Source organism: Streptomyces sp. NPDC093801, from assembly GCF_040701585.1.
GTDB lineage: Bacteria > Actinomycetota > Actinomycetes > Streptomycetales > Streptomycetaceae > Streptomyces.
Window position 1 is genome coordinate 170,467 of the sequence record NZ_JBFBDP010000006.1, and the last position, 57,075, is coordinate 227,541.

The window sequence follows — 57,075 nt, forward strand, 5'->3', positions numbered from 1 at the left end:
CACCGCGCATCAGCGGACTCCCGTCCGCGGCCAGTTCCGCCAGGGCGGTGTCCATCCGCAGCCCCAGCCGACGGGCGGCGGCCCGGTCGGCGAGGGCCACCAGGGCGGCCGCGTCGTCGGGGTCGTCGCTCCCCGCGAGACCGGGCAGCGAACGCACCGCGGTGTCCAGCAGATCACCGCCCAGGGCCTCGGCGGCGGCCCGGGCGGCGGCGGAGGCGCCGGGCAGGTGTCCGCGCCGCAGCCCCTCCAACAGGTCGACGGCCTCCAGGAGTTCCGCCACCCCGGCGGTCTCCGGCAGCACGGCGGCCGCCTCCCCCAGCCGCACGTCGACCAGTTCGGGCAGGTCGCAGCGCGCGGCGGCGGCGAGCCCGGCCAGGACCTGCGCCGCCGTCGGGCCGCCCCCGGCGGCCTGGCGGCGTGCGAGGTCGCGCAGCGTTCCCGCGGCCGCCTGGGCGGCGGTGACGCCGCGGACCCCCGCCAGGTCCAGGCGGGCCGGGACCGAAGGGGTCCAGGACAGCCGCCACTTGCTCCCCAGGGCGGTGCCGTCGCCGGTGGCGGCCACGTCCACGGGCTCGCCGTACGAGGCCCCGCACACCAGCAGGCGCTGGAGCAGCACCTCGCGGCGCCCGTCGAGCTCGGAGCGCAGCGGGTCGAGGCGCACCTCGCGCGGGGCCGGGTCCTGCGGGGACGGCAGCCGCAGCGACGCCAGCTCCGCCTCCACGGACGGACCGAGCCCGGAACGCGGGGCGTGCGGGGTCGTCCGGCCGCGGGCCGCGCCGACGAACACGGCCTCCAGGGCGCGGGCCAGCGCCCGCCCCCGGCCCAGGGGTTCACCCTGCCCGAGTACCGTGGTGACGGCCTCCAGCAGCTCCCCCCGGCCGGGCGCGGGCAGCCCGCGCAGCACCGCCAGGTCGCAGGCGAGCCGCAGGGTCTCGGCGGCCTCCCCGGTCCCGGCGGTGTGCCCGTCCCGGCGCAGCTCCCGGCACAGCCGCGTGACGGCGGCCGAGGCCGCCTCCCGCAGCCGCTCCGGGTCCCCGCCCGCCTCGAAGACGGCCTGCTGCCACAGCGGATCCCGGATCCCGGCGGGATACCCGGAGCGGGAGTCGAGCAGATCGTGGGAGTACGCGACGAACGAGGTCACGACCCCGTCCCCGGCCTCCGCACCGGCATCCGCCGGCCGGGACCCCTCCGACGCCCCACCGGAACCCGCCGCACCGGCTCGAGTCCCGCCGTCGGCCCGGGTTCCGTTCCGGTCCGGGGACGTGCCGTCGCCCGCGGCGCAGGCCCCGGCGCCGCCCGCGGCGTCGGTGCCGCGTTCGGCTCCGGTCCGGTCCCCGGCCCCGCCGTCGCCCGCGGTGCCGGAACCGGCACCGGTCCGGGCCTCCGAGCTGGCGGTTCCGGCACCGCCCCCGCGCGGCCCCGGAACCCGGGCTCCCGTGAGCAGGGCCGGGGCGTGGAAGGCGCCGATCACGGCCGCCACCCGGCGGCCGCCCTCGGCCGCCGCCGTGAGGACGCGGCGCATGTGGGACTCCCGTGCCAGGTCCGTCGCCGGGACGGTGCCGGCGTCCGTGCGCAGGGCCCAGCCGACGCCGAGGGCGGCGCGGCGGACGGCCTCCGGGGAGCAGCCCGGAGCCAGGACCTCCACGGCCCGGTCCCACAGGTCGTCCCCGTCGCGCCCGGTGCCGGACGCGGCGAGCGCGTCCGCGTAGGACCGCCGCCCGACGGCGCCGTCGGGGCCGGGACCGGACGGGACGGTGGGGGACCAGCCGGCGTCCGCGAGCGGCAGGTCGCAGCACCGCACCTCCACGCCGCGCTCGCGCGCCCAGCGGAGCGCCGCGAGTTCCGGGGAGAAGTCCGCGAACGGGTAGAAGGCCAGCCGGCCCTCGCGCCCCAGGCCCGCCAGGGCCACCGGGGCGACCGTCTCCGGGTCGGCCAGATGGGTCAGCCACGGCTGGAAGTCGGCCGGCAGCTCCACGCAGACCACCTCCGGATCCGCGGCGTCCAGCAGCGCCGGCACCACCGCGGCCAGCGCGGGACTGTGGTGCCGTACGCCCAGCAGGTACGGCGCGCGCGAGGCGGACAGGGCCTCCACGGCCTCCCGCGGGCCGGCGGCGGGCGTCAACGCAGGCTCCCGCGCAGGTCCCAGAGCCGGCGCCACATCGCCGAGCCGTCCTCGGCCCGGCGGCGCACCGGCCCGTCCCAGTAGCCCAGCAGCCGCCCGTGGTCGGCCGGGTCGTCCTTGCGGACCACGCCCAGCAGATGGCCCGGCAGCAGGTCCAGCACGTCACCGCCCGGCAGGTACGCGGCCGCGACCCCCAGCGAGGCCGCCACCTGCACGGCCTCCGCGGTGGACATGACCGTACCGGGCCGCTCCACGTCCCAGCCCTCCGCGCTGCGCCCCGAGCGCAGGTCCCGGAAGACGGTGACGAGGGCGTCGAGCACGCTGTCGTCCACCCCGAAGGCCGCCCCGGCCCGCTCGACGGCGGCGACGGCCTGCCGGCGGATCAGCGCGGCCTCCGCGTCCGGGTCCGCGATCGGTCCGACCGTCTCGAAGTTGAAGCGCCGCTTGAGCGCCGCCGACATCTCCGAGACGCCCCGGTCGCGCAGGTTGGCGGTGGCGATGACCGTGAAACCGGGGGCCGCCGAGACCACCGCGTCCTCGGTCGCCGTCAGCTCCGGCACGCTCACCCGCCGGTCGGACAGGATCGACACCAGCGCGTCCTGCACCTCGGGCAGACAGCGCGTGATCTCCTCGACCCGCACCACCCGGCCGGCGCGCATCGCCGCGAGCACGGGGGAGTCGACCAGGGCCTGCCGGGTCGGGCCCTGGGCGAGGAGCAGCGCGTAGTTCCAGCCGTACCGGAAGGCGTCCTCCGTGGTGCCCGCCGTGCCCTGCACGGTGAGCGCGCTGGTGCCGCACACGGCGGCGGACAGCAGCTCGGACAGCATCGACTTGGCGGTGCCGGGCTCACCCGTGAGCAGCAGCCCGCGCTCCCCGGCCAGGGTCACCACGCAGCGCTCCACCAGGGCGCGTTCGCCGACGAACTTCGGCGCGACCACCAGCTTGGACGGCAGTCCGGCACGCCGCTTGGGCAGGGCCAGCTCCTCGCCGCCGCTGCCGCACACGAAGGTCACCACCGCGCGCGGGGTGAGCGCCCAGCCCGGCGGGCGGGGGCCGGTGTCCTGGGCGGCGAGGAAGGACAGTTCGGCGGCGTACCGCTCCTCGGCGGGCACGACCTGCCGTGCGGGAGCGGACGGTTCGGTGACGGTCATCGGGAAGTCCTCGTGTTCTGGAGAGCCGTACGGAAAGAAGAAGAGGGGTCCGGCGGGCGGGGGCGCGGCCTCTCGGCACGCGCCCCCGCCGGAACCGGACGAAGGCGGGCCGCTCAGCGCCGCCGGCCCGCGGTGCGCTTGACCTTGAGCTCCTCGAAGCGCGGTACGTCGCCCGCGCGGACCCGCGCCCACGCCCGGCGGTACAGCACGGCCGCCGGTTCGCCGGGCACCAGCACGCCCAGCACCGGTCCGCCGCCCGGGGCCAGGGCGTACATCGGCAGCTTCCACTGCTCGACGGGCAGCGCGGGCGACCCCGGCTCGGCCCAGGGGCCGGGCAGGAACAGGGAGCGTCCGGCCCGGGTGCGGGTGGCCGACACCACCAGGTCGGTGGCGGCCAGCTCCGCCCGGGCGGCCTTGAGCCGGGCCGGCTTCCAGCCCGTCCAGCGGGCCGTGTTGCGGTCGGTCGGGTCGGGCATGGCGAGCAGCGCCAGGTACAGGACGGCCGCGTCCGCGCCGAGCCCGTACTCCGCGGACACCTCCGCGACCAGGTCCGGCACGCTGCGGCCCGGGTCCTGCGGCCACCAGGTGCCCTCCTCGTCCACCCCGCCCGCCACCGGCGCCCCCGGGTCGGCGAGCAGCGCGGCGAACACCGGGTCGTGGACCAGGCGCAGCGCCGTCTCGGCCGCGGAGGGCTGCTGCTCGGTGCCGCGCAGCAGCGGCAGGTACGGGTCGGACCCGGTCGAGTCCAGCAGTGCGGTGCGCAGCGCGGGCAGGGGGCGGCCGTCGTGCGTGGCCAGCACCACCGCGCCGTACCGCTCGTACCCCTCGGCGGTCTCGGTCGGGGTGCCGGCCGCCTTCCGGAAGGCGGCCCGGTCGACGTAGTGCCCGACGCCGAGCAGCAGTTCCGGCGCGGCCAGCCGCTGCCGTACGGCGGTCAGGGCCGGGGGCAGGCAGGACCGTACGGGGTGCCCGGCGGGCAGCCGGTGCGCGAGCCAGGCCGCGAAGCCCACCGCGCCCGTGAGCACGGCGGTGTCGAACGGCCGCCCGCCCGGGACCACCGGCTCCGCGCGGTCCCCCTTGACCGCCCAGGCGGTGTCGTGGGACAGCACCGGGGAGGCCGCCGCGTCCAGCAGCGCGGGCAGCGCACGGTGCGCCCCCCAGGCCCCGCGCACCTCCTTGGCGGCGTCGGCGAGCAGCCACTCGGGCACCGGCGTACGACGGCCCGCGCGCAGATTCCACACGCGCGCGGCGGCCTCCGCGTCCGGGCCGTCCGTCCACAGCCGCGCCGGGTCGGCCGGCAGCAGCGCCGCGACCAGCTCGCGCCGCACTTCCGGGGAGAGGTCCCGCAGGTCGTTGCGGGCGTGCGCGGCCTCGGTGGCCTTGACCCCGAGGACCTGGCGCAGCTCGGCGGGCAGGAACCCGCTCTCGTGCGTCTCCAGGTGCGGCAGACCCGCCAGCACCAGGCGGGCCATGGCCGCCGACACCCCGGTCAGCCGGCCGAACTCCTGTGCCGCCTCCGGGAACCAGGGCGCCGGGCCGCGCTCGGCGGCCTCCTTCAGGAACGCCGCCAGCCAGCCGGCCCCGCGCCCGCGGTCGCCGACGGTCACCGCCTCCCGGGCGCCGGTGTACGGGGCGGGCACCGCGAAGGCACCCGACGGGTCGTGGAGCAGCGCGTCGAACTCCCGGGCCCGCTCGTACTCCCGGACCTGCTCGTTCACCGCGAGCACCGCCCCGCCGCCGAGCGGCACGACCGCGCGGTGGCGGCCGCCGCGGCCCCGCTCCCGGCCGTCGGCGCCCAGCAGGCTGCCCGTGTCGATCCGTACCGACAGGCGCCGCCAGCGGGCGGCGGAGGTCTCGGCCGAGGCCAGGCCCAGGGCGTCCACCTCGGACAGCGCCCGGCACAGGACGGCCCGCTGCTCCTCGGTGGTGCCGGTGACGACCGCGCGGTAGGCGACCGAGGCGGGCTCCTCCAGGAACAGCCCCGCCCAGGGGAGCGAGGACTGCGCCAGCTTCGGCAGGTCCACGTGCAGCCGCCCGGGCACCGCCTCGGCGGAGGTGTCGGCGACGGCCGCCGCGAGGCGCCGCAGGAAGGCGAAGGTGGCGTCGGCCTCACCGCCGTAGGAGTGGTAGGAGGGGGCGCCCGTCAGCCCGTGCAGGGCGCCGGCGAGCAGCTGGTCGGAGGGCCCCCGGTCCACGGCCTGCTTCGGCCGGGCCGTCCGGCGGGCGGTCAGGGACTCGGCGACCCGGGCCAGGGCCTTGCGCTGGACCAGCGCGGCGCGGACCGCGTCGACGACTCCGGCGATCAGCACGGGAGCGCCGACCGCGGGCAGGGCCGTGCGGACCAGCGCGGGCAGTTCCTCGCGCTTCTCCGCCTCTGCGGCCGCCTTCAGCAGTGCTCCGGCGGTCTCGGCATCCAGGGCGCGCAGGGCCGCCGAGCCCTCGGGGTCGCGCGGGCGCAGGCAGTACCAGTAGGCGAGGGGCGGGAGTTCCGCGTCGCCGGCCGCGTGCGGGCCGCCGTGGTGGTGGGAGGTGGTCCGGGCGGTGACGGCCCCCTCGGGGTCGCTGAGGGAGAGCGTCCGCCAGTCGTTGGTCACGGCGCGGGGCCGCTCGTCGCCGGGCAGGCGGACCGCCGCGCGCGGCTGGGCGCCGCCCTCGGGGACGGTGACCCGGGCGCCGGAGGTGTCGGAGCCGTGCCAGCCCAGGCCCGGCACGCGCACGGCGCGCCAGCCCAGCAGCCCGTCCGCGGGGGCGCCCAGCACCGAGCCCGCGACGGTGGGCGCGGGCCGCAGCCAGTTCTGGCCCGTGTTGTCGGGCAGGGTGCTGCCGGCCGGGTGGCCGTGCAGGGCGTCGGCGAGGAAGCCGGGCATCGAACGCCGCCCCGTCGCCCCGGTCGCCGGGTCGTACTCGGCCCAGCCCGGGCCGCCGGAGCCGGCGTCGGTGTCCCACGCCCAGTACGAGGTCCCGTCGCCGACGACGGCCCGTTCGGCCGGGACCAGGCTGTCGCCGCGGCGCAGCACGCCGTGGCCGGTGGTGCGGCCGCCGCCGGGCAGCGGCAGGGAGGCGTGCCCGGAGCGCGTCGACCAGTAGGTGGCCGAGGAGTCCAGGGTGAGGACGTCGTCGGGGGCGCTCAGCCAGTAGCCCTCGACGGGGCCGTTGTAGGTGGCCCAGAAGACGAGCAGGTCCCCGTCGGTGTAGTGGAAGCCGATCTGCCGGTGGTTGCCGGAGGGGATCCGCAGGTCGTGCGTGAGCACGGTGGAGTCGGCGTCGATGACCCGCACCTGGGTGGAGTTGGCGACGATGACGTACGGCCAGGCGTCCATCACGGTGAGGTGGCCGCGGCCCCGGCCGGGCGTCAGCTCGCGGACGGCGCTCTCCCAGGCGGGCCAGACCAGTTCCTCGAACAGGCCGCCGCGCAGGGTGCGGGCGAGGACCTCGTTCAGGTCGGCGGCGGCCGCCCGCGCCACCTCCTCGGGCGCCAGTGCCAGGGCCTCGGAGGGGAGCCAGGTCAGCCTGCGGATCGCCTCGGGCAGGTCGGGCAGGGCCGAGGCCGTGGACTCGGCGGCCACCGTGCGGACCCACTCGGCGACCAGGGGGCCGCTGCCGGCGGTGACGGCGAGCCGGCGGACGGTCTCGCGGCCTCCCGACATGTGGCTGTTGAACCGGTCGAGGGTGCGCAGGAAGGCCGGGCGCAGCCGCTCGTCGGCGCACAGGGCCCGCAGGTCGCGCGGCTCCTCGCAGCGGCTCCACTCCTCCAGCCCCAGGACCGTGTTGCTCCCCTGTCCGGGGGCGGCCACCGGCAGGTCCAGGGAGAGGAGCAGGTCGAGCAGGTTCACGTCCTGGAGGCCGAGGCGGAGCCCCTGTTCGCGGCCCGGCAGGGCGAGTTCGGCGCGCAGGCGGTCGGCGCAGCGCGTGACGAGCGCGAGCAGGCCCGGCACGGCGGGCGGGGTGCCCCATCCGGCGTACCGGGCGCTGTGGAACCGCTCCAGCCAGCCGGCGGTGCCGTCGGGGGAGCGTTCGGCCTCGGGCAGGCCGGCGTCCGCCAGTCCGGCGGTGGCGCCGGACTCCTCCAGCACCTCCAGCCACGGTGCGGCCAGTTCGCCGGCCTGGCCGGTGCCGCCGGGCACCATGCCGAGCAGGGTGCCCCGTACGGACGGGACCCGCCGGGCCAGGGCGATGAGCGCGGCGCGGTGGGACTTCCACCAGCCGGCCGCCGCCCGCAGGGTGGCGGGCAGCGGCAGCAGCTCGGCCAGGTACTCCTGCTCGGGCACGCCGCCGCCCAGCCCGGCCGCGCGGGCCAGGCGGCGCAGCTCCGTCGTGGCCTGCGCGGACGGCGGGAGCCCGCCCGCGGTGCGGCGGACGCACAGGCGGCGGAAGCGGGTGAAGGCCTCGGCGGGGGAGACCCGCTGGGCGAGCTCCTTGCCGTAGCCCGTGAGCACCTTCACCGGCAGGGCGCCGGCCAGGGCGAACTCCAGGAAGACGGCGTCGAGGCGGTCCTCGTCGACGGTGAGGCCGTAGCGGGCCTCGGCGGCGCGGGCCCGGCCGAAGAGCTGGGCGGCGTAGGTGGTGTTCTCGACGGCGAGGAAGACCCGGGCGGCCTGTTCGAGGAAGACGGGCAGGAAGTGCGGGAGGGAGGCGGCGAGCCGCTCGGCCAGTTCCGTGCAGGCGTCGAGGGCGGCCTTGGGCTTGGTCTTCGCCTGCCGGGCCAGCCGGTCCAGCTCGGGGACCAGGGCGAGGGCGTGGTGGCCGTCCTCGGGGTGGTGCACGAGCACCCACTCGGGGAAGCCGAGGGCCTGGCGGGGGCCGAGGCCGACGACGGCGGGCTCGGCGTCCGGCACGAGGCCCAGGAAGCCGGCCGCGAGGTCCTCGGCGGCGCCCAGTTCCGCCGCGGCGAGCCGGACGACGACCCGCCCGTCCCCGAGGGCCGGGTGACGGTACGTCCGCGCGGTCAGCGGGACGGCCCCGGGGCCGGCGTCGGTGGTGTCGGCGGGCAGGACCGCGCCGGCGGAGAGCAGTTCGGCGCTCGCCGTCCGCGCGGCCGTGCCGCCGTCGGTGTCCGTGCCGGCCTGTGCAGCGGTGGTTCCGGTGCTCATGCGTTCCCGCCCTCCTCGATCGTGCGCCCGGCGTACAGCGCCGCGGCCATCCGCATTCCCTCGGACCAGGCCACCGGTCCGACCTCGCCGAGCCGTACGGCCCGGCCCTCCTCGTCGTGCCAGCTCAGGGCGCCGGTCTCCGACTCGTCCTCCCAGTAGGGCTCGCCGATCCACACGGCCGCCTCCACCGTCCGGCCGCCGTCGCGGACCCGGGAGGTGGCGTAGCCGCCGGACACCCGGTAGCCGAGGCCGGTGGCGCGGGCCGCGAGGCTGAAGCGGGAGGGGAACTTCCCGCCCGCGTGGTCCCGTACCTCGGTGGCGGCGGCCTTGACGTCCTCGGGCCGGGTCCAGGTCGCCCGGTGGATCTGCTCCACGCGCTGGGTGATGTCCAGCTCGGCCGCGAACTCCCGTACGTCGTCCAGGTCGGGCAGCAGCACGGGGTGCGGCAGGGTCACGGTGCGGGGGGAGAGGCGTACGGTCTCGCCGTCGAGGTTGACCACCTTGAGCTCGCCCGTGTCGGTGGCGTCGCGCAGGAAGCCCACCTCGTCGGGGTCGTCGTCGCCCACGACGGCCAGGTCGCGCAGGGCGGTCCGCCAGGCCTCGTCGCGCCAGACCCGGGCGAGGAGCGCGGTCGGGACCGGCAGCGAGGAGACCATCCAGGCGTCCACCTGGGCCACGCAGGCCGCCTCGTGCCGGTCGAGCCATGCGGCGAGCCGGCGCAGCCGGTCGACCTCGGGATGGTCGCGCAGCGCCTTCGGTACCGCCTTCAACTGCCGTCCCGCGGGCCGCCGTACCGCGACCCGCCCCTCCACGAGGGAGACCTCGTACCCCTCGTCCAACGCCAGCCACGCCATCAGCAGTGCCCCTCCAGCCTGTCCGAAAACCATCTTGCGCAGCCCGAAGGAAGGCTCCAACGCCTGCCGGGCTGCGGTATGTCGGGAGACTAGCGAGCCCCACTGACAACGCCGGGTGCGGGTCCGTCCGGGGTCCGTCCGGGGGCCGTCCGGGGCCGGGAAGAACACCGCCGCCCCCGGTCCGTGGGACCGGGGGCGGCGGGGAACGCGCAGGGTGCGCAAGGGGGTCAGCGGGCGGCGGCGGTGTCCGCGGCCTTCTCCGGCGCGGGGCTCGGGGCCGCCGCCTGGACGACGCGCGGGCCGTGGCCGGAGCGCAGTCCCAGCCAGCTGATGAGGGCGACCAGGGCGAACGCGCCGGCTCCGATCCAGAAGGTGAGGGTGAATCCGGACTCGGCGGGCAGGGGCGGCACGCCCGGGGGCAGGTGCTCGATCGTCTTGGACGCCAGGATCGTGGTGACGATGGCGCTGCCGATCGCGCTGCCGGTCGAGCGGGAGATCGAGTTGATGCCGTTGGCGATGCCGCTCTGGTGGTGCGGGACGCTGGACATGATCACGGCGGGCATGGCCGCGTAGCCGAAGCTGACGGCCGCGCCGACGACGACGCCCGCGCCGATGACCGAGGCGGTGTGGCCGTGGTCGAGTGCCAGCCAGCCGAAGCCGGCGGCGCCGAGCGCGGCGGCGACGGCGAGGGCCAGGCGCGGGCCGCGGTGGCGCACCAGCTGGCCGCCGACGGGGGAGGCGAGGAGGGAGACGATGGCGCCGGGGAGCAGGAACTGGACGGAGGCGCGCAGGATGGAGGCGTCGAAGCCGTATCCGGTGAGCTTCTGCGGCATCTGGACGAGGTAGGAGACGCCGAGGAAGTTCGCGAACATGCCGAACCCGACGAGGATGCCGGCCAGGTTGGCCATCAGGACCGGGCGGTGCACGAACATCTTCATGTCGACGAGCGGTTCGGCGACCTTGCGCTCGACCAGCACCCAGACGGCCGTCATGACGGCGGCGCCGGCGAAGCTGCCGAGGGTGCGGGCGGATGACCAGCCCCACTCGTGGCCCTGGGAGATGGGCAGCAGGAGCAGCAGCAGGGCGATGCCCAGGGTCAGCGCGCCGAGGAAGTCGGTGCGGCCGCCGGTCTTGTGACGGGTCGCCGGGACCAGGAAGAGCACGGCGAGCAGGGCCAGCGTGGCGAAGCCGGTGGCCATCCAGAAGGCGTTGCGGTAGTCGGCGCCCTCACCGGAGGTCAGCAGGCCGGTGGCGACCAGCGCCAGGCCGCTGCCGAACGCGAGCGTTCCGCTGACCAGCGCCATCGCACCCGGCAGCTTCTGCGGGCGGACCTCCTCGCGCAGCACCGACAGGGCCAGCGGGAAGATCGCCGTGGCCGAGCCCTGGAGCACCCGGCCCAGGATGAGCAGCGGCAGCGAGCTCGCGAGCGCCGCGACCACGGAGCCCGCGACCATCACACCGAGGACGGCCACCAGGGTGGGCTTCTTGCCGTGCTGGTCGCCGAAGCGGCCGAGCAGCGGGGTGAAGACGGCGGCGGACAGCAGGGTGGCGGTGGTCACCCAGCTGACGTTGGCGGTGGAGGTGCCGAGGTCGTTGCGGATCAGGCCCAGGATCGGTACGGGCAGGGTCTGCATCATCGACACGACCATGGCGGCGAGGCTCAGGGCGAAGACGATGACCGTCTCGTTGCCCTTCCTGCCTTCTGCGGGGACGGATGCGGCGGAGCTCATGGGTGGAGGGACCTTCTCAGTGCTTCGGAGTCCTGCGTCGGAGTGCTTGAGGACGCAGATGTTTTATGTCATCAAGTACTTTCCGAAGGTAGCCAGAGATACTTAAGGTGGTCAAGTAAAAGGTTGATAATGTCAACGATCCTCGAGTAGGGTCCAAGGCATGAGCACCACCGCGCCGCACCGCCCCACCAAGCTCGAACTGCTCGAACTGCTCGCCGCCATCGGCACCGCCCAGTGGCGGGACTTCGCCGCCGCGGCCGCCCGGTACGGGCTGACCTCCACCCAGGCCAAGGTCCTGGCCCAGCTCGAGGGCCCGGTTCCGATGCGCGGCCTGGCCTCCCTGCTGGCCTGCGACGCCTCGAACATCACCGGGATCGTCGACCGGCTGGAGGCGCGCGGGCTGGTGCGGCGCGAGCCGGAGCCGAGGGACCGCCGCGTCAAGAACGTCGTGGCGACCGCCGAGGGCCGCGAGACCATGCGGCGGGTGCGCGAGGAGATGCAGGCCACGCACGGCGCGCTGGACACGCTGGACGAGGCGGAGGGTGCGACGCTCTACGCCCTGCTGGAGCGGCTGCGCCCGGCGATGGAGCGCCGGCCGGAGGCCTGAGGCCCGGGGCCGGGCCGCGGGGGCCGGACGGTCAGTCCTGCCCGACGGAGTCGACCGCGGCGTCGAGGGCGGCGGTCAGGCGGCCCAGGCGCTCCTGGAGCTCGCGGATCTCGGCCAGCTCGAAACCGGTGGCCCGCGCGATCCGCCGCGGCACCTCCACCGCGCGCTCCCGCAGGGCGGCGCCCTCCTCCGTGAGCACCGCGTGCACGGACCGCTCGTCCTCGGTGCTGCGCTCGCGGCGGATCAGTCCGCCCGCCTCCAGGCGCTTGAGCAGGGGGGAGAGCGTGCCCGAGTCGAGCCGCAGGTGCTGACCGAGCTGCTTGACCGGCATCGTCCCGTGCTCCCAGAGGACCAGCATCACCAGGTACTGGGGATAGGTCAGCCCCAGATCCTTGAGGACGACCCGGTAGAGCCCGCCGAAGGCGCGGTTCGCGGCGCCGAGCGCGAAGCAGATCTGTCCGTCGAGGCGGAGGAAGTCCTGGTCGCGGAGGGTGTCGCCGGGCTGCTCGGTCATGGGGGCCAGTCTACCCGAGCCGACTTGCGAGCCATTGAGTTGTGCACAACTTAATTGTGTGCTCTATTTGTGGTCGAGGGTCGGCCACCGGCCGCCCCGCCCCTCTGAAAGGACCTCCCGATGGACGCGCTGTACACCGCCGTCGCCACCGCCAACGGCCGCGAGGGCCGCGCCGTCAGCTCCGACGGCCAGATCGACCTCGCGCTCGCCATGCCCCCGGCGCTCGGCGGCAACGGCCAGGGCACCAACCCCGAGCAGCTCTTCGCCGCCGGCTACGCCGCCTGCTTCGCCAGCGCGCTCGGCCTGGTCGGCCGCCAGGCCAAGATCGACACCGGCGACGTCTCCGTCACCGCCGAGACCTCCATCGGCCAGGACGCGAGCGGCTTCGGCCTCGCCGTGACCCTGCGCATCGAGCTGCCCGAGTCCCTGGAGGGCGAGACCGGCGCCCTGCTCGTCAAGCAGGCGCACGAGGTGTGCCCGTACTCCAAGGCCACCCGGGGCAACATCCCCGTCGAGCTCGTCATCGAGTAGTCCGGCAGGCGCGGCCGCTCAGGCGGTGCGCCGCGCGGCCACCACCGCGCAGGCCACCGCCAGCGGCAGCTCCGCCCCGGCCGCCAGCAGCAGCGCCAGACCCTGCCCGCCCGTGCCCATCGAGGTGGTCACGTCGAACCAGGCGTCCATCGCCAGCAGCGCCGCCGTCGCCGCCGCCACCGGAGCCACCCGCGGGTCGCCCTTGCGCAGCAGCAGCCCCGTCCCCGCGAGCCCGGCGGCCAGCGCCGCGTCGAGGCCCATCCAGGCGGCGGACCAGTGGGAGACCTCGGCCGTCTGCGGCATCGTCCTCGCCAGCACCGCCATCCACGGCAGCAGCGCCATCCCGCACCCGGTGAACACCGTCGCGAGCCGGGGGAGGCGCAGCCCCGCCCGCACCGACCCCGGCCGTCCGCCCGCCGTGCGCACGGCGGCGGTGTGACGGCGGGCCTGGAACTGCGGGGCGGCGAGGGCCATGGCTGCGGGTCTCCTTCCGGGCCGGCGGTCCGTCCGCCGGGCACACCACCACTGTGTCCGCCCGCGCGGCCGTGATCACTAACCCCACCGACCGAACCGGGGGTGGTGCCAGGTACACCCCCCACCGGGCACCAGGGTGGTGGCGGCCCCCCTGACCTGTGCGATTACCGTACGAGTATGGCAACTTGGGGCGCGCTGAAGCGCTCGTACACCTGGACCGCGGCGCACGCCCCGTGGTCGGCCTGGGCCTGGCACAACACGGCCTTCAGCACCGCCGCGATCCCGCCCGCGCTGCCGCTGGCCACCGGGTTCCTCCTGCTGACCGCGACCCCCGGCCGCAGCAGCCTGCCGCTGCTGCTCTTCCCGCTGCTCGGACCGCTGCTGACGAAGCTCCAGCGCAGCCGCTTGCGGACGCTGCTCGGCCTCGACCTGCCGCCCGTCACCCACACCCACCCCTGGCGCACCGCACGCGGCCTGGCCGAACGGCTGCGCTCCGAGGCCACCCGGCGGCAGTACGCCTACCACCTCGCCGTCAGCCCGCTCGCCGCCCTCGGCGCCGTCCTCCTCGTCCTGACCTGGACCGGCGGCCTCGTCGGCGCCTCCGCCTACGGCTGGGTCTGGCTGCTCCCCTCCGACGGCGGACTCCCCGACCCCAACTGGACCGGCCAGTACGACCTCCTCACCGTCGGCGGCGTCCTCCTGCTGCTCGCCGCGCCCTGGCTGGCCGCCGCCCTGACCCGGCTCGACGCCCACGCCGCCGCCTCCCTCCTCGGCCCCAACCGGGCCCGCGAACTCCAGCGCCGCGTCGAGGACCTCGCCGAGAGCCGGGCCGGCGTCCTGGACGCGGCCGACATCGAGCGCCGCCGCATCGAACGCGACCTGCACGACGGCGCCCAGCAGCGCCTCGTCTCCCTCGCCATGAACCTCGGCATCGCCCGCGCCACCCTCAGCGACCTCCCGCCCGCGGCGAAGGCCGTCATCGACGAGGCCCACCGCGAGGCGAAGGAGGCCATCGAGGAACTCAGCAACCTCGTACGGGGCCTGCACCCCGCCGTCCTGGAGGACCGCGGCCTCGACGCCGCCCTCTCCGGGATCGCCGCCCGCGCCCCGCTGCCCGTCGAACTGACCGTGGACCTCGCCGAACGGCCCGGCCCCACCGTCGAGGCCGTCGCCTACTTCGTCGTCTCCGAGGCCCTCGCCAACGTCGCCAAGCACGCCCGGGCGCAGCGCTGTTCGGTCACCGTCGCCCGGGTCCCCGGCGGCCCCCGCGGCGAGGTGCTGCGCGTCGTCGTCACCGACGACGGGGTCGGCGGCGCCGACCCGGCCGGCGGCACCGGCCTGACCGGCCTGCGCAAACGCGTAGGGTCGGTCGACGGAACCATCCTGATCAACAGCCCCCTCGGGGGCCCGACCGTCGTCACCGTGGAGCTGCCGTGCGGGCTGTGATCGCGGAGGACTCCGTCCTCCTGCGCATAGGTCTTGTCAAAGTCCTGGAAATGGCCGGATTCGAGGTGGCCGCCGAGACCGGCGACGCCGAGGGCCTGCTCGCCGCCGTCGAGGAGCACCGGCCCGACCTGGCCCTCGTCGACGTCCGGATGCCTCCCGGCTTCACCGACGAGGGCGTCCGGGCCGCCCTGATGATCCGCAGTCAGAGCCCGCAGACGGCCGTGCTGCTGCTCTCCCAGTACGTCGAGGAGCGCTACGCGGCCGACCTGCTGTCCTCCCAGAGCGGCGCCGGCATCGGCTACCTGCTCAAGCAGCGCGTCGCCGACGTCGAGGAGTTCGTCGACGCCCTGCGCCGCGTCGCGGCCGGCGGCACCGCCCTCGACCCCCAGGTCGTCGCCCAGCTGCTGCTGCGCCGCGGCGGCCCCGACCCCCTGGAGCGCCTCACCCCGCGCGAGCGCGAGGTCCTCGCCCTGATGGCAGAGGGCCGCTCCAACGCGGGCATCGCGGACGGACTCGTCGTGAGCGAGAGCGCCGTGGCCAAGCACATCAACAACATCTTCACCAAGCTCGACCTGCCCCCGGCCGCCGAGGCCCACCGGCGCGTCCTCGCGGTCCTGCGGTTCCTGGACGGCGCCTCGTGAGCCGGTCCGCCGCACCGGCCGGGACCGCCCCGCGCCTCGCCTGGTACACGGCCGCGGCGCTCAGCGCCGTCCTCGTGGTGGCGGCGGCCGGCTGGCAGGTGGGGGTGAACACCGGCGCGCAGACCTCCACGGTGGTCCGTGACAGCGCCGGGCGGTCCGTGACCGCGCTGGAGGTCGACGGCGGCGAGGCGGACGTGACCATCACCCCGCGCGGCGACCGGACGGTCGGCTACCGGGCCGATCTGACCTGGTCGTTGCGGAAGCCGGACGTCGAGGAGAGCTGGCTCGGCGACACCCTCAGGCTGACCCCGCGCTGCCCCGGCGTCGAGATCGGGGTCACCAGCGGCATCGGGTGCTCCGTCGGCCTCCAGGTGACCGTCCCCGCCGGGATCCCGGTCAAGGTCTCCGGCGGCTCCGGCCGGGTTACCGTCAGCGGCCTCGACGGGTCCGTGGACGCCGACATGGGATCGGGCGCCCTGGTCCTGGCCGATCTGCGCGGCCCCCTGCGGGCGCGCGTCGGCTCCGGCACCCTGCGCGCCACCGGCCTCACCGCCCCGCAGGCCGACGTCCGCGCCGACTCCGGGCGTGCGGACGTCGCCTTCGCCGCCCCGCCCGACCGGGTCACCGGCCGCGCCGGCGCCGGCCGCCTGGAGATCACCCTCCCCACGGCCACCCGCTACCGCGTCACCTGCCGGGCGGGCGCGGGCCGCTGCGAGGCGGACGACGCCCTGCGCGACCCCGCGGCGACCCGCACCCTGGACCTGGAGGCGGACGCGGGCCGCGCCGGCGCCGGCTTCCGGCCCCCCGGCCCCTGACCGGGACGGCCCGGACGACGCACCGCCCACCGCCCGCCGCGAGTACGTCCCCCGAGGGCCCGGCCCGATCCGAACGGCGCGGCTCAGCGGCGTTCCAGCAGCCCGCGGACGTAGGCCGCCTGGCCCGCGTGCTGGAGGTCGTCGGCGAGGACGCTGACCAGCCGGACCCCGAGGGTGACCGGGGGGTCCCAGCGCTCGTCGACGATCCGCTCCAGGTCGGCCGCGGCCAGGCCGCGGACGAAGCGCAGGGACTGCTCGTGCACGGCGTCGTGGTACCCGAGCAGGAGGTCGGCCGAGTCGACGCGGACGCTTGCGGCCTGCTCGGCCGTGTGCCCGTAGCCGTGGTCGGCGACGGGCAGCGGCAGGGCGAAGCGGTCGGCCCAGCTGGCGGACCGCCAGACCTGCTCCTGCCCGGCGGCGTCGGCCACGTGGTCGTCCTGGATCCGGGTCAGGTGCCACACCAGCCAGGAGATCGAGTTGGCCTCCGGGTCGGGCCGGGCGTTGAGCTGCTCGGCCGCGAGCCCGCCGACCGCCTCGTGGACCGCCTCCCGGATCCGCCCGAAGCCGTCCGCGAGTACCTCCGTGGCCTTCATCCGCCGTCCCCAGCCGTAGTCCGTTGCGGCGTCCGTGGTGGTCCGCCGCCGGGAACCACCATGCCGGGCCCCGCCCCCGCAGGGCGGGGCGACACTCCGTCAGCGGTGGCGGCGGGACCGGCGCAGGAGGATGCCGGCGGCCGCGCCCAGCAGGGCGATGCCCGCCACCCCGGCGGTCGTCCACCAGCCGGTGCCGGAGCTCTCCGTGGCCGGGTCCGCCGAGGCGGTGGAGGACGAGGGCGGTACGGAGGAGGCGGGAGGGGCTGCCGCGACGACCGGGGCCGGAGCGGCGGGGGAGGCAGGCGCCGGGGACGCCGGCGCGGGCGGGGCGGCCGGATCCGCCGGGTCGGCCACGGGGACGCCGACCTCCTTGCGGGCGTGCCCGAGCGAGGGGAAGCCCGCCTCCACGGTCACCGTCCAGGTTCCGGCCGGAAGCGTCTCGGCGGTCGTCCAGCCCGCCGCGCGGCCGGGGTCGCGCACCAGCTTCCAGGGTCCCTCCGTGCGGGCGCCGTCGGCGCTGACGGCGTTCACGGTGGCGGCCACGGCCTCGTCGACGGCGTCGCCGTCGTTCTCCCAGGTGACGTCGGCGGTGACGTGCCCGGCCCGCTGGCCGGTGATCACCACGTTCAGGTTGTCGCCATGGGCGTGGGCGGGGCCGGCGAGGGCGACGCCCATCGCGGTGAGGGCCAGCGCGGTCAGGGGAGGCAGGGCGGCGCGTCGGACGCGGGCCGGCGCGGTGCTCGGAGTGCTCACGGTGCTCCAGATGAGGCTCACGGTGCTCCAGATGAGGTGGAGTGCGGGAGGGGAGGACGAAGGGGGCGGGCGGCCCTAGGGGAGTAGGGCCGCCCGCCGGTCACCAGGGGTCAGGCGGCCTTGCGGGCCGTCCAGACCTGCGCCGGACGGCCGTCCGCGCGCTGGAGTTCGAGCAGCCAGTCGCCGTAGTAGGGCCGGTTGCTCACCGCGAGGGCGAACCCGCCGCTCGGGTCGGAGACGGTCACCGCGCCGTCGCGCGAGGTGACCTTCCACTGCTGGGCGGCCGAGCCGCCGCAGGGCTGCTGCGCGATCCACATGCCCGCGGCCGGGGCGCCGCCGGGCTGGAGGCACTTGCCGGAGACCGCGGAGCGGATCCGCACGAGGCCGTTGCCCGCGTCGTCGAAGTACCACTGCTGCTGCGCGTAGCCGTTGGAGCGGCCGGCGACCAGGACGGTCCCGTCGGCCGTGCGGCCGCCCCACAGCTCGGCGGCCATGCCGCTGCTGCCGTTGCCGAGCACGTAGCGGGTGCCCGGGGTGGTCGTGGCGCCGCCGCCGGAGCCGGCCGTGCGGAAGGACGCGGCCTTGCCGGGACCGCTGTCACGGCCGGAGGTGTCGCGGACCGAGACGGCCGCCGTGTACGCCGTGCCGGGACGCAGGTTGTAGACGCGAAGGGAGGTGGACTGGACCCAGGTGAGGTGCTTGTCGTTGAGCAGCACCTGGTACCAGGCGGCACCCTCGACCTTGGGCCAGCTGAGGACCACCGAGTCCGACTGGATCTGGCCGGCCGTCACCGTCGGGGCCCCCGAGGGCTTCTTGGTGGGCGAGGGCGTCGGCTTCGGGGAGGGGTTCGGGTTCGGGTCGGGGTCGGTTCCGCCCCCGCCCTCCGTGCGCATCAGGAACTGGTTGTCGGCGATGTTCCAGTGCGTGGCCAGGTAGCTGCCGGCCTGGGGGCTGGTGTGGAAGTAGTCGTCGTGGTTGCAGTCGAGGATGTTCTCCTTCGCCTGGTTGTTGCAGACGTAGCGCATCTGCGGGTAGTACGGCGTGTCCGAGTAGCACATGACGTCGTACTCGTCCGTGCAGTGCGCGCCCCGGCTGGTGTTGGGCGCGCTGTTGTTGACCGCGCCCAGGTTGTGGCCGAGTTCGTGCGCGGCGGTGTGGCCGCCCCAGCAGCCGGAGTCGGTGCGCCCGTAGGAGGGGCCGAAGTTGCTCAGGTTGTCCTGGCCGTGGCGCTCGTCGCCGTTGAAGGTGCCGATGCCGCAGTAGACCTGGGCGTCCGCGAAGATCATGTACTTGCGGTCGCGGCGGTTGAGCCCCTTGCCGGCCAGCGCGTTGTTGGTGGCGCTGAACTCGGAGAGCGCGGAGTCCGGGAGCTCGACGTTGAGCACCGAGGGGGTGCAGTCGGCTGCCGTCACGTAGCGGATGTGGCGGATGCCGCCGGTCTCCTTGGCGCTGGCCGCGTAGATCATGTCGGCGTCGACGGCCCACTTGCGGAACGAGGCCGCGTACTCGGCGTAGCGGTCGCGGCCGGGGCCGTGCACGTACACGACCTGGATGCGGTTGCCGGTGCTGCCGTCGCCGTCGCACTGGACGGTCTGTCCGGCCGGACCGGTGGCGACGGCCTGGCCGCCGGAGGGCGGGGCCGGGGCCTTCGCGCTCGCGGCGACGCTGCGGGCGTCGGCGGCGGGCGCGTCCTGAGGACGCCCGCCGCCTTCCGTGGCAGCCGGGTCGGCGGAGGCGGGGGCGGCCGGATCGGCCGCCGCGGCCTTGGCCTTGACCACGGGCTGGACGTCGGCCTTGATGTCGATGTCCTTGGGCGGGGCGTCGGGGCCGTGGGTGCAGAGGCCGGCCTGCGTGCGGTAGACGCCGGCGCAGCGGTCGCCCTTGGGGGCCGTGTCGAGGCCGTCGTAGACCATGCCCTTGGCGTCCTCGTTCGCGGGCTTCTTCGCGAGCGGGGCCGGCTCCTGGTCCCGGGCCGGCGCGGCGGCCGGTTCGGCCGCGGCGGCCGGCGCGCCGGCCAGTGCCGGCGTGCCCGCCTCGGCGTCGGGACCGAGGCGGGAGTAGGCGAATCCGCCCGCGAGCAGCGCCGCCGACGCCGCCGCGGCGGTCAGGAGTATCAGTTTCCGCGGTGTGCGTCGTTGGTCGGTCCGGCGGCGCCGGCCCTTGGGTCGTGCTGTCATGCGCACCTCAAGTCCTGGTCAGGGGAGTGGGTGCGCAGAAGCGTGCCAGATGAGCGCCGTGGAGAATTCGGACAAACGGGAGCCCGGCCCGAGAAATCTATCCGTTACCTTCGGGCCTGATTTGATGAACTGTCAATTTGCCACAGAATCAAGGGAGTTACGCGCGTCGCGCGACAAAGGTCCAGGCCTTTAAAGCGAGGTCGTTATCAAATCGAGATAAGAGGCGGAACCTTGTTGACGGCAATTCAGTCAGGTATTCATTCAAAAACTACCTGCCGAATTCCTTCCGTCACTGGCCGTGGGTGCCCAGGCCGCCCGGCGGTGCGGCGCAGGCTTGGGCACCCGTACGGACTACCGGGCGGCGTCCCGCTCCCAGAGGTAGAACCGCTGGGCCATCGCGTCCTTCGGGCTGCGCCAGGTCTCCGGGTCGTGCGGGCTGACGTACGCCTGGAGCCGGTCGCTCAGGTCGCGGAACTCCGGGTGCCCGACGACCTTGGCGATGGCCGGCCCCGGGTCCGTGTCGCACTCGACCAGGTGCATGTACACCTCCCCGAACTGGAAGAGGCTGCGGCGCCGGACCCCGACCAGGTGCGGGAGCTCGCCGGCGTCCGAGGCGGCGAACAGGCCGGCGATGTCGGGCGCGGAACCGGGCGCCATCCGGGCCACGATGAGGGCTTGGTGCATCGGGAGTCGCCTTTCGGGGGGGCGGGGGAGGGGAGGGGGTTCAGCGCCGGCCCGCCGGGGACTTGGCCTTCGCCCGGTGCGCGCGCTCGATCTTGTCCCGGATCAGCTCCATCTGGATCCTGGAGTTGTGGTTGATGCGGTCGGTCATCCCCGCGTCGTCGATCGGGGCGTCCGGCCTCATCGCGAAGTCCTGCACCCACCGCATCCGGGTGCCGCCCGGCACCTCGCCGTACTCCCAGTGGATGTCCATGTGCGCGAACGGGCCGGTCTCCACCCGGCGCGCCTTCACCGTGAGCCCCGCGCGGTCCACGGTCCGCTCCGAGACCCAGCTCCACACCACCCCGTTCTCGTCGGGGTGCATGGCCAGGCGGAACCGGGTGGTGTTCCCGGCCTGCTCCAGGATCTCGATCGACGCGTACTCGCTGAACAGCTCGGGCCAGTTCGGCAGGTCGTTCGTGACGTCCCAGACGACGTCCACGGGCGCCTTGACGGTGATCTCGTTGTCGGTGTGGCCGGCCATCTCAGGCTCCTGTCATGAGGCTGTTGTTGACGAGGTCGACGAACTCGCGCGGGCTCTTGCAGCGGTCGGCGTCCGTGGGCAGCGACCGGCCGCGCCGGTTCTCCAGCTCGCCCACGATCCCGAGCAGGCCCAGTGAGTCGAGGCCGTAGTCGTCGAACCGCGAGTCCGGACGGCTCGTCAGCTCGGCGGGGTCGACGGTGATGCCGGCGCTCTTCATGAGCGTCGCCAGCTCTTCCATGGTCAGTCGTTCGGACATGGTGCCTTCTCTCCTGCTTCCGGGGGCCGGCCGGTCTCCCGCACGGCCCTGACGGACGGGGGTCGGATCCCTACGCGCCGGACTCGGGTCCCTTGCGCAGGACGAGTGCCGCGTTCGACCCCATCCGGCCGCGGCTCAGGACGAGCGCGGTCCGCAGGGGGGCGACGCGGGCGCTGCCGGTGACCACCTCGAGGTCGTGGCAGACGTCGAAGACGTTCGGCGTGGGCGGCAGGACGCCGTGCTCCAGCGCCAGGACGGCGGCGGCCGCGTCGAGGGTGCCGGCCGCGCAGTACGCCCGCCCCGTACCGGTCTTGGGCGCCGTCACCGGCACCTTCGACCCGTACGCGCCGAGCGCCTCCCGCAGCGCCGCCGCCTCGGCCGCGTCCGCTTCGGGCGTGCCCAGGGCGTCCGCGAAGACCACGTCCACCTCCTCCGGCGCGCAGCCGGCCTCCCGCAGGGCCCCGCGGATGGCGTGCGCCAGCCCCTCGGAGTCCCGCGGCCGGCCCGGCGGCGTGAAGGTGGCGCTGTGCCCGGCCAGCAGGGCCCGCACGGGCGCGCCCCGCCGCGCGGCCTCGGCCGCGTCCTCGACGGTGAACATGGCCCCGCCCTCCGCGGGGACGAACCCGCACGCCTTCGCGGTGAAGGGACGGTACGCGCGCTCCGGGTCGTCCCCGGTGCTCAGCCCCTCGTACCCCACCTGGCAGACCACCGAGTACGGCGCGAGCGGGGCCTCCGTCGCGCCGACGAGCATGGCCCGGCTGCCCTGCCGGATCGCGCGGGCGGCGTGCGCGAAGGCGTCCAGCCCGCCCGCCTCGTCGCTCGCCACCACCCCGCACGGGCCCTTGAACCCGCGCCGGATGGAGATCTGGCCGGTGCTCGCCGCGTAGAACCAGGCGATCGACTGGTACGGGCCGACGTAGCGGGGGCCCTGCCCCCACAGCCGCTGCAGCTCGCGCTGCCCGAACTCGCCGCCGCCCGATCCGGCCGCCGTCACCACGCCCACCGCGTACGGGTCGTCCGCGTAGTCGGCGCGGCCCAGCCGTGCGTGCTCCAGCGCCAGGTCGGCCGCGGCCAGCGCGTAGTGGCTGAAGCGGTCCGTCTGGACGAGGAACCGGTCCTCGACCAGCGTGCCCGGGTCGAAGCCCCGCACCTCGCCCGCCACCCGCACGGGAAGGTGCTCGCAGCCCTGCCGGGTCACCCGGTCCAGGACGCTGTCGCCGGCCTGGGTCGCCTTCCAGAAGGCCTCCGCGCCGATCCCGTTCGGTGCGACGACACCGATACCGGTGACGGCCGCCACGGGGCCGGCAGTGGGTCTCTTCACGCGCGTACCTCCTTGGGCTGGGTCAGGACCACGGCGGACTGGAAGCCGCCGAAGCCGCTCCCCACCGACAGCACGTTGCGCAGGGTGTGCCCGCGGGCGGTGCGCGGCACGTAGTCCAGGTCGCATTCCGGGTCCGGGGTCTCGTAGTTCGCGGTCGGCGGGACCACCTGGTGGGTCATCGCCAGCACGCAGGCCGCGAGCTCGATCGCCCCGATGGCGCCGAGCGAGTGCCCCACCATGGACTTGATGGAGGTCATCGGCGTCTTGTAGGCGTGGTCCCCGAGCACCCGCTTGACGGCCGCCGTCTCGTGGCGGTCGTTCTGCTTGGTGCCGGAGCCGTGCGCGTTGACGTAGTCGATCTCCCGGGCGTCGACCCGGGCCTGGGCCAGCGCCGTCTCGATCGCCCGCGCCATCTCCAGGCCCTCGGCGGTCAGCCCGGTCATGTGGTGGGCGTTGCCGAAGGTGGCGTAGCCGCCGATCTCGCAGTAGATCCGCGCGCCGCGGGCCCGCGCCCGCTCCAGCTCCTCCAGGACCAGGACGGCGCCGCCCTCGCCGAGGACGAACCCGTCCCGGTCGGCGTCGAAGGGACGGGAGGCGTGCGCCGGGTCCTCGTTGTTCGCCGAGGTCGCCTTGATGGCGTCGAAGCAGGCCACGGTGATGGGGGAGACCGGGGAGTCGGAGGCGCCCGCGATGCAGACGTCCATCCGGCCCTCCTGGATGGAGTGCACCGCGTACCCGACGGCGTCGAGCCCGGAGGTGCAGCCGGTGGACACGGTCTGTACGGGACCGCGCGCCCCCGTCTGCTCCGCCACCGCCGAGGCGAGGGTGGCGGGGGTGAAGGCCCGGTGCAGGAAGGGGGAGGAGAGGCGGTGGTCCACGTCCCACCACGCGCCCCGCTGGCTGACGTCCACGTAGTCGTGTTCCAGCCGGGTCGTGCCGCCGACCGCCGTGCCCAGGGAGACGCCGGTGCGCCAGGCGCTCTCGCCGTCGAGCTCCAGGCCGGCGTCGGCCACCGCCTCGCGGGCGGCCACGAGGGCGAACTGGATGTACCGGTCCGCCCGCGCCGCCTCGTCCTCGGTGAAGCCGTGCTCGGAGGGGTCGAAGTCGACCTCGGCGGCTATCCGGGAGCGGAACCCGTCCGGGTCGAAGAGGGTGATGCCCCTGGTAGCCGTACGGCCGTTGGAGAGCAGGTCCCAGAAGGCGGGGGCTCCGATGCCGCCGGGGGCCACGACCCCCACCCCCGTGACGGCCACCCGCCGGCCGGTCACGAGACCGCCCCCGTCCGCTCCGGCGGGCGCTCCGCCCAGGCGGTGGCGTCCGGGTTCTTCGCCTCCTCGGTGTCCACGTGCCCGAGCTTCGGATCCGGGGCGAGCGGGCCGAGGTGGAAGACCATCCGGGCCTCGGTGTCGCCGACGTTGCGGAACCGGTGGCGCACGTTCAGCGGGACCAGCAGCCCCTGGTCGGTGTGCAGCGGATGGGTGTCGCCGTCGAGGTCGACCTCCAGCGTGCCGGCGACCACGTACACGAACTCCTCGGAGTACGGGTGGTAGTGCTCGGCGATCGACTCGCCCGGAGCCATCAGCGCCAGGCCCATGAATCCGCTGGTCGAGCCCACCGAGGTCGGGGTGAGGACCGCGCGCAGATCACCTCCGCGCCTGCGGTTGGGCTGGGTCTCGCTGAGGTCGACGATGCGCGGGTGATGTCTGGTCATGACGGACTTCCTCCTGGCGGACGGGAGCCTTCTCATGGGCTGCCGGTGGGGGTGGGGGTGGTACGGGCCGGGGGCGGGCACCCTCGCGGGTGCCGCTCCCGTCCGGGTCAGGGCTGCTCCGGAGCCCGGCGGTCGGTGATCGGTTCCATGGGGTACGGGGCGTGCGGGGCCTCGTCCAGCAGCCGGTCCAGCACCGCCGCCTGACGCGTACCGTCCAGGCCGAAGCCGCCCGCGAAGCGGCCGTCGGCCGGCCCGGTGACGTCGAGCAGGCGGACCACCACGTCGTCGCGCTGGAAGATGCTGCTGCTCAGCACGGGACTGGTGGGGATCTTCGCGGCCGCCTCGTCCTGGTGGGCGAGGAACCGGGCGACCATCGGGCCGCAGCCCGGCTTGGCCGGGTAGAACAGCGCGTGCCGGGTCACCCGGTCCGGCTGCGGGCCGTGCGCCTCGACGTGGTGCACCGCCGGGAGGCCCGCGCGCATGAAGAACATCCGGGCGGACTCCGGATCGGACAGGTCCCGGTCCTGTTCCAGGTACGGGTTGATGGCGTGCTCCACGGCCCGGACCTCGGGCTGCTCCGACACGTGCCGCAGGGCCGCCGTCAGGTCGCCCTGGACCTCCACGGCCCGCACCACCCGGTTGCCGTGCATGAACAGGGAGGTGCGCAGGAGCCGGGTGTGGTCGTCGACGCGGGCGGCCGGAGAGGCGTACGAGGACAGGATCTCGGCGACCTTCCCCTCGCTGCCCGGCTTGACCGTGAAGGTCAGCGCGTGCCGGACGATCCCCTCTCCGAGCCGGGGCCCGTCCTGGAGCCGTGCACCGAACCGCCCCTGCGGCGCGTCGTAGCGCCGGCCGGTCTCGCGCAGCACCGTGAACTTCAGCGGGCGCATCGAGCGGGCGCAGGCGCCCAGCGGCCTGACCTGTTCGGCGTGCGCCTCGCTGTTGACCCAGGCGAGGTACTGCGGCGCGCTCTCCCACTCGCTGGTGATCAGCCACTGCGAGGGGTTCTCGAAGGACTGGCAGAGCTGGTCGCCCAGGTGCCCCGGTACCGAGGCGATGTCGTGCCGCAGCCGCTCGTAGGCCTCGAAGAACCTCTGCTGGGCGCCCTCGTGGAGGTCCATCAGCAGGACGACCCGGAGCATGGAGCCGTCGAACGCGGACTGCGACACCCGTTCGGACAGGGTGGTGGTCATCTGTTCACTCCTTCGTGAGGGCGCGGACGCCGGCGCGTACGCGCTCCCCTGCGTCATCCGGCGGCAACGGCCCGGGCACGCGGGGCCCCGCGGCCCCCGGTCACCGGACGCGGGCGGTCCGGTCGAGAGCGGCCGCCGCTGTCGCTCATCGTCATCCGCCCGGGTACGGATCGCGACATCTCCGGATCAAGCGGGTGACAAGACGCGACTCGCCCGGACAAGAAGGCTGATCGGGGGCATAAGCCGTCCACTGCCCCTGCACAGCCCCCACACGAAACAGGAGCCCGCAGCCGATGGAAGAGCATGCCGATGTCCGCGTACCGGTCCTCGTCGTGGGCGGTTCCCTCGTGGGCCTCTCCACCTCGCTGTTCCTGAGCCGCCACGGCATCAGGCACATGGTGGTCGAGAAGCACGCCGGAACCTCCGTCCACCCGCGCGGACGGGGGATCAACGCCCGCACGATGGAGCTGTTCCGGACGGCGGGCGTCGAACCCGCCATCCGCAAGGAGGCCTCCGCCCTCGAGGCCAACCAGGGCATCCTGCAGACGCAGGCGCTCATCGGCGGCGAGCACAAGTGGCTCATCAAGGCCGTCGACCCCACCGGGGTGCTGGCCCGCTTCAGCCCCACGGGCTGGTGCCTGTGCAGCCAGAACAACATCGAGCCGGTACTGGCCGCGCAGAGCCGCGCCCAGGGCGCCGACGTGCGCTTCTCCACCGAGCTGATGAGCTTCGACCAGGACGTCCACGGGGTCAGCGCCCTCGTGAAGAACCGGGAGACCGGCGAGCACCTCACCGTCCGCGCCGACTACCTGATCGCCGCCGACGGACCGCGCAGCCCCGTCCGCGAGGCCCTGGGCATCCGCCAGGCCGGCAGCGGCGAGCTGTTCCACAACGTCAGCATCGTCTTCCGCTCCGAGCGCCTCGCCGACCTCCTGGGCGACCTGCGCTTCATCGTCTGCTACCTGATGCGCCCGGGCGCCGACGGGGCGCTGCTGCCGGTGGACAACGAGACCCAGTGGGTCTTCCACGCCCCCTGGCACCCGGAGACGGGCGAGACGCTGGAGGACTTCACCGAGGAGCGCTGCATCGCCCAGATCCGGGGTGCCATCGGCGTGCCCGACCTGGACGTGGAGATCGGCGGCAAGGCCCCCTGGCACGCCGCCGAGCGCGTGGCGCAGCAGTACGCGGTCGGCCGGGTCTTCGTCGTCGGCGACGCCGCCCACGAGATGTCCCCGACCGGCGCCTTCGGCTCCAACACCGGCATCCAGGACGCGCACAACCTGGCCTGGAAGATCGCCGCCGTGCTGGGCGGCTCCGCCGGACCGGACCTGCTGCACACCTACGAGGACGAGCGGCTCCCCGTCGCCCTCGCCACCAGCGAACGCGCCTCCGCCCGTTCGGCCGAGCACAGCCACCCCGGGTACGTGCCGCCCCCCACCATGGGCGGCGGCCCCGGCAGCGGCGTCCTGACCACGGCCATGGGCTACTGCTACCCCCGGGGCGCCGTCATCGGCGGCGACCCCGGCCGGCCGATCATCCCCGAGACCATGCGGCTCAAGGGCGACGTCGGCACCCGCGCCCCGCACATGTGGCTGGTGCGGGCGGGGCAGCGGATCTCCCTGCTCGACCTGTACGAGACCTCCTTCGTGCTGCTCAGCTCCCCGGGCACGCCCTGGAAGGAGGCCGCCGGGCAGGTCGCGCGGGAGCTGGGGGCGCACCTGGACGCCTACACCGTCGGTTCCGCCCCGGACGCCGACCTGGTCCAGCCGGACGGCACCGACTGGGCGGAGCTCCACGAACTGCCCGTCGGCGGAGCGGTCCTGGTACGCCCGGACGGGTTCGTCGCCTGGCGCTCCGAGGGCGGCGCGGCCGACCCGCGCGGGGCGCTCCTGGACGCGATGACGCAGCTGCTGCGGCGCGCCTAGGGGCGCGGCCGGGTTCCGGGTCAGCGGCAGGCCCAGCACCCCGCCCAGCACCCGTGGCCCCCGGGCCGCGGATGCGGGCGGCGGTGCGCGGGGGCGTGTCGCGGGGCGGTCCCGGGTGAGGCGGGCGGTCGGCCGGTGCGGCCCGCGAGGCAGGCCACCACCACCGTGATCGCGGCCAGTTCCTCGGGGCGGGCGGTGCCCCGGTGGACCCGCAGCAGGCTGGATATCGCGTCGTCGCTTCGCATCGTCACGGCCTCTCAGCAGGAGGTCTCCCCCTCGCCCGACCGGGCCCGCCGGGCCGTCGGCCCGACGCTGACGACGCTACGGGGCCGTCCGTGGGCGTGTCGCGCGGGGGAGCGGCCGACCGCGGCCGTTCGGGTGACGGCCCGGGGTGCCCCGGGCCGCCGGGCGGGCGGGCCTACCGGTGGCCCAGCTTCACCCACTTGGCGGTGCTGGGCACCCCCCGCCCGTCCAGGAGGAACAGCATGTAGTAGCCGGGCGGGGCGTCCGCCGCGCCCGCAGGGGTGCGCAGCGTGAGCGCGTCGCCCCGTACGGCGGTGATGGCGAGCTCCAGGTGCCGCTGGCTGGTGTTGACCGCGTGGGTGACCGTCGTCGGCGCCAGCAGGACGGCCCGCCGGACGGCGGAGGCGGTCCGGCTGCGGACCTCGAAGAGGGCTCCGTGGGCGAGTTCGCCCGCCGGCACCCGGTCCAGGGCGGGCCGGGTACCGCCCTGGTGGAGGTAGGCGGGCTCGTAGATCTCGATGCTGCCGTCCATCGCGTCGCGGATGTCGGGGTCGTTGGCGATCTGCTGGAGTTCGTCGCCGGTCACCATCACCCGGCCGTCCGGCATCACCAGCGCGTTGGAGTGGTAGCCGCGGGGCAGCCGCTGGGCCGGGCCGAGCCGCCAGTGCCCGCGGGCGTCGCGCAGCTCCGTCTGCCGGTACTTGAGGTCGGCCCGCGGGTTGAACGGGCCGTGTCCGTAGTCGCGGGTGCTCAGGGCGCCGTTGACGGTGAGCAGGGTGGCGTCCGGCAGGATCAGGGTGTCGTCCTGGGTGCGGCCGAAGGCCCGGGGCTCCTCGGTGGTCCACCGCCGGCCCGAGAGCCGGTAGGTGTTCGGGTCGTGCGGGTCGCCGCCCAGGACCAGGACCGAGTCCGGTCCGCGCAGCCCCGCCGGGAGCGGCACGGCCGACCCGTAGCCCCGGAAGTCCGCCGGTCGCCGGGGCAGGCCGGACCGGGTCTCCTTCACCGGGTCGAACAGCCACTGCTGGTCGGCGTCGCGGCCCAGGCCGTAGATCATGCCGTCGCGCAGCGAGAAGAGGTGCGGGTAGTCGTTGCGGAACGGGGCGTCCGCCCGGAACCGCTCCACGGCCATGCCCGCGGGGATGTCGAACGTCCGCCACGGCACGGGCAGCCTCTTCGCGGGGAAGCGCTCCACGACCGGGGTGGGGGTGCCCGTGCCGCGCTCGGACTGGCCGGACATGATCGTCTGGCGGCCGTCGGCCCCGGTGACCACGGAGGGGTACCAGCGCCCCACGGACATGTCCCGGTTGCGGAACCAGGTCTCGGTCCAGGGGTCGAACACGAAGGACAGCTTGGCCCCGCTGCCGCCCTTGCCGCCGGCGTTGCCCCCGAAGACCGCCAGCATCCCGTTGGGCAGGAAGGCGTGCCCGGCGCAGAAGAACGGCGCGGGGCGCGGGACGTACGTGCCGTCCGGCATGAGCACGGTCGGCGGCCGGACCTCCTTGAAGGCCCGCGCCCCCGTGCCCCTGGCCGGGTCCCAGAGGAAGGCGCGGCCCGCGTTGGTCCGGCCGATGCGGTCGGTGGGGCCGGTCTCCTTGGTGGGGTTCACCTCGACCCGTTCGAAGGAGAACAGCAGCACCTTGCCGGTGGGCAGCTGGGCGAGGTGGACCCCGAAGTCGGGAGAGGGGAAGAACTCCGCGAACCGGCCGTCGCGGGCCGCGGTGAACGCCCGGTTGGCCGCGGCCTGGGACTTCGTCAGCGCGGCCAGGCTCGCGGTGCGGGTGGCCTGCGGGTACTCGGCGGCGCCCGCGGCGGCGCTGCGCCGCTCGGCGTGGGCCCGGGCGTGGTCGGCGCCGATGGCGGCCGCCTCGGCGTCGGCGTGCTCGTGCTCCTGGTCGGTCCCGTGGGCCCGGGCGGCCGGTGCGCACAGGAGGGAGCTCGCGGCCAGGGCGGCGGCCAGCAGGGCCGTCAGGGCGGCGGACGCGGCGGACCGGTGGGCTGTTCGGGGCATGCGGCGCGCTCCTCGGGGTGCGACGGCCGGGGCGGGAGGGCCGGCCGGGCGGGAGGGTTCGGGGGGTTCGGGGAGGTTCGTCATGGTAGAAGATCACGTGCATATCGCCTCATATGACGCGAACCCACTGCCTCATACGGGTGGCCCGGCCTGGCCCGCGGCGCGGTGCCGCCGGCGGTAGGAGAGGGTCACGGCCCCCAGCAGCGGCCCCCAGGCGGCGAGCGGCAGGTAGAGGAAGCCGACGAGGAGGGCGCCGCGGGCCGTCATGTCCTCGTGGGGCAGCAGCCACCACAGGCAGAACGGCGTCCACAGCAGGGTCAGCGCAGCGGCGCCCACGCCGGCGGCGGCCGCGACCCGGCGCGGCGCCGGCCTGCGCCCGCCCGCCAGCGGCACCCACCGCGGGAGCACCTCACCCCAGGGGCGCACCAGTCCGAGGGTCAGCAGCGCCAGCAGCTCGCTCGCCGCGCTCAGCAGCACCACGTACACCCGGCCCCAGCCGGGTATCCCGGCCGCCGCGTAGCCGGCTTCGGTGTAGCCGGCGAGGAACCCGGCCGCGAGGAACAGCCGCCAGATCCCGGTCGGCAGGGTGAGCAGGGCGGTGGCGCGGGCGGCGCGGACGGCCCAGCGGGGCGCGGCCGGAACGCCCCGGCCGGGGTGGGATGAGGTCATGGGCACCAGCCTGCCGGGCGGCGTCCGCGCCGGCGTCGCCCCGGGGGACGGCGCGTGCGGCCTCCCCGGGCAGGAGCCCGGGCGGCCTTCCTCCCCCGCGCGGGGGAGGGGCGTCCTGCGTCCGGACGTCCGCGCGGAGGACGCCGGAGCCGGCCTGCGGACATACGGAAAACGCCCCGGACGAATTGACGTCCGGGGCGTGCGTCTGCGTATATTCGATGATTCACGCCTAGAATGAAAAGAAGGCGTGACGAAGCTTCACAGGGACATCGTATCGCGCAGGGAGCGAAATTGTCAAACAAGGAATTCCAGAGCGAGCAGCAATTCATCGACATGCTCTACGCGCGCCTCGAAGACCTGCGGGACAAGGCCGAACGTGCCGTCAAGGGCGCCCTCGCCGAGAACGGCAACGGATTCCAGGCGCGGCTGGAACGCGATGTGATGGTCGCCGAGCAGTCCGGACTGCTTTCCACTCTGAACGCCTCCGAACACGGCCTCTGTTTCGGCCGCCTCGAGTTCTCCGACGGCCGCGACCACCACATCGGCCGCATCGGAATCAGACGCGACGACGCCGAGCGCACCCCGCTCGTCCTCGACTGGCGCGCCGACGTCGCCCGGCCCTTCTACCTCGCGACCGGCCACGTCCCGATGGGCCTGCGCCGCCGGCGCCACATCACCACCCGGGGCCGCGAGGTCACCGCCCTGCACGACGAGATCCTCGACCTCACCGACCCCGAGCGCACCGGCCACGAGGGCGCCGACGCGGACGCCGTCCTGCTCGCCGCCCTCGACGCCGCCCGCACCGGCCGCATGCACGACATCGTGCGCACCATCCAGGCCGAGCAGGACCGCGTCATCCGCTCCCCCCACCAGGGGGTCCTGGTCGTCGAGGGCGGCCCCGGCACCGGGAAGACCGCGGTCGCCCTGCACCGCGCCGCCTACCTGCTCTACGCCCAGCGCGAGCTCCTCGGCAAACGCGGCGTGCTGATCGTCGGACCCAACCCCGCGTTCCTCGGCTACATCGGGGAGGTGCTGCCCTCCCTCGGCGAGACCGGGGTGCTCCTGGCCGCGCCGGGCGACCTCTTCCCCGGGGTCCGCGCCACCGGGACCGACCGCCCCGGAGCCGCCGAGGTCAAGGGCCGCGCCGCCATGGCCGAAGTGCTCGCCCGGGTGGTCGCCGACCGGCAGACCCTGCCCGAGGGCGTCCCCGCCGGCAGCGGCGAGGACAACGACCTGGTCCCCGAGCCCGCGCTGGAGATCGACCACGACGACTACGGGACCCTGCTGCTGGACCGCACCATGGCCCACGCCGCCCGCGACCGGGCCCGCACCACCGGCCTGCCCCACAACCTGGCCCGCCCCTACTTCGCCTTCTCCGTCATCGACGCCCTCACCGAGCAGCTCGCGGACCGGCTCGGCGCCGACCCCTACGGCGGCCCCAACCTCCTCGGCCCCGACGACGTCGCCCAGCTCGGCAAGGAGATCGCCACCAGCGCCGACGTGCACGCCGCCATCGACACCCTGTGGCCGCACCTGACCCCCCGGCAGCTGGTCTCCGAGTTCCTCGCCGACCCCACCCACCTCCGCGAGGAGGACGCCGCGCTGATCCGGCGCCCCGCCGACGGCGCCGACGGCTGGACCCCGGCCGACGTCCCGCTGCTCGACGAGGCCGCCGAGCTCCTCGGCGTCGACGACAGCGCCGAACGCGCCGCCGCCGAACGCGACCGGCTGGAGCGCGTCGCCTACGCCCAGGGCGTCCTGGACCTCTCCCTGGGTTCGGAGTCCTACGAGTTCGAGGACATGGAGAAGGAGTACCTCGCCGCCCACGACGTCATCGACGCCGAGCGGATGGCCGAGCGGCACGAGGAGGCCGACCACCGCACCACGGCCGAACGCGCCGCCGCCGACCGGACCTGGGCCTTCGGGCACGTCATCGTCGACGAGGCCCAGGAGCTGTCCGAGATGGCCTGGCGCCTGCTGATGCGCCGCTGCCCCACCCGTTCCATGACCCTGGTCGGCGACCCGGCGCAGACCGGCGACGAGGCGGGCTGCGGCTCCTGGAAGCGGATCCTCGACCCCTACGTGGGCGACCGCTTCGAGCGCGTCCGGCTCGGCGTCAACTACCGCACGCCCGCCGAGATCATGGAGGTGGCCGCCGCCGTGCTGCGCGCCCACCACCCCGGCTTCGAACCGCCCCGGTCGGTGCGCTCCACCGGCGCCCGGCCCTGGGTGCGCTCCACCGGCGACCTCGCGGCGGCCGTCGCCGAGGGCGTGCGCGAGGGCGCCCCCGCCGAGGGGCGGCTCGCCGTCATCGCCCCGCGGCCCCTGCACCCGGCGCTGGCCGCCGCACTGCCCGGCGTCCGGGCCGGGGAGCAGCCGGACCTCACCCGGCCCGTCGTCCTGCTGGACTCGCGCCAGGCCAAGGGGCTGGAGTTCGACACCGTGATCGTGGCCGAGCCCGCGCAGTTCGCGCCGAGCGACCTCTACGTCGCCCTCACCCGCGCCACCCAGCACCTGGGCGTCGTCCACACCGGCCGCCTCCCGGCCGGGCTCGCGGACCGGGAGGGCTGACCGGCCAGGACCGGCCACTCGCGCGGGTGAGTGGCCGGATTCGCATGGGCGGAGCCGGAGTTGGCCGTCGTAGTGTGGCGAGATGCCCGTATCCGACATCGTTCCCCTCAGCCCGGACTTCGACGCCGACCCGCACTCCTTCTTCGCGAAGCTGCGTGCGGCGGGGCCGGTCCACCTGGTCAGCGACCCGAACACCCGCCTGTCCGAGCCGTACTGGCTCGTCGTCGGCTACGAGGAGGCCCGCGCCGCGCTGACGCACCCGGGCCTGCGCAAGGACTGGCACGCGACGGACCTGTTCCCGGAGATCGAGCCCACCGCCGCCAACGCGAACATGCTCGAATCCGACCCGCCGCAGCACACCCGGCTGCGCCGGCTGGTGGCCCGGGAGTTCACCGCCCGCCGGGTGGAGGCGATGCGGCCGCGCGTCCGGCAGATCACCGACGAGCTGCTGGACGCGATGGCCGCCCGCCCCGAACGGTCGGCCGACCTGATCCGGGACCTGGCCTTCCCGCTGCCGATGACCGTCATCTGCGAACTGCTCGGCGTCCCCGACCTCGACCGCGAGCGCTTCCGCGAGTGGTCCAACGACGTCGTCGCCCCCAAGCCCGGCGCCCTGGACAACACGGCCCACCAGCAGCTCAGCGCCTACCTCGTGGAACTGGTCGCGGCCAAGGCCAAGTCCCCGGGCGACGACCTGCTCAGCGCGCTCATCCGCACCCGCGACGAGGACGGCGACTCGCTCTCCCCGGACGAGCTGATCGGCATGGCCTTCCTGCTGCTGGTCGCCGGGCACGAGACCACCGTCAACCTCATCTCCAACGGCGTACGGGCCCTGCTCGCGCACCCCGACCAGCTCGACGCCCTCCGCGCCGACTACGACGGGCTGCTGGGCGGCGCCGTGGAGGAGATGCTCCGCTACGACGGCCCCGTGCAGAACTCCACCTACCGCTACACCGGCGAGGACGTGGAGATCGGCGGGGTGGTCATTCCGGCCGGCCAGGCCGTCCTGGTCTCGCTGGCCAGTGCCGGCCGCGACCCCGGCCGCTTCCCCGACCCCGACGTGTTCGACATCCGGCGCGCCCCGGGCGGCCACCTCGCCTTCGGGCACGGGATCCACTTCTGCATCGGTGCCCCCCTCGCCCGGATGGAGGGCCGCATCGCCGTCCGCGGCCTGCTGGAACGCTTCCCGGACCTGGCGCTGGACCCCGAAGGAGGCCCGCTGGAGTGGCTCCCGGGGGCCCTGATGCACGGGGTCAGCCGCCTCCCCGTCCGCTGGTAGCCCTCCGTCAGGAAGGCGCCCCCGCCCGGCCGTACCGGTTGGGCGGGGGCGGAACCCCGTCACCGGACGCGGTTTGGACTGCCCACCGGATCCTCAATACGATCCGGCGATGATCACAAGAAATCGGCTGGCGGCCGGGGCCTGCGGCCTGTTCGTCGCCTTGACCGCGGGGCTCTTCCCGCAGACCGCCGCCGCTGCCGACGGCCCGGCGAAGGAACCGCCCAAGGTCGAGCTGGTGCTCGACGTCAGCGGCTCCATGCGCGCCAACGACATCGACGGCCAGTCCCGCATGGCCGCGGCCAAGCAGGCCTTCAACGAGGTCCTGGACGCGGTACCCGACGAAGTCCGCCTGGGCATAAGGACCCTGGGCGCCACCTACCCGGGGGAGGACCGGGCGCTGGGCTGCAAGGACACCAAGCAGCTCTACCCCGTCGGCACGGTCAACCGCACCGAGGCCAAGACCGCCGTCGCCACCCTCGCGCCCACCGGCTGGACGCCCATCGGCCCCGCCCTCCAGGCGGCCGCCCAGGACCTGGACGGGGGCAACGCCACCCGCCGGATCGTGCTCATCACCGACGGCGAGGACACCTGCGCCCCGCTCGACCCCTGCGAAGTCGCCCGCGACATCGCCGCCAAGGGCATCCACCTCGTCGTGGACACCCTCGGTCTCGTCCCCGACGCCAAGACCCGTGCCCAGCTGACCTGCATCGCGGAGGCCACCGGAGGCACCTACACCTCCGTGGCGCACACCGCCGAACTCTCCGGCCGGGTCAGACAACTCGTCCACCGGGCCGCCGACCCCGTCGCCACCCCGGTGGCCGCCGAGGGCGCCAAGAGCTGCGAGGCCGCCCCGGCCCTCACGTCGGGCCTCTACAGCGACCGCGAGTCCTTCGGCGAGCACCGCTGGTACAAGGTCGACGTCCGCCCCGGCCAGGAGCTGCGCGCCTCGGTCAGCATCGGCGCCGACCGGGCCGTCAACAACGACTACGGGATCCTGCTGCGCGCGACCACCGTGCACGGGCGGGAGATCGTCCGAGGCTCCGAGGCCGGGGACGGCCGCACCGACGTGATCTCCACCGGCCTGCGCTACCCGAAGGCCGGGGCGGACGGCGACGAGGACGCGAAGCCGGAGACCGTCTGCCTCCAGGTCGGCAACTCCTTCTCCGCCGGACCGGCCGTCAAGACCGCCCCCGGCATGCCCGTCGAGCTGACCGTCGACCTGGTCGACGGCCCGGACGAGGGCTCCGACGTGGCCTCCTTCGGCCTCGGCCGCGGCTGGTGGCTGATCGGCCTGCTGGTCCTCACCGGCCTGCTGGCCGGCCTGGTCTGGGGCTGGATCTCGCGCTGGCGCATCTCCGTCTGGAGGACCAACTGATGCGTACCGTACGCACCCTCACCGCGGCCCTGCTCGCCGGCGCCGCCCTGCTCGCCCCTGCGGCCACCGCCGTCGCGGCCCCGAGCCCGGTCCCCAGCGCGGGCGGGGGCACCGGCAAGGACGGCGCCGCGCCCACCGAGGCCGGCACCGGCTTCCGTACCGCGGCCCTGTTCCGGCCGGGCCAGAAGGCCAGCGCCTCGGCGTCCACCGGCGACTACCTGTACTGGGCGGTGCCCGCCGACACCGGCCAGCGGCTCACCGTGCGCGCCGCGGTCACCCTCCCCGAGTCCGCCGCCCGGCACGGCGCGCAGACCTGGCAGCTCGACGTGTACGACGGCCTGCGCCGCAGGCAGCCCTGCACGTACGGCAACCAGCACGTGGCGGTCGCCAAGGAAGCCCCCACCGCGGAGCTCTCCTGCACGCTGCGGACGGTCCGCTCCGGCGCCGAGCCGTGGTCGAACGACCCGCTGCCGGGCAGCTACTACGTCCGCCTGACCGTCGTCGGGGTCCCCGAGGACGACCACGGCCTGCCCTTCAAGGCGCAGGTCGAGGCCGACGTGAAGGAGACCGGCGGGGCCCAGGCGGTGGACGCGGCCCTGGCCGAGCCGCTGGTCCCCGGCATCGAGGGCGCCTCGGAGCAGCAGCGCGAGGCGCGTGCGCCGGAGGGCGGCTGGTCCGGCGGCTGGTGGTCCGACCGCTGGCTGTGGACCGCGGCGGGCGGGGTGCTCGCGGCCCTGGCGGGCCTCTACGGGTACTCCCTGACCAGGGGTTCGGGCCGCCCGGCTCGACCGCGGGGCTGAGCGCGCGCCGCACCGGTACCGCGTACCGGTGCGGCGCACCCGCGCGGTGCCCCGTACCGTGCCGGTCGATCATCCGGCCACGGAGCGTGGGCTATGTTGGAGGGAGAGTGACGTGAGAAGGAGGCCGCCGGTGTCATCGGGGCAGCAGGCACGCGCGCAGGCGGCCGCGATCACGCCCAGCCAGAGTCCGCCGCAGGAGCAGGAGAGGCCGCCGGCCGACCGGCTCCTGGCGCTCTTCGACGGCCGCCGGCTCTCCCCGGGCCAGCGGCGGATCGCCCAGTACCTGATCGACCACCTCACCGAGGCCGCCTTCCTGTCGATCACCGAACTCGCGGAGCGGGTCGGGGTGAGCCAGCCCTCGGTGACCCGGTTCGCCGCCTCCCTCGGGTTCAGCGGCTATCCGGCCCTGCGCGAGGTGCTCCAGCCGATGGCGCTGAGCGCGGTGGCCGGCGGCACCCCCGACACCCGGGAGCAGATCCGCCACAACGAGCTCCAGGCCGCCGTCGACGCCGAGATCGAGAACCTGGAGAGCGTGCGGCGCCTGCTCGCCGACACCAACCAGGTGCTCGGCATCGGCCGCGAGCTGGCCCGCTCGGTCCCGCTGACCGTGCTGGGCCTGCGGATCTCCGTCTCCCTCGCCGAGTACTTCGCGTACGCGGCCCGCCGCATCCACCCCGACGTGCGCCTGGTGACCCGGGGCGGCAGCGTGGCCTACGACGCCCTGCTCCAGTCGCGGGCGGCGGGCGGCAGCTGGGTGCTGGCCTTCGCGATGCCCCGGCACGCCAACGAGACCCTGGCCGCGCTGCGGGCGGCCCGCAGCACCGGGCTGAGCGTGGTGCTGATCACGGACCCCACGGTGGGCCCGCTGGTGGAGGAGGCCGACGTGGTGCTGACGGCCGGCACCGGATCGCGGCTGGTCTTCGACTCCTACGCGGCCCCCGGCATGCTCTCCGCGGCCCTGCTCCAGGCGATGGCGGACGCGGACCCCGAGCGCACCCAGGCGCGGCTCGAACAGTACGAGCAGGCCGCCGACCAGCACGGTTTCTTCCTGTAGGGGTGGTTTTCACCTGGTGTGAACCGGAGATATTCATGCCTCGGGTATGCATGAAATTTTTCATACCCTTGCTTACTCGACGGTATATATGTTTACTGACGCAGGCGCTCCGGATCCCTCAGACGCCAAGGCGGACGTTCCCCGCGTCCACCTCGAACGGACACCCAGTACGCCGATCCTCCTCACGGCGGGACCGGGTGTCGGATCAGGGCCTACGGATCCCCCGGAGGAGCGCCCCGGCGGCCTCGGTCAACCCCTGGACCGAGGCCGCCCCCTTCAAGTCTCTCGATCAGAGTTCCACACCCCTCGGAAGTGACGAGAATGCTCCAGACGGCCACTCTCACGCGCAGCCCGGACTGGCCCCTCCAGGTCAAGGCCCCCGGTACGCACGACTGGGAACGCACCGCCACGCGGTGGCTGCGGGACCTCCTCCCGGCCCGCTACGGCAGCTACCTGACGCTGACCCGTCACCACGCCCTGCTCGCCCGCCACGTGCAGCTCCAGCTCCAGCACGAGATGCGCGCGGTCCGCGTGGCCCTGCAGACCAGCCGGGCCGAGCTGCCGACGATGGGCGTCGCCGAGACGGTGATCGAGAACACGATCAGGATGTACGCCATCGAGCTGGAACAGCTGAGCCGGCTGGCGCGGGGTGCGCGGCTGGTCTCCGAGGCGCTCCTGGGGGCGGCCGCCGCCCCGGGCCAGCGCAGGCGCTGACCCGGGACGACGGGAGGCGCGCCGTCAGGCCTGGCAGAGGCCGCGCGCGTAGTCGTACGTCGCGGTCGCCTGCGCGTACTTCCACTGCGGCGCCAGCAGCGAGTCGGCCAGCTGGCGGGCGGCGGACGGGCTCTCGACGACGTAGCCGAAGTCCTGGAGCCAGGACGGGTACAGGTTCTTCGAACCGATGTAGAAGGCCGCGCCGTCCACCGAGACCAGCTTGTGGTGCTGGGCGTACGGCTTGCCGTCGGCCCACGTCGGCGCGTCCGCGGCGCGGGCGGTCGCCAGCTGGAGGTTCTGGCACATCGCGGCCTTCGACGTGCGCTCGTCGCCGGTCAGCACCGTCAGACGGCCGCGCAGCGCGTCGCTCACCTCGTTCAGGGACTTGATCTGGGAGTAGCCGCCGCTGCCGATCGTGCCGCGGTTGGCCGGGTCGCTCACGACGATGCGCACCTTGACGCCGGCCGCCAGCTTCGCGGCGAGGGTGTCGTAGAGGCGGACGTCGTAGCGGGGCAGCGGCGGGCAGGTCGCGTGCACGTCCTGCTGGGAGATCTCGACGTGGTCCTTCGCGCTGGCGACCAGCGCGCGCAGGGCGCTCTCCTCCGGGTTGACCGTGTCGTAGTCCCGGTCGGCGTTGGTGTAGTCGTGCACCCCGATGCCGCACTTGGTGTCGGAGGCCGTCGGCAGGACGGGGTTGAACGCCGAGGCCGGGTCGCTCTGGCGGATGCCCACGCCGAGGCCGCCGACCGCGAGGGCGGGGACGTCGCCGCCGCCGGCCGGGGCGGCGGGCCGGGGCAGGGTCGGCAGGCAGCCGGCGTTGTCGGAGGAGGCGAACCAGACGCTGGCCCAGCTGCTCTTGTTGCGGCAGGTCCAGTCCCACAGGGTGTCGAGGTAGCGGCCGGCGGAGCCCGCCGCCGGACCCGACAGCGCCAGGTCGACGTCGTTCACCGGGTGCGCGGTGTCGAGGTAGTCGTCCTTCCAGCTGTTGATGCCGCCGGTGATCACCGTGCCGCCGTCGACCACCACCAGCTTGGAGTGGTTCCAGGAGAAGCCGGTCTTCGAGGTCGTCATCGAGGCCACGTTGAGGGTGACGTTCGCCGCGGCCGGGCCCAGCTTGGCGACCAGCTCGTCGCGGTAGGAGGACGGGATCACGTTGGCGTGGTAGACCGGCGCGGCGCCGACCAGGACGCGGACCTGGAGGCGGTTGCCCTGGCGCACCGACTCCTTCAGGCCGGCCACGATCGCGTCCTGGAAGGCCCCGTTGGGGAACGGTGCCAGCGTGGATATGTCCACGCTCTGCCGGGCCTTCGAGATGTCCTCGCGCATCTTGTCGAGCAGCCGGCGCGAGCCCGGGCGGTCCGTGCAGGAGGGGTCGCCCCAGCAGCCGGGCGTCTGGAGCAGCCAGTCGGAGCCGCCCGGCGCGGAGGCGCCGAGGCGGTTGCCCGAGGTGCGTTCCCAGACCGAACCCTCCAGCCCGGGGGAGACCTGGCGCACGGCCTGCTCGACGGAGTCCAGGTGCGGGGTGGGGGAGTCGGCGAAGGCCGGGGCGGCGGGGAGCAGGGCGAAGGAGAGCGCGAGCGAGAGGGCCGTCGTGCGGACGGTGCGTGCCAATGTGGTTCCTTGCAGATGGGGGTGGCTCGGGCCGGGCGGCACCGGGAGGGAGCCGCGCTCCGGCCTTGATCAACTCGCGCAAGTTACCAGCCCGTAAGGTGCTGTTCATCCAGGCGGGTCGGCTTCTGGCCACGCCCCCGGGCCGCCGTCAGCTCCTCAGGGAGCGGTCCGCCGCCGACCGGCGGGACCCGGGTGGCCGGATCCCGGCGGTGGAATGCCCTCGTCCGCTGCGGGGCCGTCAGAGCCAGGGGATCTGCGCGGCGGCGTAGCGGTAGGCGCGGAACACCGAGTTCTGCGCGCCGCGCGAGGATTCCAGGCCCGTGCCCTCGCTGAAGGAACCGAACTCCGGGACGACGAACTCCCAGACCACGTCCCCTTCCGGGGTCACCTCGAAGAGCCGGCCGAAGGAGCCCTCCGCGATGAAGGTGTTCCCGTTGGGCAGCCGCTGCGCGCTGGACATGTACGGGCTGTAGAAGTTCTGCGGCGGGTTGTCCTCGTACGACCAGACCTCCTTGCCGGTGGCCGGATCCAGCTCCAGCACGCGTGAGTACGGCACCGAGGTCGTGTCCCGATACGTCCCGTTGTCGAACACGAGGATGGTGCCGCCCGGCAGTTCGTGCGGGTGGTGCTGCTGGGCCAGTACGTCCGGGCCGATCCGCCAGCGCACCGAGCCGTCGGCGCGGTCCACCGCCACGGTCGTCGAGGCGCTGCGGAAGCCCACCACGACGCCGCCGTCGGCGAGTTCGTTGACGGTGTTGGCCATCGGCCAGTGCTCGCGGGCGAAGTGCCGGTTGAGCGGGACCTCCTCGGGGTCCAGGTGCTCGATCGCCGCCCAGCGCCACACCACCTCGCCCTCCCAGGTCATCTCGTACACCACGTCCCCGTAGACGATCCCGCCCGGTGCCTCGGAGCCGGGGATGCCGCCGCGGATGCGGGCGGCGTCGGCCGGGGCCAGGGGCTCGACGGTGGTGAGGAGCAGGTTGCCGTTGCGCAGGACCGAGGCGTCGTGGTGGTGGAAGGGGTGGCGGACCTCGCGCAGCACCGTCGAGTCGGGGGCCAGCTCCTGGAGGATGCCGCCGTGGTAGACGTCCCAGATGGGGAAGAGGGTCGGGCCCGAGGTGTCCTTGGCCGCGTAGAAGAGGTTCCCGTTCGGGAGCAGCTGGGCCTGGCGGCCGGGCGGGTGCGGGGAGTTCCAGGTGTGGGCGGACCTGCCCTCGATGTCCACGAGGTGGATCCGGCCCTCGCCGGCGATCGGGGTGTAGAGGGTGTAGCCGCCGTAGCTGCGCCCGGGGTCGTGGGCGCGCAGGCCGGTGCCCCGGCGGCGGAGGGTGTTCTGGTCGACGGTCATGGGGTGTTCCTTCTCTCTTCGTGTACGGGTGTCAGTCGGTGAGGGTGACGGCGGAGGGGTCCGCGGCCCTGAGCGGGCCGGGGCGCAGCCGCTCGCGCAGGGCCTGCCGGTCGGCGGGGCCCGGGAGGGCCTGGGCGGCCTTGGCCCAGGCGGCCTCGTCGGCCAGCTGCGCCAGGAGTTCGGGGGACAGGGTCGGGCCGTACGCGTAGCGCGGCTGGAAGGCCTCGACGTAGCCGGGCTGGAGGGCCCCCTTGGACTGGGCGACCACGGCCCGGCGGGCGGCGGCCGGATCGGCGTCGCCGGCCTGCCGTGCGCGCAGCACCGTGCGCAGGACGGCGGTGGCCGCCGCGTCGTCCGCGGCCGGGCCGGCGACGAGCAGGGTGCGGGCGGTGTAGCCGGAGAAGGGGAGTTCGGCGTAGCGGTCGCCGAGGGCGGTGCGGGCGGCCTCGTAGAAGCTGGGGAAGGTCACCCCGGCGTCGACGTCACCGCGGGCGAGGGCGGCGGTGACCTGGTTCGGGGCCAGGTTGACCACCGTCACGTCGGCGGCCGTCAGCTGCGCGGAGGCGAGCATCCGGCCGAGCGCGTACTCGACGTTCGTGCCCTGCGGGACCCCGACCCGGTGCCCCTTGAGCGCGGCGAAGCCGCCGACGCCGCGGTCGGTGCGGGTGAGCAGCCGCCAGTCGGAGAACCGGGACAGCTCCGCGACGATCCGCACGTCCCGCCCGCCCAGCGCCGCCGTGACCGCGGGCAGGTCGCCGACGACCCCGAACTGCGCCTGTCCGCCGAGCACGGCGTTCAGCGCGTCGCGCCCGGTCGGCAGGGTGGTGACGGTGGCGTCGACCCCGTCGGAGGACCACAGCCCCCGCTCCTGCGCGAGGTACACGGGCGCCCCGCCGAGCTGATCGCTCCCGGCGATCGTGACGCGGTGGCGCCCGCCGGGGCTCCCGCCGCCGTCACCGCTCCCGCAGGCGGTGGCGGACAGGGACAGCAGGGCGGCGAGCAGCACGGCGACCGCCGCGCGGGGTCTGCGCATGGGGTGGGGTCCTTTCGGGGTCGGGGTCGGGGTCGGGGTGGGGGTGGGGAGGGGGTGCGAGGTGCGGACGCCGACCGGCCGGGGCAGGGCCGTACGGATCGCAGCGGGTGGGCCGCTCCGGGGCGGCGCCGCGGGACGTGCCCCGGTCAGGGGGAGGCCAGGTGCCCGGCGATCAGGGCCCGCAGGGACGGGTCCGGGGGGCCCGGCGGGACCGGGTGGTCGGCCAGGACGCGGCCCGGGGAGCCGCCGAGGACCACCACCCGCTGCGCCAGGGCGAGGGCCTCGTCGATGTCGTGCGTCACGAACAGCACCGTCGTGCCGCGGCGCTGCCACAGCTCCCGCAGCAGCTCCTGCATCCGGCCGCGCGTCAGCGCGTCCAGTGCCCCGAACGGCTCGTCCATCAGCAGGACCTCCGGCCGCGCGGCCAGCGCCCGGGCCAGTGCCACCCGCTGCTGCATCCCGCCCGACAGCTCGGCCGGGTACTTGCGCGCCCCGTCCGCGAGGCCGACCTCCTCCAATGCCGCCAGCGCCCGCTCGCGGCGCTCCGGGCGCGGCAGTCCGAACCGCTTCAGCGCGAACTCGACGTTGCCCAGGGCCGTCCGCCAGGGGAAGAGCGCGTAGTGCTGGAAGACCACGCCCCGTTCGGGCCCCGGCTCCCGCACCGGCGCCGATCCGGCCGTCACCCGCCCCGCCGTCGGCCGTACGAAGCCGGCCACCGCGCCCAGCACCGTGGACTTCCCGCAGCCGCTGGGCCCGAGCAGCGCGGTGAACGAACCGGCCGGCAGCACCAGGTCCGTCGGCTCCAGCACCGGGGCGCCGGCCGCGTACCCCACCGACAGCCCCTCCAGCCGCACTTCCAGGCTCATGACGCGCGCCAGTGCACGAAGCGGCGTCCCACGGCGGCCAGGACCAGGTCGGCGGCCACCCCGAGCAGCCCGAGGACGATCAGCCCCGCGAACATCCGGTCCACCCGCAGGAACTGGCCGTCCACCTGGAGCCGGTACGCCAGCCCGCTGTCCGCGCCGCCCAGTTCGGCGGCGACCAGAGCCAGCAGCGCCACCGAGGCGCCGTAGCGCAGCGCGGCCAGCAGCGCGGGCGCGGCCGCGGGCAGCAGCACCTCGGTGAACCGCCGGTGCAGCGGCGCCCCCAGGCACCGGGCCGCCCGCAGGTGCGAGACCGGCACGCGCGAGACCCCGTCGTGGACGTAGAGCCAGACCGCGAGGGCGACGGCGTACGCGATCAGCAGGCGCTTGGCGCTCTCGCCGATCCCGAACCAGGCCGTCGCCAGCGGTACGAGCGCGATGGCCGGGATGGGGCGGAGGAAGGAGACCACCGGGGTGACGGCCGAGGACAGCCGCGGCAGGTACCCGGTGGCGAACCCGAGCGCGCCGCCCGCGGCCGCCCCCAGCGCGAAGCCCTGGCCGGCGCGGGCCAGGCTGGCGCCGACGTCGGCGGCGAGGACGCCGCTGCGGGCACTGTCGGCCAGCGCGGCCGCCGTGGCGGCCGGGCCGGGCAGCAGCCCGGGAGCCACCGCGCCCGACCAGGCCGCGAGCGACCAGAGCACGAGTACGGCGGCGGCCGCGCCCAGGGCGGGGCCGGCCCGGCCGGGGGATGGGGTGGCTTGCACGGGAGCACTCCTCGGGGTCGTTCATAAGTGAGGTCAATAATTGACCACGCTTATGAACGGCCTGTTGCGGCAGTGCGAAACCTCCGGCGCCCGCCCGGGCGCCCGAAACCGATGGGGTACGTTCACCAGCGTGTCCCGACCCCGATCCGAACCCACGCCCGAAGCCGTCGAGGTGGGCCAGGCCATCCGCGACTGCCGTACGGCGCGCCGCGTCTCCATGGCCGTCCTGGCCACCCGCTCCGGACTCTCGCAGCCCTTCCTCAGCCAGCTGGAGCGCGGCCTGGCCACGCCCAGCCTCAGCTCGATCTACCGCATCGCCGAGGCCCTGGACGTCGCCCCCGGCACCTTCCTGCGCCCCCCGGTCCGCCCGGGCGTGATCAGCCACGAGAGCGACCCGCAGGTCATCCGGGTCTCGGAGGCGGCGGGCCAGGTGGCCCGGGTCCTCATCCCGGGCGGCCGCAGCGGCCTGATGGAGGCGTACGAGCACCACTTCGAGCCGGGGCGGGGCGAGCGCGGCTGGTTCGAGCACCCGGGCGAGGACTTCCTGTACGTCCTGGAGGGCGAGATCGTCCTGGAGGTCCGCGGCGAGACCCCCCTGACCCTCCGCGCGGGCCAGAGCGCCCACCACCGCGGCGACGCCCCCCACCGCTGCGGCCTGCCCGCCGGCGCCGGCCCGGCCCGCACGCTGCTGGTCATCGCGAACCCGTAGGCGCGCTCCTCAGGCGCGCCGCAACCGCGAGTCGAGCAGGGCGCCGACCAGTTCGACCTGGCCCGGGGAGGTCATCAGCCGCTTGGGCAGGATGAAGAAGCAGGTCTTGAAGCCGCTCCTGCTCACCACGGCAAAGATGTCGGGCGTCTCGTGGTACCGCAGGAGCTGCTCCCAGGACACGCGCGCCTGCTCGGCCCCGGCGCGGAGGACCACGATGCCGCTGCCGTCGACGACGCACTCCTTCTCCTCCCGGGCCCCGTCGGCCTTGAGCGCACGGGAGAGGATCCGACGGGGCGCCAGCACGCCGAACACCGCCGCGTACACGGCGGCCACGGCCACGAGGCCGAAGTCCACCGAGCCGCCGTCGGGGGTGATGCGCACCCCCAGCAGCGGGATGACGAGCGCCCCGGCGGCGGCGGGCAGCCGCACGCGCCGGAACACCCCCGCCGCCTTGAGCGCTTCGCGGATCTCGCTCTTCTCCGGTCTGCCTCTGAAACGCAGGACTTCGCCCGTGGCGGGGACGTCCGGGCGCAGGTCTATCTCGTGATCGTCCACAGGTGCGGAGCATAGCGTTCCGCTACCGCGGACCGGCCCGCGCGGGTACACGGGCCGGATCTCGCTAGGGCGTCAGGAGAGACGGGTGACCCGGGTGCCGAACGAGGGCTCCGTGAGCTTCGCGCCCACCGCCACGGGGACGGTCTTCGCGCCCGGGCCGTCGCCCACGGTCAGCACGCCCACCTCCGCGCCCGCCTTGGCCTCGTGCGGAACGGGCTTCCCGCCGGCCGTGCCGAGCGCGAGCCGCAGCCGCTGGCCCGGGACGCCGATCACCGAGAGGTCCTTCGTCGCCACGAGCGGGGTCCGGCCGCCGAAGCCGTCGGAGACGTGGCCGACCGTCTGGCCCTTGTGGATCACGGGGGTGGCGGCGAGGGCCTTGCGGACGGCCGCGTTGATCGTGCGGGTGTTGTCGAGCACCAGGTCCAGACTGCGCAGGGCCTGCGGATCCGGTCCGTCCACGCGCTGTTCCATCAGCGCGCCGAGGATCAGCGGGGTCTCGTCGCCGATCTGCTTGTCCGCGGCCCACACCAGGGTGCCGCCGGCGGCGGTGCTGGATCCCGTCTTGATGCCCTTGTTACCCAGGCTCTTGTCCCCGAGCAGCTTGTTGCTGTTTTCGAGCTGCTCGACCACTCCCTTGATCGTCTTGGTCTTCGTCGCCACGACCGTGCGGAACATCTCGTCCTGCATCGCCGCCTCGGCGAGCTTGAGCTGGTCGACGGCGGTGCTGACGGTGGTGGCGTTCAGGCCGCTGGGATCGGTGTACGTGGTGTCCCGCATGCCGAGTTCCCGGGCGGCCGCGTTCATCTTCGCGACGAAGGCGGCCTCGCCGCCGCTTCCGCCGTCCCAACGGGCCAGCAGGCGGGCGATGTTGTTCGCGGACGGCAGCATCACCATCTCGAGCATTTCCCGCTGGCTGAAGTTCTGCCCGGCTTTGAGGTACCTGATCCGAGACTCGTCTTCGGAGGCGCTCTCGGCGGCCGCCTGCGCGTCGATCTCGATCTGGGGCCCCTGTTCGTCCTTGCGCAGCGGGTGGTTCTTGAGGATGACGTACGCCGTCATCGCCTTCGCCACGCTGGCCGTCGGCGTCGGCTTCTGCTCGCCGAAGGTGGCGACGTCGCCGGAGCCCATGATGCGGACGGCGCCCTGGCCCTTGGCCGGCCAGGGGATGGACAGCGTGCCGTCCAGGGTGAGCGAGTCCTGTGCGACGACGAGCTGAGGGGCCGGCAGCGGGCGCAGCATCTGGCCCCCTGCGACGGCGGCGCCGAGCAGCAGCACGATCGGTGTCCACACCTTGGCGCGGCGCGTGAGGGTGCGGCGCGGGGTCTCCGGCGGGGGAGCGGTGTTGGTGAGCTCGGCGAGCAGGTCCAGGGGCGGGCGCGGGCTCTCGCGGGTGGGTTCGAGGACCGGCGGTGCGGGGGTGCGGGCCGGGGCGGGCGTGGGCTTCGGCCCGACGGCATCGGGGTCCTTGAGCGCGACGAACTCGCTGGTGCGCTCGGGGTCGTGAGGCGGCGCCGCTGCCGTTGCCGCGCGGGTGGTCTTGGCGGCGCCCTTCGGCTCCCGCCGGGCGCGCGTCGCGTCGGCGGTCGGCTTCCGGCCGCCGGTACCGGCCCCCGGCCGGCCGGACGCCGCAGGCGCGTCCGCCCCGGCCGTGGCAGCCGGGAGGGGGACCTCGGCCGTCGGCTGGTCCCCGGACCCCGCGTCCGTCCCGTCCTCCTCGGGCTCCTCCCCGGAAGCGGGTGCGCCGGACGGACCGGCGTCGTCCGGGGCCTGCTCGGCGGCCGTGGCCGCGTCCTCACCCTGCGGCTCGTCGCCGCTCTTCGCCCAGGAGGGGCGCCGCTCGGCCGCGTCCCCGCCGGCGGCAGCCGGCTTGGTTCCGGCCGTGCCGGTGGCGGCGGTCGACCCACCCTCGCCGGAACGATTCTGCGCGGCGTCGCCGTCCGCGGGCCGTCCCCAGGGGGACGTGCGGGGGTCGGCGGCGATGCGGGCCGGCGTCCCGCCGGCCTCGGGACGGTCGTCCCGCTGCGCCCAGGAGGGCCGGCGCGCGGGCGCGGCGCCCGCGCCGGCGGCAGGGGAGGTGGGGGCGTCCGGCTGCCCGGCGTCGGCCCGGCCGGCCCGCCGCGGGCCCGGGGCGTCGCCGGGGTCCGTGCCCCGCCGACCGTCCTCGGCGGGGCTCTTCCCGCCGTGGGCGTCGGGCCGCACGGTGGCGGAGTCGTCCTCTGCGGCGGCGCCCGCGCCCGCGGTGGCGTTCCCGGGGCCGCCGGCCCGGGCGGTACGGGGTGCCGGCGCCGCGTCGGAGGCATCCGCGCCGGTGGCATCCGCGCCGGCGGGTTCCGGCTCGTCCGGAGTTTCCTGGCGGGAGGTGCCGTCCTGCGTGCGACGGAGGCCGTCCTCGGCCGGGGCGCGCCCGTCGGCCACGTCCCGGCCGGGGGCGTCGGCCCGGTCGGCGTCCCCCTCGGCGGGGGAGGGGGCCCCGGCGGGGTCCGCGCCGGCGGGTTCGGGCGCGCGGGGGGCTCCGCCGTCGCGCGGGCCCGTCTCCGCGGCGGTGTGCGCCCCGGCGGAGGCGTCCGCGTCGCCCGGCTCCGACCCGGCCGGGGTTTCGGGGTCGCGGGTGTCGGCCCGGGTGGGCCCGTCGGCCTCCGCCCGGGTGTGCGTCCGGGCCCGGTCCGCGGCGGGTGCTTCACGGTCGGCCCGGCCCCGAGTGGAGGTGCCGGCCGGGCCCGGCCGGGTGGAGGTCTCCCCCGGGGCCGAGTCGGTGGCTTCCGGGTCGCCCGGGGTGCCGGACCGGGCGGCCCGGGGGTCCTGCGCCGCGTCCGCGGGCCGGGGCTCGCCCGGGGCGTGCCCGCCGAGGGCGTCGGTGCGCGTCGAGCCGGGCTCGGCCCGTGGGGTGCGGTCCTTGCCGGAGGCGGTGTCGGAGCCCGGGGCGTCCCGGGGCTTCCGTGCGGCGGCCGTGTCCTCGTCCGGGCCGGCGGTCGACGCCGCGGGCTTCCGGTCGCCGCCGGTGGCGGTCCGCTCCCCCTCGGAACCGGTGTCCGGCCCCGCTTCCGCTCCCGCCGGCTCCCGCCCGTCGGTGTCGGCCCGTTCGCGCCCGGCCAGGGCAGCGGCCCGTTCGCGCCCGGTCAGGGCGAGGGTGTCGCCCGATCCGTCGCCGTCCGCCACCGTTTCCGCCTTCATCCACGCCCACCTTGCTGTTCGCACCCGGCTCCGCCGGTCTCGCCGTCACGTCGGCGCGGGCGCCACCGGCCCGCTGATCATCTAGATGGCCGACCCGGCCGCCGCGTTCCGTGCCCGGCGGGCTGTGACCGTTCGGTCATACTCCGCAGCCGTCCGCCACCGCCGTCCGCCGTCACCGGGTTTGACGATCACTCATATCCTCTGCACTATTCCACTAACACGTTAGTGGAATAGTGCAGGAAGGGGAACATGGAGTTCCGCGTGGACCGGCGCAGCGGCGTCGCCACCTATCTGCAACTCGTCAACCAGGTCAAACAGGCCCTGCGCCTCGGCGTGCTGGAGCCGGGCGACCGCCTGCCGACGGCCCGCGAGGTGGTCGCGGCCACCGCGATCAACCCCAACACCGTCCTCAAGGCGTACCGGGAACTGGAGCGCGAGGGCCTCGTCGAACCCCGCCCCGGCGCGGGCACGTTCGTGCGGCGCTCGCTCTCCCACCCCCAGACGGCGGCGGACTCGCCGCTGCGCACCGCGCTCGCCGACTGGATGGTCCGGGCCCGCGGGGCCGGCCTGGGCCGCGAGGACATCACGGCGCTCATCGCGGCCGTCGTGGACGAAAGCTTCAACCCCTCCGGGCCCGGGCCCGGACCGTCGAGAGAGGACACGGCGTGAGCGATCCCCAGCACGCCCCGGACCACCTACCGGGAGCGACGCCCGCGTCCGCCCCCGCCCTGCGCGCGGCCGGACTCGGGCGGGAGTTCCCCGGCCGGCGGGCCCTGAAGGCCTGCGACGTCGAGCTGCCCCCGGGCCGGGTCACCGCGCTGGTCGGCCCCAACGGCGCCGGCAAGAGCACCCTGCTCCAGCTCGCGGCCGGCCTGCTCCGCCCCACCAGTGGGTACCTGCGGGTCTTCGGCCACGCCCCCGGCACCGCCGAGGCACGCCGCCGCACCGCCTTCCTCGCCCAGGAGAAACCGCTCCACGCCCGCTTCACCGTCGCCGAGACCCTCCGCCTCGGCCGTGAGCTCAACCCCGGACGGTGGGACGCGGCCGCCGCCGAACGCCTCGTGCGCAGTGGGGACGTCCCCCTCACCGCGCGGATCGGCTCGCTCTCCGGCGGCAGCCGCACCCGGGTGGCCCTGGCCCTGGTCCTCGGCAAGCGCGCCGACCTGCTGCTCCTCGACGAGCCGCTCGCCGACCTCGACCCGCTCGCCCGTCACGAGGTCATGGGCCTGCTGATGGCCGAGGCGGCCGAGCGCGGTACGGGCATCGTGATGTCCACGCACGTGCTCGCCGAGCTGGAGGACGTCTGCGACCACGTCGTGCTCCTCAAGGGCGGGGCCGTCCGGCTGGCCGGCGACGTCCAGGAGCTGTGCGAGACGCACACCCGGCTCACCGGCCGCGCCGACCCGATGGAGCGCGACGGCCTGCCCCGCGCGTTCGACCGGAGCGCCGTCGTGCACTGCGCCGTCGGCGGCCGGCAGGTCACCGTCCTCGTCCGCAACGCCCCCGCCGGCCCGGCCCCCGCCTCCGGAGGTGCTGCGGTGCCCGCGGGCGCCGACGGGCACTGGATCGCCGAAACCCCCTCCCTGGAAACCCTGTTGCTCGCACACCTGCGCACCCCGAAGTCCGAGGCCGACGCCCCCGCGAAGGAGGCCGCCGCATGAAGGGCGTGATCTGGCTGGCCTGGCGCCAGCAGCGGACGGTGATCCTCACCGGCGCCGCCCTGCTGGCGGCCGTCACGGCCTGGGTCGCCTACCGGCGCTCCGAGATGACGAGGCTGATCGACCAGTACGGCTGGACGCCCTGCCCGGGCTGGAACGGCGGCTGCGAGAGCCTCGCCACCTTCCAGATCCTGGAGGGGAACACCACCGCGATCCGCGTCCTGGGCACCGCCGGCCTCCTCCTGCCCGCCCTCATCGGCGTGTTCTGGGGAGCCCCGCTCATCGGCCGCGAACTGGAGACCGGCACCTTCGAACTGGCCCTGACCCAGGGCGTCGGCCCCCGCCGCTGGTTCGCGGCGCGCTTCGGCCTCGCCGCGCTGTGCGCCGCGCTCGCCTCGGTGGTCGTCGCCGCCCTCGTCGCCTGGTGGTGGCTGCCCATCGCCAACACCCTCGACGGCCTGTACTGGCACGACGCCCCCGTCTACAACGCCACCGGCCCGGCCCCCGTCGCCTGCGCGCTGTTCGGCCTCGCCGCCGGGACCCTGGCGGGCCTGCTGATCCCCCGGGTGCTGCCCGCCATGGGCGCGGCGCTCGCGGCCATCGGCACGGCCATGGTGTTCACGACGTACTTCCGCCGGAGCTGGATCGACCCGGAGACCCGGATCACCCCCGGCACCACCCCCAAGCGGCCGATCGGCAGCGGCTGGTCCACGGGCCGGTTCGGCTACCTCACGCCCGACGGCCGCGAGCACTCCATCGACACCGTCTGCCAGGCCTCCGGCGAGGAACTCCGCCGCTGCATGGCGGAGCACGGATTCGTCGCCCGCTACCACAAGGTCTACCCCAGCGGCGACTTCTGGGCCTTCCAGTGGATCGACTCCGCGCTCTACCTCGGGGCCGCCGCCGCACTCGTGGCCCTGACCCTGCTCGTCCTGCGCCGCCGCACCGCCTGACCGCCGGACGGACCGCACCCCGCACACCCCACGAGCCGCACGCACCGTACGGCCGAGCACCCCAGGGGGGAACCCTCATGGCCACCAAGAAGAACCTCACCGCCGACCGCGCCAGCCTCGGCCACAAGGTCCGCTACGCACTGGGCAACCCGACCCGCATCGCCCCGTACGTACGCCGCGCCGCCCGCGACGGCTGGCTGCGCTTCAAGCACCCCGACCACGTCGGCTACTACCGCGCCGTCATGGCCTCCGACACCGGCCGCGACCCGGAGGCCGCCGTCGGCAGCCGGACGCACGACCGCTGGCTGGCCCTGGGCAAGATGCAGTTCGACTACCTCGCGGGCCACGGCCTCGCCCCGCGCCACCGCATGCTCGACATCGGCTGCGGCAACCTCCGCGCGGGCTGGCGGTTCATCGAACACCTCGACGCGGGCCACTACTACGGCATCGACATCTCGCCGGACATCCTCATAGCGGCCAAGCGGACCCTGGCCGGGCGGGGGCTCCAGGACAAGCTGCCCTACCTCACGATCACCCAGGACCTCACCCTGGACTTCCTGCCCGACCGGCACTTCGACGTGGTCCACGCGCACAGCGTGTTCTCCCACTCGCCGATCGGGATCATCGACGAGTGCCTCGCCCACGTGGAGCGGGTGCTCGCGCCCGGCGGCTGGTTCGACTTCACCTTCGACCGCACCGAGGGCGCCGAACACCAGGTGCTGCGGGAGGACTTCTACTACCGCACCCAGACCCTCGTCGACCTCGCGGCCCGGCACGGGCTGAAGGCCCGGTTCATGGACGACTGGGAGACCCTCGGCCACGGCCAGTCCAAGATCCGCGTCACCGCCGGCTGACCGGCCGCGGGCGATGCCCTGTCCGGGGGAGGGGCAAACGCCGATTCCCGGACAGGGCGCCCGCCGCACCGGAACTGCTCGAAGCTGCGTGCACGCGCATCATTTCGAGCAATTTCCTTCACCAACTCCGCCGGGGTCGCTATCTTTCCGGGTGCATGCCAAAGCGGTTGTCCGCCTTCCGGACCGCACGAGGAGCTGCCCCATGAGTCAGACGCCTCCGCCGAGCACGACGAGACCGACCACGAGGCACGAGCGCCCCCGCACCCGGCACCACCCCCCGCACCCCCGGACCCCGAGCCGCAGCCGCCTCGCGGCCCTCCTCGCCGCAACCCTCGCCGTCGCGGGCCTCGCGGCCGCCAGCCCGGCCACCGCCCGGGCGGCCGCCGCCCCGGCGGCCCCGTCCGCCACCGCCGGCTCGGCCACCTCCCTGTCCCAGTCGGGCGGCACCTTCACCGTGACCACCACCAGCGGCGCCAAGGCCCGGGTGACCGTCGCCCGCGCCGACATCTTCCGGCTCCGGCTCTCGCCGGACGGCTCCTTCACCGACGACCCGGCGGGCTCCGACCTCGCCCCCACCACCGACTTCGGCCCGGTGGCCGCCCGGTACGCGGACGCGGGCACGTACTACCGGATCACCACCGGATCCCTCTCCATCCGGGTCAACAAGTCGCCCCTGATGTTCTCCGTCTACCGCGCGGACGACTCCACCCTCCTCTGGCAGGAGACCCAGCCCACGAAATGGGGCGGCGGCAAGACCACGCAGACCCTGGCCCGCGGCGCCGACGAGCAGTTCTACGGCACCGGCCTGCGCCTGGGCGAATGGGCGCTGCGGGGGAAGACCGTGCCCGTGGCCGTCGACAACAGGTGGCGGGAGAACGACAACGCGAGCCCCGCCCCCTTCTACATGTCCACCAACGACTACGGCGTCATGCGCAACACCTGGGCCCCCGGCTCGTACGCCTTCGGCGCCCCCACCACCCTCACCCACGACGAGAACCGCTTCGACGCCTGGTACTTCACGGGCGACTCCCTCAAGTCCGTCCTCGACGCGTACACCGACGTCAGCGGCAAACCCTTCCTGGCGCCGATGTGGGGCATGGAACTCGGCAACGCCGACTGCTTCAACGCCTCCAACCCCGCCTACCAGGGCGACCACGACCGCCTGCGCCACCAGACCACCCCGGACGTGGTCGGCTACGCCGCCGACGCCCGCGCCGCCGACATGCCCTCGGGCTGGTTCCTGCCCAACGACGGCTACGGCTGCGGCTACACCGCGCCCCTGAAGTCCACGGTCGACGCCCTCAAGGCGAAGGGCTTCCAGACCGGCCTGTGGACCTCCACGGGCCTCGGCTCCATCGCCGACGAGGTGGGCACGGCCGGCACGCGCGGGGTCAAGACCGACGTGGCCTGGATCGGCGGCGGCTACAAGACCGCCTTCCAGGGCGTCCAGCAGGCCGTCGACGGCATCGAGAAGAACTCCGACGCCCGCCGCTACGTCTGGACCGTCGACGGCTGGGCCGGCACCCAGCGCAACGCCGTCGTCTGGACCGGGGACACCTACGGCACCTGGGACGACATGCGCTGGCACGTCCCCGCCATCGCCGGAGCCGGCCTCTCCGGCCTCAACTACGCCTCCGGGGACGTCGACGGAATCTTCGGCGGCAGCCCCAAGACGTACGCCCGCGACCTCCAGTGGAAGGCCTTCACCCCCGCCTTCATGACCATGTCGGGGTGGGGCGCCGTCAACCCGTCGGCCGGCTACCAGGACAAGCAGCCCTGGCGCTTCGCCGAACCGTACCTCTCCATCAACCGCAAGTACCTCCAGCTCAGGATGCGGCTGATGCCGTACCTGTACACGATGAGCCGCGTCGCCCACGACACCGGCGTCCCCAGCACGCGCGCCATGGTCCTGGAGTACCCCGACGACCCGGTGGCCCGGGGGAACCTCACCAGCGGCCAGTTCATGGCCGGGGACTCCTTCCTCGTCGCGCCCGTCGTCTCCGACACCTCCGTCCGCGACGGCATCTACCTGCCCGCCGGCACCTGGACGGACTACTGGACGGGCGCGACGTACGCCGGGCCCGGCTGGCTCAACGGCTACCGGGCCCCCCTCGACACCCTGCCCCTGTTCGTCAAGGGCGGTGCCGTCGTGCCGATGTGGCCGCAGATGAACTACACGGGGGAGAAGCCCCTCTCCACCCTCACCTACGACATCCACCCGCGCGGCACGTCCTCCTTCAGCCTCTACGAGGACGACGGCCGCACCCGCGCCTACGCCTCCGGCGCCTACGCCCGCCAGCGCGTCGACGTCACCGCCCCGGCGAGCGGCTCCGGCACGGTCACCGTCTCCGTCGGCGCCCCCGCCGGCGGTTACGCCGGACAGCAGGCCGCCCGCGGCTACGAGCTCACCCTCCACGTGGCCACCGCGCCCACCGCCCTCACCGCGGACGGCGCCGCCCTGACCCGCCTGGCGGGCAAGGCCGCCTACGACGCGGCGACCACCGGCTGGTTCTTCGACCCGGCCGACCGGGGCGGCACCCTCTGGATCAAGACCGGCCAGAAGACGTCCGCCTTCACCGTCACGGCCACCGGCACCACGCTCCCCGCCGCCGACCCGGTCCCGGCCGGCTCGTCCCCCATCTCCCCGTCCGCCTGGACCCTGGTCTCCGCCGACAGCCAGGAAACGGCCGCCGAGAACGGCGCCGCGGTCAACGCCTTCGACGGCGACCCCGCCACCCTCTGGCACACCGCCTGGTCCTCCAACAAGCCGGCCGCCCTGCCGCACGAGATCCGGATCGACCTCGGCGCCCGCTACACCGTCGACGGCCTCGGCTACCTGCCCCGCCAGGACGGCGGCGTCAACGGCCGGATCGGCGGCTACGAGGTCTACGTCTCCGACACCGCCGGCGACTGGGGCACCCCGGCCGCCACCGGCACCTTCGCCGACACCGCCGCCGCCAAAACCGTCCCCCTCGCCCCCCGCACGGGCCGCTACCTGCGGCTACGGGCCCTGACCGAGGCGGGCGGCCGCGGCCCCTGGACCAGCGCCGCGGAGATCACCCTCACCGGCCGCCCCGCACCACCCCTCCCCGCCCGTCCGGCCCCCGCCCCCTGACCCCACCGCCCCCGGCCCGGCCCCCGTGCCGGGCCGGGGCACGCTCCGCGGAGCCGTGCCCTACCCGCCCTCCGTTCCCGTGCGCTCCGCCCCGGGCGGCACCCCGCCCCGGAGCCGGCCCGCCCGGCCCACCCGGACACCCCGCACACCGCCCGTTCCCGTGCGCTCCGCCCCGGGCGGCACCCCGCTCCGGAGCCGGGCCCCGACCCGGGCACCCCGCACACCCCCTGTTCCCGTGCGCTCCGCCCCGGGTGGCACCCCGCGCCGCCCCCGGAGCCGGGCCGCCCGGCCCATCCGGGCACCGCCCGGCCCGGGCGACGGAACGCCCCGCCGCGCCCCGTCCGCCCGACCCGGCAGCAGCCACGCCGCCGCCAGGCCCAGCGCCGCCAGTGCCGCCAGCACCCCCAAGGGCCGGCCGGCCTGCGCGGACCTGGCCGCCCCGGCGCCCGCAGCGACCGCGACCCCCAGCGTCGGCCCCACGTTCATCGCCGTCTGCTTCAGCCCGCCCACCACACCCGCGTACCCCGGCGGCGCATCGCCCACCACGGTGCCGGTGGCCGTCACCATCACCGCCGCGAAACCCGCCCCGAGCACCCCGAAGGCCGCCCCGCCGCCCGCGTCCAGACCCGCGATGCCGAGCACCACCAGGCCCGTCCCGGTGAGCGCCGTCCGCCGGGCCCCGTACCGGCGCAGCGCCTTCACGGCCACCGGGGCCCCGGCGACCATCAGCGCGGTCAGCGGCAGCACCCGCACCCCCGTCTCCAGCGGCCCGAGCCCCTTCACGTCCTGGAGCAGGAACGTCGCGGTGAACAGTGCCCCGAACATCCCGGCGGAGACCGCGAGCAGCAGCGCCATCGAGGCGGTCACCGCCCGCGACCGGGCCACCGCCGCCGGCACCAGTGGCTGCCGCGCCCGCCGCTCGCCCCGCACGAACACCACCCCGAGCCCCGCCGCCACCCCGAACCCCAGCAGCGTCCGCGGCGCCGTCCACCCCCGGGCCGGTACGCCGGCCAGCGCGTACACCGCCACCGCCAGTGCGGCCGCGAGCAGCGCGGGACCGGCGATGCCCAGCCGTGCGGGCCCCGACCGCTCGGGCGGGGGGACCCGTACGGCCGACGCGAGCGCGGCGATGACCGCGGCGGCCGGGACGTTCAGCACGAACACCATCCGCCAGCCCAGCTGCGCCACCAGCACCCCGCCCAGCAGCGGCCCCGCCGCCGCGGCCACCCCGATGGCCGCGGTCCGCACCGCCACCGCCCGTGCCAGCAGCTCCGGTGGATGCGTCAGCCGCAGCAGGGCGAGGGTGGCGGGCTGCAACAGCGCCCCGAACAGCCCCTGGACGGCGCGCAGGCCGATCACCCAGCCGACCCCGGGCGCCAGCGCGATGCCCGCCGAGGCAGCGGCGAAGCCGAGTACGCCGACGAGCAGCAGCCGGGTGTGCCCGTACCGGTCCCCGAGGCGCCCGGCGACGACCAGGAAGGCGGCGACGGCGAGGAGGTAGGCGGTGCTGGTCCACTGCACCTCGGCCACGCCCACGCCGAGCTCCCGGCGCAGCGAGGGCTGCACCACCGCCAGCACCGTGCCGTCCAGGGCGACGAGCATGGCCCCGGCGACGCTCGCCGCCAGCGCGAGCCGCCGCCTCACTGCGGCCCCTCGGGGAGATGGGCGTCGAGGGCCGCCCCCACCAGGCGCTCGACGTCCACCGGGCCGGGACCGTCCCCCAGGGCCAGCGGCAGACTGCCCCAGGCCCACAGCTGCGCGACCCCGTGCAGGTTGGCCCACAGGGCGGCGGCCGTGATCGCGGGCTCCGCGGCGCCGCACCGGGAGACGAGCGCCGTCAGCAGGTCGAACAGGGGCCGCGTCGACTCCCGCAGCCGGGGTCCGGCCGCCGCCGCTTCCCGGCCGGTGCCGTCCAGCAGGTCGTGGCGGAACATCAGCTCGAACATGCCGCGCCGCTCCAGCGCGTAGCCCGTGTACGCCAGCCCCAGGGCCCGGACCTGCTCCCGAGGATGCGACAAGGGCGCGAGGGCGAGGACGAACCGGGCGGCGAGGTCCTCGAACCCGCGCCGGGCGATGGCCGACAGCAGGGACTGGTGCGTGGGGAAGTACCGCCGCGGCGCGCCGTGCGAGACCCCGGCCCGCCGGGCGATCTCCCGCAGCCCGAGCGCACCGGTCCCCTCGGCCAGCACCAGCTCCACCCCGACGTCGACGAGCCTCGCGCGCAGCGGGGCCCCCGACTCCTCAGACGACTCCATGGCCCGTGTCTACCAGCCGGTAGTAGACACTGTCTACCCGTCCCTGTTCCGCGAAATCGCTGGTGCGCGGACCGGCGAGCAGGAGATCATCCCCGGATGACCACAGAAACGATCACCGCGGCCGCCTCGGGCACCTGGACCCTGGGGGACATGACGGTCCACCGCATCGGCTTCGGGGCGATGCGCATACCCCAGGACGGCCCCGCCCTCCAGGCCGACTCCGTGCCCGGTGACCGCGCGCGGGCGACGGCGGTGCTGCGCCGCGCCCTCGAACTCGGCGTCAACCACATCGACACCGCCGCCTTCTACTTCTCCCCGCTGCGCTCCGCCAACGAGCTGATCAACAGCGCGCTGGGCGGCCGCTA

At 75.0% G+C, this 57,075-nt stretch carries 48 protein-coding genes (2 of these 48 cut by a window edge); 19 read left to right on the forward strand and 29 right to left on the reverse strand.

Translation table 11 applies throughout. The annotated features are described in order from the left end of the window. The 5 genes from AB0469_RS08850 to AB0469_RS08870 form a co-directional block, all read right to left on the reverse strand. A protein-coding gene (locus AB0469_RS08850) for a DUF5682 family protein (protein WP_366450629.1) crosses the window boundary here: on the reverse strand, window positions 1–2,122 show its 5' portion. The gene continues 1,727 nt to the left of window position 1, outside the view; only the first 2,122 of its 3,849 coding nucleotides appear in the window; it begins with the start codon at window positions 2,120–2,122; the stop codon falls past the left edge of the window. Then, window positions 2,119–3,273 carry an AAA family ATPase gene (locus AB0469_RS08855; protein WP_366450630.1) on the reverse strand — a complete coding sequence of 385 codons (1,155 nt, stop codon included), beginning with the start codon at window positions 3,271–3,273 and terminating at the stop codon, window positions 2,119–2,121. Before AB0469_RS08855 ends, AB0469_RS08850 begins: the two co-directional genes overlap by 4 nt. Before the next feature lie 113 nt (window positions 3,274–3,386). Then, window positions 3,387–8,363 carry a DNA-binding protein gene (locus tag AB0469_RS08860; RefSeq protein ID WP_366450631.1) on the reverse strand — a complete coding sequence of 1,659 codons (4,977 nt, stop codon included), beginning with the start codon at window positions 8,361–8,363 and terminating at the stop codon, window positions 3,387–3,389. After that, window positions 8,360–9,217: a DUF4132 domain-containing protein gene (locus tag AB0469_RS08865; protein WP_366450632.1), complete on the reverse strand. Its 858-nt coding sequence runs from the start codon at window positions 9,215–9,217 to the stop codon at window positions 8,360–8,362. The genes AB0469_RS08860 and AB0469_RS08865 overlap by 4 nt, the downstream gene beginning before the upstream one ends. A gap of 227 nt (window positions 9,218–9,444) precedes the next feature. Continuing rightward, a complete protein-coding gene (locus AB0469_RS08870; RefSeq protein ID WP_366450633.1) occupies window positions 9,445–10,947 on the reverse strand; it encodes an MFS transporter in 1,503 nt (500 codons plus the stop codon). 160 nt (window positions 10,948–11,107) lie between these two features. Here AB0469_RS08870 and AB0469_RS08875 point away from each other — a divergent pair, with 160 nt between their 5' ends. Beyond that, window positions 11,108–11,554, forward strand: a complete 447-nt coding sequence (locus AB0469_RS08875; RefSeq protein ID WP_366450634.1) for a MarR family transcriptional regulator — start codon at window positions 11,108–11,110, stop codon at window positions 11,552–11,554. 31 nt (window positions 11,555–11,585) lie between these two features. Here AB0469_RS08875 and AB0469_RS08880 read toward each other — a convergent pair whose 3' ends face one another. Further along, window positions 11,586–12,068, reverse strand: coding sequence for a MarR family transcriptional regulator (locus tag AB0469_RS08880; protein ID WP_366450635.1), 483 nt, complete (start codon window positions 12,066–12,068; stop codon window positions 11,586–11,588). A 120-nt stretch (window positions 12,069–12,188) separates the two neighbouring features. On the opposite strand from AB0469_RS08880, the gene AB0469_RS08885 reads away from it, so the two are divergent. Next, window positions 12,189–12,599 (forward strand): organic hydroperoxide resistance protein, encoded by a 411-nt coding sequence (locus tag AB0469_RS08885; RefSeq protein WP_366450636.1) that lies wholly within the window; start codon window positions 12,189–12,191, stop codon window positions 12,597–12,599. Between the two features lie 18 nt (window positions 12,600–12,617). On the opposite strand, the gene AB0469_RS08890 is transcribed toward AB0469_RS08885, so the two are convergent. Next, complete coding sequence (locus AB0469_RS08890; RefSeq protein WP_366450637.1) at window positions 12,618–13,073, reverse strand: hypothetical protein; 456 nt, start codon at window positions 13,071–13,073, stop codon at window positions 12,618–12,620. 177 nt (window positions 13,074–13,250) lie between these two features. On the opposite strand from AB0469_RS08890, the gene AB0469_RS08895 reads away from it, so the two are divergent. The 3 genes from AB0469_RS08895 to AB0469_RS08905 are packed head-to-tail and all read left to right on the forward strand — an operon-like array spanning window position 13,251 to window position 15,975. Then, window positions 13,251–14,519, forward strand: coding sequence for a histidine kinase (locus tag AB0469_RS08895; RefSeq protein ID WP_366450638.1), 1,269 nt, complete (start codon window positions 13,251–13,253; stop codon window positions 14,517–14,519). Continuing rightward, window positions 14,507–15,160 (forward strand): response regulator transcription factor, encoded by a 654-nt coding sequence (locus AB0469_RS08900; RefSeq protein WP_366450639.1) that lies wholly within the window; start codon window positions 14,507–14,509, stop codon window positions 15,158–15,160. Before AB0469_RS08895 ends, AB0469_RS08900 begins: the two co-directional genes overlap by 13 nt. After that, window positions 15,157–15,975 (forward strand): hypothetical protein, encoded by an 819-nt coding sequence (locus AB0469_RS08905; protein ID WP_366450640.1) that lies wholly within the window; start codon window positions 15,157–15,159, stop codon window positions 15,973–15,975. The genes AB0469_RS08900 and AB0469_RS08905 overlap by 4 nt, the downstream gene beginning before the upstream one ends. 83 nt (window positions 15,976–16,058) lie before the next feature. Here AB0469_RS08905 and AB0469_RS08910 read toward each other — a convergent pair whose 3' ends face one another. The 10 genes from AB0469_RS08910 to AB0469_RS08955 form a co-directional block, all read right to left on the reverse strand. After that, window positions 16,059–16,568 (reverse strand): DUF664 domain-containing protein, encoded by a 510-nt coding sequence (locus AB0469_RS08910; protein WP_366450641.1) that lies wholly within the window; start codon window positions 16,566–16,568, stop codon window positions 16,059–16,061. Between the two features lie 99 nt (window positions 16,569–16,667). Next, window positions 16,668–17,321, reverse strand: coding sequence for a hypothetical protein (locus AB0469_RS08915; RefSeq protein WP_366450642.1), 654 nt, complete (start codon window positions 17,319–17,321; stop codon window positions 16,668–16,670). 110 nt (window positions 17,322–17,431) lie between these two features. Further along, window positions 17,432–19,498 (reverse strand): RICIN domain-containing protein, encoded by a 2,067-nt coding sequence (locus tag AB0469_RS08920; RefSeq protein ID WP_366450643.1) that lies wholly within the window; start codon window positions 19,496–19,498, stop codon window positions 17,432–17,434. Window positions 19,499–19,849: 351 nt separating this feature from the next. Further along, entirely contained in the window at window positions 19,850–20,182 is a 333-nt protein-coding gene (locus AB0469_RS08925) for a TcmI family type II polyketide cyclase (protein WP_366450644.1), read from the reverse strand. A gap of 40 nt (window positions 20,183–20,222) precedes the next feature. Beyond that, a complete protein-coding gene (locus tag AB0469_RS08930) occupies window positions 20,223–20,702 on the reverse strand; it encodes an SRPBCC family protein (RefSeq protein WP_366450645.1) in 480 nt (159 codons plus the stop codon). A gap of 1 nt (window position 20,703) precedes the next feature. Then, on the reverse strand, window positions 20,704–20,958 hold the full coding sequence (locus tag AB0469_RS08935) for an acyl carrier protein (protein ID WP_366450646.1): 255 nt from the start codon (window positions 20,956–20,958) through the stop codon (window positions 20,704–20,706). 70 nt (window positions 20,959–21,028) lie between these two features. Continuing rightward, the gene (locus AB0469_RS08940; protein WP_366450647.1) at window positions 21,029–22,279 is read right to left on the reverse strand and encodes a beta-ketoacyl synthase N-terminal-like domain-containing protein; all 1,251 of its coding nucleotides are present in this window, start codon (window positions 22,277–22,279) and stop codon (window positions 21,029–21,031) included. Beyond that, window positions 22,276–23,547 (reverse strand): beta-ketoacyl-[acyl-carrier-protein] synthase family protein, encoded by a 1,272-nt coding sequence (locus tag AB0469_RS08945; protein ID WP_366450648.1) that lies wholly within the window; start codon window positions 23,545–23,547, stop codon window positions 22,276–22,278. Before AB0469_RS08945 ends, AB0469_RS08940 begins: the two co-directional genes overlap by 4 nt. Next, on the reverse strand, window positions 23,544–23,990 hold the full coding sequence (locus AB0469_RS08950) for a cupin domain-containing protein (protein ID WP_366450649.1): 447 nt from the start codon (window positions 23,988–23,990) through the stop codon (window positions 23,544–23,546). Before AB0469_RS08950 ends, AB0469_RS08945 begins: the two co-directional genes overlap by 4 nt. A 107-nt stretch (window positions 23,991–24,097) precedes the next feature. Then, window positions 24,098–25,183 carry a SchA/CurD-like domain-containing protein gene (locus AB0469_RS08955; RefSeq protein ID WP_366450650.1) on the reverse strand — a complete coding sequence of 362 codons (1,086 nt, stop codon included), beginning with the start codon at window positions 25,181–25,183 and terminating at the stop codon, window positions 24,098–24,100. Between the two features lie 293 nt (window positions 25,184–25,476). On the opposite strand from AB0469_RS08955, the gene AB0469_RS08960 reads away from it, so the two are divergent. Further along, window positions 25,477–27,108 carry an FAD-dependent monooxygenase gene (locus AB0469_RS08960; protein ID WP_366450651.1) on the forward strand — a complete coding sequence of 544 codons (1,632 nt, stop codon included), beginning with the start codon at window positions 25,477–25,479 and terminating at the stop codon, window positions 27,106–27,108. A 20-nt stretch (window positions 27,109–27,128) separates the two neighbouring features. On the opposite strand, the gene AB0469_RS08965 is transcribed toward AB0469_RS08960, so the two are convergent. From AB0469_RS08965 to AB0469_RS08975, 3 genes are all read right to left on the reverse strand, one after another. Further along, window positions 27,129–27,353 carry an acyl-CoA carboxylase subunit epsilon gene (locus AB0469_RS08965; RefSeq protein ID WP_366450756.1) on the reverse strand — a complete coding sequence of 75 codons (225 nt, stop codon included), beginning with the start codon at window positions 27,351–27,353 and terminating at the stop codon, window positions 27,129–27,131. 173 nt (window positions 27,354–27,526) lie between these two features. Continuing rightward, a complete protein-coding gene (locus AB0469_RS08970) occupies window positions 27,527–29,359 on the reverse strand; it encodes a galactose oxidase early set domain-containing protein (protein WP_366450652.1) in 1,833 nt (610 codons plus the stop codon). A gap of 132 nt (window positions 29,360–29,491) precedes the next feature. Beyond that, window positions 29,492–30,028: a hypothetical protein gene (locus tag AB0469_RS08975; protein ID WP_366450653.1), complete on the reverse strand. Its 537-nt coding sequence runs from the start codon at window positions 30,026–30,028 to the stop codon at window positions 29,492–29,494. Window positions 30,029–30,361: 333 nt separating this feature from the next. On the opposite strand from AB0469_RS08975, the gene AB0469_RS08980 reads away from it, so the two are divergent. From AB0469_RS08980 to AB0469_RS09005, 6 genes are all read left to right on the forward strand, one after another. Next, window positions 30,362–32,599: an ATP-binding domain-containing protein gene (locus AB0469_RS08980; protein WP_366450757.1), complete on the forward strand. Its 2,238-nt coding sequence runs from the start codon at window positions 30,362–30,364 to the stop codon at window positions 32,597–32,599. A gap of 82 nt (window positions 32,600–32,681) precedes the next feature. Continuing rightward, a complete protein-coding gene (locus AB0469_RS08985) occupies window positions 32,682–33,878 on the forward strand; it encodes a cytochrome P450 (protein WP_366450654.1) in 1,197 nt (398 codons plus the stop codon). 109 nt (window positions 33,879–33,987) lie between these two features. Next, window positions 33,988–35,253 (forward strand): VWA domain-containing protein, encoded by a 1,266-nt coding sequence (locus AB0469_RS08990; RefSeq protein ID WP_366450655.1) that lies wholly within the window; start codon window positions 33,988–33,990, stop codon window positions 35,251–35,253. Beyond that, the gene (locus AB0469_RS08995; protein ID WP_366450656.1) at window positions 35,253–36,053 is read left to right on the forward strand and encodes a hypothetical protein; all 801 of its coding nucleotides are present in this window, start codon (window positions 35,253–35,255) and stop codon (window positions 36,051–36,053) included. Before AB0469_RS08990 ends, AB0469_RS08995 begins: the two co-directional genes overlap by 1 nt. A 130-nt stretch (window positions 36,054–36,183) precedes the next feature. Then, complete coding sequence (locus tag AB0469_RS09000) at window positions 36,184–37,107, forward strand: MurR/RpiR family transcriptional regulator (protein ID WP_042810125.1); 924 nt, start codon at window positions 36,184–36,186, stop codon at window positions 37,105–37,107. Window positions 37,108–37,428: 321 nt separating this feature from the next. Then, entirely contained in the window at window positions 37,429–37,821 is a 393-nt protein-coding gene (locus AB0469_RS09005) for a hypothetical protein (protein ID WP_042810124.1), read from the forward strand. A gap of 24 nt (window positions 37,822–37,845) precedes the next feature. On the opposite strand, the gene AB0469_RS09010 is transcribed toward AB0469_RS09005, so the two are convergent. From AB0469_RS09010 to AB0469_RS09030, 5 genes are all read right to left on the reverse strand, one after another. Next, window positions 37,846–39,432, reverse strand: a complete 1,587-nt coding sequence (locus tag AB0469_RS09010; protein ID WP_366450657.1) for a phospholipase — start codon at window positions 39,430–39,432, stop codon at window positions 37,846–37,848. A gap of 238 nt (window positions 39,433–39,670) precedes the next feature. Further along, on the reverse strand, window positions 39,671–40,780 hold the full coding sequence (locus tag AB0469_RS09015; protein WP_366450658.1) for an aryl-sulfate sulfotransferase: 1,110 nt from the start codon (window positions 40,778–40,780) through the stop codon (window positions 39,671–39,673). A 31-nt stretch (window positions 40,781–40,811) separates the two neighbouring features. Next, window positions 40,812–41,813, reverse strand: coding sequence for an NrtA/SsuA/CpmA family ABC transporter substrate-binding protein (locus AB0469_RS09020; protein WP_366450659.1), 1,002 nt, complete (start codon window positions 41,811–41,813; stop codon window positions 40,812–40,814). A 146-nt stretch (window positions 41,814–41,959) separates the two neighbouring features. Then, window positions 41,960–42,679: an ABC transporter ATP-binding protein gene (locus tag AB0469_RS09025; protein WP_366450661.1), complete on the reverse strand. Its 720-nt coding sequence runs from the start codon at window positions 42,677–42,679 to the stop codon at window positions 41,960–41,962. Next, entirely contained in the window at window positions 42,676–43,440 is a 765-nt protein-coding gene (locus AB0469_RS09030) for an ABC transporter permease subunit (RefSeq protein WP_366450662.1), read from the reverse strand. The genes AB0469_RS09025 and AB0469_RS09030 overlap by 4 nt, the downstream gene beginning before the upstream one ends. A gap of 130 nt (window positions 43,441–43,570) precedes the next feature. Between AB0469_RS09030 and AB0469_RS09035 the strand changes: the two genes are divergently transcribed. Next, a complete protein-coding gene (locus tag AB0469_RS09035; RefSeq protein ID WP_366450663.1) occupies window positions 43,571–44,149 on the forward strand; it encodes an XRE family transcriptional regulator in 579 nt (192 codons plus the stop codon). A gap of 9 nt (window positions 44,150–44,158) precedes the next feature. Here AB0469_RS09035 and AB0469_RS09040 read toward each other — a convergent pair whose 3' ends face one another. Beyond that, window positions 44,159–44,704 carry a YcxB family protein gene (locus AB0469_RS09040; protein WP_366450664.1) on the reverse strand — a complete coding sequence of 182 codons (546 nt, stop codon included), beginning with the start codon at window positions 44,702–44,704 and terminating at the stop codon, window positions 44,159–44,161. Between the two features lie 72 nt (window positions 44,705–44,776). Beyond that, window positions 44,777–47,875: a serine hydrolase gene (locus AB0469_RS09045; protein WP_366450665.1), complete on the reverse strand. Its 3,099-nt coding sequence runs from the start codon at window positions 47,873–47,875 to the stop codon at window positions 44,777–44,779. A 249-nt stretch (window positions 47,876–48,124) separates the two neighbouring features. Here AB0469_RS09045 and AB0469_RS09050 point away from each other — a divergent pair, with 249 nt between their 5' ends. The 5 genes from AB0469_RS09050 (at window position 48,125) to AB0469_RS09070 (ending at window position 54,455) form a co-directional block, all read left to right on the forward strand. Then, on the forward strand, window positions 48,125–48,544 hold the full coding sequence (locus AB0469_RS09050; RefSeq protein ID WP_366450666.1) for a GntR family transcriptional regulator: 420 nt from the start codon (window positions 48,125–48,127) through the stop codon (window positions 48,542–48,544). Beyond that, a complete protein-coding gene (locus AB0469_RS09055) occupies window positions 48,541–49,536 on the forward strand; it encodes an ABC transporter ATP-binding protein (RefSeq protein ID WP_366450667.1) in 996 nt (331 codons plus the stop codon). The genes AB0469_RS09050 and AB0469_RS09055 overlap by 4 nt, the downstream gene beginning before the upstream one ends. Beyond that, complete coding sequence (locus AB0469_RS09060; RefSeq protein WP_366450668.1) at window positions 49,533–50,486, forward strand: transporter; 954 nt, start codon at window positions 49,533–49,535, stop codon at window positions 50,484–50,486. Before AB0469_RS09055 ends, AB0469_RS09060 begins: the two co-directional genes overlap by 4 nt. Window positions 50,487–50,563: 77 nt before the next feature. Further along, the gene (locus tag AB0469_RS09065; RefSeq protein WP_366450669.1) at window positions 50,564–51,340 is read left to right on the forward strand and encodes a class I SAM-dependent methyltransferase; all 777 of its coding nucleotides are present in this window, start codon (window positions 50,564–50,566) and stop codon (window positions 51,338–51,340) included. Between the two features lie 202 nt (window positions 51,341–51,542). Then, window positions 51,543–54,455: a TIM-barrel domain-containing protein gene (locus AB0469_RS09070; RefSeq protein WP_366450670.1), complete on the forward strand. Its 2,913-nt coding sequence runs from the start codon at window positions 51,543–51,545 to the stop codon at window positions 54,453–54,455. A gap of 60 nt (window positions 54,456–54,515) precedes the next feature. On the opposite strand, the gene AB0469_RS09075 is transcribed toward AB0469_RS09070, so the two are convergent. Together AB0469_RS09075 and AB0469_RS09080 are read right to left on the reverse strand one after the other, a co-directional pair. Next, entirely contained in the window at window positions 54,516–56,099 is a 1,584-nt protein-coding gene (locus AB0469_RS09075) for an MFS transporter (protein ID WP_366450671.1), read from the reverse strand. After that, entirely contained in the window at window positions 56,096–56,710 is a 615-nt protein-coding gene (locus AB0469_RS09080; protein ID WP_366450672.1) for a TetR/AcrR family transcriptional regulator, read from the reverse strand. Before AB0469_RS09080 ends, AB0469_RS09075 begins: the two co-directional genes overlap by 4 nt. A gap of 96 nt (window positions 56,711–56,806) precedes the next feature. On the opposite strand from AB0469_RS09080, the gene AB0469_RS09085 reads away from it, so the two are divergent. Further along, window positions 56,807–57,075: the beginning of an aldo/keto reductase gene (locus AB0469_RS09085; protein ID WP_366450673.1), read on the forward strand. It continues 646 nt past the right edge of the window; only the first 269 of its 915 coding nucleotides appear in the window; its start codon is at window positions 56,807–56,809; its stop codon lies beyond the right edge, outside the window.

Coding starts and splice junctions, on each gene's coding strand:
- AB0469_RS08895 (WP_366450638.1), top strand. CDS start 13,251: ATGGCAACTTGGGGCGCGCTGAAGCGCTCGTACACCTGGACCGCGGCG.
- AB0469_RS08980 (WP_366450757.1), top strand. CDS start 30,362: ATGCTCTACGCGCGCCTCGAAGACCTGCGGGACAAGGCCGAACGTGCC.
- AB0469_RS08965 (WP_366450756.1), bottom strand. CDS start 27,353: ATGCGAAGCGACGACGCGATATCCAGCCTGCTGCGGGTCCACCGGGGC.
- AB0469_RS09015 (WP_366450658.1), bottom strand. CDS start 40,780: ATGACCGTCGACCAGAACACCCTCCGCCGCCGGGGCACCGGCCTGCGC.
- AB0469_RS09080 (WP_366450672.1), bottom strand. CDS start 56,710: ATGGAGTCGTCTGAGGAGTCGGGGGCCCCGCTGCGCGCGAGGCTCGTC.
- AB0469_RS08885 (WP_366450636.1), top strand. CDS start 12,189: ATGGACGCGCTGTACACCGCCGTCGCCACCGCCAACGGCCGCGAGGGC.
- AB0469_RS08910 (WP_366450641.1), bottom strand. CDS start 16,568: ATGAAGGCCACGGAGGTACTCGCGGACGGCTTCGGGCGGATCCGGGAG.
- AB0469_RS08985 (WP_366450654.1), top strand. CDS start 32,682: ATGCCCGTATCCGACATCGTTCCCCTCAGCCCGGACTTCGACGCCGAC.
- AB0469_RS09025 (WP_366450661.1), bottom strand. CDS start 42,679: ATGAGCCTGGAAGTGCGGCTGGAGGGGCTGTCGGTGGGGTACGCGGCC.
- AB0469_RS08855 (WP_366450630.1), bottom strand. CDS start 3,273: ATGACCGTCACCGAACCGTCCGCTCCCGCACGGCAGGTCGTGCCCGCC.
- AB0469_RS09020 (WP_366450659.1), bottom strand. CDS start 41,813: ATGCGCAGACCCCGCGCGGCGGTCGCCGTGCTGCTCGCCGCCCTGCTG.
- AB0469_RS09060 (WP_366450668.1), top strand. CDS start 49,533: ATGAAGGGCGTGATCTGGCTGGCCTGGCGCCAGCAGCGGACGGTGATC.
- AB0469_RS08875 (WP_366450634.1), top strand. CDS start 11,108: ATGAGCACCACCGCGCCGCACCGCCCCACCAAGCTCGAACTGCTCGAA.
- AB0469_RS09045 (WP_366450665.1), bottom strand. CDS start 47,875: ATGAAGGCGGAAACGGTGGCGGACGGCGACGGATCGGGCGACACCCTC.
- AB0469_RS08870 (WP_366450633.1), bottom strand. CDS start 10,947: ATGAGCTCCGCCGCATCCGTCCCCGCAGAAGGCAGGAAGGGCAACGAG.
- AB0469_RS08865 (WP_366450632.1), bottom strand. CDS start 9,217: ATGGCGTGGCTGGCGTTGGACGAGGGGTACGAGGTCTCCCTCGTGGAG.
- AB0469_RS08930 (WP_366450645.1), bottom strand. CDS start 20,702: ATGGCCGGCCACACCGACAACGAGATCACCGTCAAGGCGCCCGTGGAC.
- AB0469_RS08880 (WP_366450635.1), bottom strand. CDS start 12,068: ATGACCGAGCAGCCCGGCGACACCCTCCGCGACCAGGACTTCCTCCGC.
- AB0469_RS08955 (WP_366450650.1), bottom strand. CDS start 25,183: ATGACCACCACCCTGTCCGAACGGGTGTCGCAGTCCGCGTTCGACGGC.
- AB0469_RS08975 (WP_366450653.1), bottom strand. CDS start 30,028: ATGACCTCATCCCACCCCGGCCGGGGCGTTCCGGCCGCGCCCCGCTGG.
- AB0469_RS09065 (WP_366450669.1), top strand. CDS start 50,564: ATGGCCACCAAGAAGAACCTCACCGCCGACCGCGCCAGCCTCGGCCAC.
- AB0469_RS08990 (WP_366450655.1), top strand. CDS start 33,988: ATGATCACAAGAAATCGGCTGGCGGCCGGGGCCTGCGGCCTGTTCGTC.
- AB0469_RS08920 (WP_366450643.1), bottom strand. CDS start 19,498: ATGACAGCACGACCCAAGGGCCGGCGCCGCCGGACCGACCAACGACGC.
- AB0469_RS08960 (WP_366450651.1), top strand. CDS start 25,477: ATGGAAGAGCATGCCGATGTCCGCGTACCGGTCCTCGTCGTGGGCGGT.
- AB0469_RS08935 (WP_366450646.1), bottom strand. CDS start 20,958: ATGTCCGAACGACTGACCATGGAAGAGCTGGCGACGCTCATGAAGAGC.
- AB0469_RS08890 (WP_366450637.1), bottom strand. CDS start 13,073: ATGGCCCTCGCCGCCCCGCAGTTCCAGGCCCGCCGTCACACCGCCGCC.
- AB0469_RS08995 (WP_366450656.1), top strand. CDS start 35,253: ATGCGTACCGTACGCACCCTCACCGCGGCCCTGCTCGCCGGCGCCGCC.
- AB0469_RS08950 (WP_366450649.1), bottom strand. CDS start 23,990: ATGACCAGACATCACCCGCGCATCGTCGACCTCAGCGAGACCCAGCCC.
- AB0469_RS09070 (WP_366450670.1), top strand. CDS start 51,543: ATGAGTCAGACGCCTCCGCCGAGCACGACGAGACCGACCACGAGGCAC.
- AB0469_RS08970 (WP_366450652.1), bottom strand. CDS start 29,359: ATGCCCCGAACAGCCCACCGGTCCGCCGCGTCCGCCGCCCTGACGGCC.
- AB0469_RS08860 (WP_366450631.1), bottom strand. CDS start 8,363: ATGAGCACCGGAACCACCGCTGCACAGGCCGGCACGGACACCGACGGC.
- AB0469_RS08925 (WP_366450644.1), bottom strand. CDS start 20,182: ATGCACCAAGCCCTCATCGTGGCCCGGATGGCGCCCGGTTCCGCGCCC.
- AB0469_RS09005 (WP_042810124.1), top strand. CDS start 37,429: ATGCTCCAGACGGCCACTCTCACGCGCAGCCCGGACTGGCCCCTCCAG.
- AB0469_RS09050 (WP_366450666.1), top strand. CDS start 48,125: ATGGAGTTCCGCGTGGACCGGCGCAGCGGCGTCGCCACCTATCTGCAA.